General features: G+C 42.0%; 57 protein-coding genes, 6 tRNA genes and 1 other RNA gene (1 of these 64 running past the window's edge). 32 read left to right on the top strand and 32 right to left on the bottom strand.

Annotated elements, in window-relative coordinates; translation table 11 throughout:
- Positions 1-199 precede the first annotated feature (199 nt).
- Both FTU39_RS09430 and FTU39_RS09435 read left to right on the top strand, forming a co-directional pair.
- Positions 200-838 (top strand): CatB-related O-acetyltransferase, encoded by a 639-nt coding sequence (locus tag FTU39_RS09430; protein WP_096901002.1) that lies wholly within the window; start codon positions 200-202, stop codon positions 836-838.
- Between the two features lie 189 nt (positions 839-1,027).
- Positions 1,028-1,468, top strand: coding sequence for a universal stress protein (locus FTU39_RS09435; RefSeq protein ID WP_004972175.1), 441 nt, complete (start codon positions 1,028-1,030; stop codon positions 1,466-1,468).
- 155 nt (positions 1,469-1,623) lie between these two features.
- On the opposite strand, the gene FTU39_RS09440 is transcribed toward FTU39_RS09435, so the two are convergent.
- The 3 genes from FTU39_RS09440 to FTU39_RS09450 form a co-directional block, all read right to left on the bottom strand.
- Positions 1,624-1,959, bottom strand: a complete 336-nt coding sequence (locus tag FTU39_RS09440; protein WP_004972177.1) for an MGMT family protein — start codon at positions 1,957-1,959, stop codon at positions 1,624-1,626.
- Between the two features lie 84 nt (positions 1,960-2,043).
- Positions 2,044-2,949, bottom strand: a complete 906-nt coding sequence (locus FTU39_RS09445; protein ID WP_180052089.1) for a neutral zinc metallopeptidase — start codon at positions 2,947-2,949, stop codon at positions 2,044-2,046.
- Between the two features lie 34 nt (positions 2,950-2,983).
- On the bottom strand, positions 2,984-3,910 hold the full coding sequence (locus FTU39_RS09450) for a DUF808 domain-containing protein (RefSeq protein WP_180052090.1): 927 nt from the start codon (positions 3,908-3,910) through the stop codon (positions 2,984-2,986).
- A 206-nt stretch (positions 3,911-4,116) separates the two neighbouring features.
- Between FTU39_RS09450 and trpS the strand changes: the two genes are divergently transcribed.
- Positions 4,117-5,130: a tryptophan--tRNA ligase gene (trpS, locus tag FTU39_RS09455; protein WP_004972183.1), complete on the top strand. Its 1,014-nt coding sequence runs from the start codon at positions 4,117-4,119 to the stop codon at positions 5,128-5,130.
- Between the two features lie 591 nt (positions 5,131-5,721).
- Here trpS and sucD read toward each other — a convergent pair.
- The 9 genes from sucD to sdhC all read right to left on the bottom strand — a co-directional run bounded on the left by sucD (position 5,722) and on the right by sdhC (position 17,798).
- The gene (gene sucD / locus FTU39_RS09460) at positions 5,722-6,615 is read right to left on the bottom strand and encodes a succinate--CoA ligase subunit alpha (protein ID WP_136144279.1); all 894 of its coding nucleotides are present in this window, start codon (positions 6,613-6,615) and stop codon (positions 5,722-5,724) included.
- A gap of 11 nt (positions 6,616-6,626) precedes the next feature.
- A complete protein-coding gene (gene sucC / locus FTU39_RS09465) occupies positions 6,627-7,793 on the bottom strand; it encodes an ADP-forming succinate--CoA ligase subunit beta (RefSeq protein ID WP_168418044.1) in 1,167 nt (388 codons plus the stop codon).
- A 174-nt stretch (positions 7,794-7,967) separates the two neighbouring features.
- Positions 7,968-9,401 (bottom strand): dihydrolipoyl dehydrogenase, encoded by a 1,434-nt coding sequence (gene lpdA / locus FTU39_RS09470; RefSeq protein WP_004972188.1) that lies wholly within the window; start codon positions 9,399-9,401, stop codon positions 7,968-7,970.
- A 60-nt stretch (positions 9,402-9,461) separates the two neighbouring features.
- Positions 9,462-10,676 carry a 2-oxoglutarate dehydrogenase complex dihydrolipoyllysine-residue succinyltransferase gene (gene odhB, locus FTU39_RS09475; RefSeq protein WP_004972191.1) on the bottom strand — a complete coding sequence of 405 codons (1,215 nt, stop codon included), beginning with the start codon at positions 10,674-10,676 and terminating at the stop codon, positions 9,462-9,464.
- A 16-nt stretch (positions 10,677-10,692) separates the two neighbouring features.
- On the bottom strand, positions 10,693-13,515 hold the full coding sequence (locus tag FTU39_RS09480; RefSeq protein WP_096901045.1) for a 2-oxoglutarate dehydrogenase E1 component: 2,823 nt from the start codon (positions 13,513-13,515) through the stop codon (positions 10,693-10,695).
- An 883-nt stretch (positions 13,516-14,398) separates the two neighbouring features.
- Positions 14,399-15,109 (bottom strand): succinate dehydrogenase iron-sulfur subunit, encoded by a 711-nt coding sequence (locus tag FTU39_RS09485; RefSeq protein WP_004972196.1) that lies wholly within the window; start codon positions 15,107-15,109, stop codon positions 14,399-14,401.
- Between the two features lie 14 nt (positions 15,110-15,123).
- Entirely contained in the window at positions 15,124-17,022 is a 1,899-nt protein-coding gene (locus FTU39_RS09490) for an FAD-binding protein (RefSeq protein ID WP_004972199.1), read from the bottom strand.
- Positions 17,023-17,034: 12 nt separating this feature from the next.
- Positions 17,035-17,400 carry a succinate dehydrogenase, hydrophobic membrane anchor protein gene (gene sdhD / locus FTU39_RS09495; protein ID WP_004972200.1) on the bottom strand — a complete coding sequence of 122 codons (366 nt, stop codon included), beginning with the start codon at positions 17,398-17,400 and terminating at the stop codon, positions 17,035-17,037.
- Positions 17,400-17,798 carry a succinate dehydrogenase, cytochrome b556 subunit gene (sdhC, locus tag FTU39_RS09500; protein ID WP_026438062.1) on the bottom strand — a complete coding sequence of 133 codons (399 nt, stop codon included), beginning with the start codon at positions 17,796-17,798 and terminating at the stop codon, positions 17,400-17,402. The genes sdhD and sdhC overlap by 1 nt, the downstream gene beginning before the upstream one ends.
- Positions 17,799-18,952: 1,154 nt before the next feature.
- Here sdhC and gltA point away from each other — a divergent pair.
- The 3 genes from gltA (at position 18,953) to FTU39_RS09515 (ending at position 22,920) form a co-directional block, all read left to right on the top strand.
- Positions 18,953-20,227 carry a citrate synthase gene (gene gltA / locus FTU39_RS09505; RefSeq protein WP_004972202.1) on the top strand — a complete coding sequence of 425 codons (1,275 nt, stop codon included), beginning with the start codon at positions 18,953-18,955 and terminating at the stop codon, positions 20,225-20,227.
- A gap of 196 nt (positions 20,228-20,423) precedes the next feature.
- Complete coding sequence (locus FTU39_RS09510) at positions 20,424-20,939, top strand: hypothetical protein (RefSeq protein WP_004972203.1); 516 nt, start codon at positions 20,424-20,426, stop codon at positions 20,937-20,939.
- A gap of 355 nt (positions 20,940-21,294) precedes the next feature.
- Positions 21,295-22,920, top strand: a complete 1,626-nt coding sequence (locus FTU39_RS09515; RefSeq protein WP_004972204.1) for an NAD+ synthase — start codon at positions 21,295-21,297, stop codon at positions 22,918-22,920.
- Between the two features lie 143 nt (positions 22,921-23,063).
- On the opposite strand, the gene FTU39_RS09520 is transcribed toward FTU39_RS09515, so the two are convergent.
- Positions 23,064-23,140: transfer RNA gene (locus FTU39_RS09520), tRNA-Met, on the bottom strand.
- 193 nt (positions 23,141-23,333) lie between these two features.
- On the opposite strand from FTU39_RS09520, the gene FTU39_RS09525 reads away from it, so the two are divergent.
- Positions 23,334-23,747 (top strand): hypothetical protein, encoded by a 414-nt coding sequence (locus FTU39_RS09525; RefSeq protein WP_179990215.1) that lies wholly within the window; start codon positions 23,334-23,336, stop codon positions 23,745-23,747.
- A 38-nt stretch (positions 23,748-23,785) separates the two neighbouring features.
- On the opposite strand, the gene FTU39_RS09530 is transcribed toward FTU39_RS09525, so the two are convergent.
- The 4 genes from FTU39_RS09530 to coaD all read right to left on the bottom strand — a co-directional run bounded on the left by FTU39_RS09530 (position 23,786) and on the right by coaD (position 25,097).
- Positions 23,786-23,862, bottom strand: a tRNA-Met gene (locus FTU39_RS09530).
- Positions 23,863-23,935: 73 nt separating this feature from the next.
- Positions 23,936-24,313, bottom strand: an RNA gene (rnpB, locus tag FTU39_RS09535) — RNase P RNA component class A.
- Between the two features lie 27 nt (positions 24,314-24,340).
- On the bottom strand, positions 24,341-24,604 hold the full coding sequence (locus FTU39_RS09540) for a YfhL family 4Fe-4S dicluster ferredoxin (RefSeq protein WP_004972206.1): 264 nt from the start codon (positions 24,602-24,604) through the stop codon (positions 24,341-24,343).
- 1 nt (position 24,605) lies between these two features.
- Positions 24,606-25,097 carry a pantetheine-phosphate adenylyltransferase gene (coaD, locus tag FTU39_RS09545; RefSeq protein WP_004972207.1) on the bottom strand — a complete coding sequence of 164 codons (492 nt, stop codon included), beginning with the start codon at positions 25,095-25,097 and terminating at the stop codon, positions 24,606-24,608.
- Positions 25,098-25,276: 179 nt separating this feature from the next.
- Between coaD and smpB the strand changes: the two genes are divergently transcribed.
- Positions 25,277-25,753 carry an SsrA-binding protein SmpB gene (smpB, locus tag FTU39_RS09550; RefSeq protein ID WP_004972209.1) on the top strand — a complete coding sequence of 159 codons (477 nt, stop codon included), beginning with the start codon at positions 25,277-25,279 and terminating at the stop codon, positions 25,751-25,753.
- A 78-nt stretch (positions 25,754-25,831) separates the two neighbouring features.
- Here smpB and FTU39_RS09555 read toward each other — a convergent pair whose 3' ends face one another.
- The 3 genes from FTU39_RS09555 to rluD form a co-directional block, all read right to left on the bottom strand.
- Positions 25,832-26,401 carry a flavodoxin family protein gene (locus FTU39_RS09555; RefSeq protein WP_004972210.1) on the bottom strand — a complete coding sequence of 190 codons (570 nt, stop codon included), beginning with the start codon at positions 26,399-26,401 and terminating at the stop codon, positions 25,832-25,834.
- Positions 26,402-26,440: 39 nt separating this feature from the next.
- Positions 26,441-27,184 carry a peptidoglycan editing factor PgeF gene (pgeF, locus tag FTU39_RS09560; RefSeq protein ID WP_167845845.1) on the bottom strand — a complete coding sequence of 248 codons (744 nt, stop codon included), beginning with the start codon at positions 27,182-27,184 and terminating at the stop codon, positions 26,441-26,443.
- Positions 27,185-27,255: 71 nt separating this feature from the next.
- Positions 27,256-28,308, bottom strand: a complete 1,053-nt coding sequence (rluD, locus tag FTU39_RS09565; RefSeq protein ID WP_004972212.1) for a 23S rRNA pseudouridine(1911/1915/1917) synthase RluD — start codon at positions 28,306-28,308, stop codon at positions 27,256-27,258.
- Between the two features lie 71 nt (positions 28,309-28,379).
- On the opposite strand from rluD, the gene FTU39_RS09570 reads away from it, so the two are divergent.
- Complete coding sequence (locus FTU39_RS09570) at positions 28,380-29,360, top strand: outer membrane protein assembly factor BamD (protein WP_154320974.1); 981 nt, start codon at positions 28,380-28,382, stop codon at positions 29,358-29,360.
- A gap of 198 nt (positions 29,361-29,558) precedes the next feature.
- A complete protein-coding gene (locus tag FTU39_RS09575; RefSeq protein WP_131260678.1) occupies positions 29,559-31,514 on the top strand; it encodes a DNA primase in 1,956 nt (651 codons plus the stop codon).
- A 63-nt stretch (positions 31,515-31,577) separates the two neighbouring features.
- Here FTU39_RS09575 and hemA read toward each other — a convergent pair whose 3' ends face one another.
- Positions 31,578-32,852 (bottom strand): glutamyl-tRNA reductase, encoded by a 1,275-nt coding sequence (gene hemA, locus FTU39_RS09580; RefSeq protein WP_131260679.1) that lies wholly within the window; start codon positions 32,850-32,852, stop codon positions 31,578-31,580.
- A 78-nt stretch (positions 32,853-32,930) separates the two neighbouring features.
- Between hemA and FTU39_RS09585 the strand changes: the two genes are divergently transcribed.
- The 11 genes from FTU39_RS09585 (at position 32,931) to panD (ending at position 39,032) form a co-directional block, all read left to right on the top strand.
- A complete protein-coding gene (locus FTU39_RS09585; protein WP_180052091.1) occupies positions 32,931-34,643 on the top strand; it encodes a tetratricopeptide repeat protein in 1,713 nt (570 codons plus the stop codon).
- An 8-nt stretch (positions 34,644-34,651) separates the two neighbouring features.
- A complete protein-coding gene (gene lolB / locus FTU39_RS09590; protein WP_154320977.1) occupies positions 34,652-35,230 on the top strand; it encodes a lipoprotein insertase outer membrane protein LolB in 579 nt (192 codons plus the stop codon).
- Between the two features lie 19 nt (positions 35,231-35,249).
- Positions 35,250-36,080: a 4-(cytidine 5'-diphospho)-2-C-methyl-D-erythritol kinase gene (ispE, locus tag FTU39_RS09595; protein WP_131260682.1), complete on the top strand. Its 831-nt coding sequence runs from the start codon at positions 35,250-35,252 to the stop codon at positions 36,078-36,080.
- Positions 36,079-36,153: transfer RNA gene (locus FTU39_RS09600), tRNA-Gln, on the top strand. The genes ispE and FTU39_RS09600 overlap by 2 nt, the downstream gene beginning before the upstream one ends.
- Before the next feature lie 27 nt (positions 36,154-36,180).
- A tRNA-Gln gene (locus tag FTU39_RS09605) sits at positions 36,181-36,255 on the top strand.
- 19 nt (positions 36,256-36,274) lie between these two features.
- Positions 36,275-36,349, top strand: a tRNA-Gln gene (locus FTU39_RS09610).
- 93 nt (positions 36,350-36,442) lie between these two features.
- Positions 36,443-36,517 (top strand) — tRNA-Gln (locus tag FTU39_RS09615).
- Positions 36,518-36,553: 36 nt separating this feature from the next.
- Entirely contained in the window at positions 36,554-37,507 is a 954-nt protein-coding gene (locus FTU39_RS09620) for a ribose-phosphate pyrophosphokinase (protein WP_004972226.1), read from the top strand.
- 101 nt (positions 37,508-37,608) lie between these two features.
- On the top strand, positions 37,609-37,905 hold the full coding sequence (gene rplY / locus FTU39_RS09625; RefSeq protein ID WP_168418024.1) for a 50S ribosomal protein L25: 297 nt from the start codon (positions 37,609-37,611) through the stop codon (positions 37,903-37,905).
- An 18-nt stretch (positions 37,906-37,923) separates the two neighbouring features.
- A complete protein-coding gene (pth, locus tag FTU39_RS09630; protein ID WP_180052092.1) occupies positions 37,924-38,505 on the top strand; it encodes an aminoacyl-tRNA hydrolase in 582 nt (193 codons plus the stop codon).
- A 146-nt stretch (positions 38,506-38,651) separates the two neighbouring features.
- Entirely contained in the window at positions 38,652-39,032 is a 381-nt protein-coding gene (panD, locus tag FTU39_RS09635; RefSeq protein WP_004972232.1) for an aspartate 1-decarboxylase, read from the top strand.
- Between the two features lie 95 nt (positions 39,033-39,127).
- On the opposite strand, the gene FTU39_RS09640 is transcribed toward panD, so the two are convergent.
- Positions 39,128-39,613, bottom strand: a complete 486-nt coding sequence (locus tag FTU39_RS09640) for a DUF1289 domain-containing protein (RefSeq protein ID WP_154320979.1) — start codon at positions 39,611-39,613, stop codon at positions 39,128-39,130.
- 217 nt (positions 39,614-39,830) lie between these two features.
- Between FTU39_RS09640 and FTU39_RS09645 the strand changes: the two genes are divergently transcribed.
- From FTU39_RS09645 to FTU39_RS09665, 5 genes are all read left to right on the top strand, one after another.
- Positions 39,831-40,763 (top strand): rhodanese-related sulfurtransferase, encoded by a 933-nt coding sequence (locus tag FTU39_RS09645; protein WP_104853141.1) that lies wholly within the window; start codon positions 39,831-39,833, stop codon positions 40,761-40,763.
- Positions 40,764-41,105: 342 nt separating this feature from the next.
- The gene (locus tag FTU39_RS09650) at positions 41,106-41,393 is read left to right on the top strand and encodes a hypothetical protein (protein ID WP_179996889.1); all 288 of its coding nucleotides are present in this window, start codon (positions 41,106-41,108) and stop codon (positions 41,391-41,393) included.
- Positions 41,394-41,467: 74 nt separating this feature from the next.
- Positions 41,468-42,082, top strand: a complete 615-nt coding sequence (locus tag FTU39_RS09655) for a DedA family protein (RefSeq protein ID WP_179996890.1) — start codon at positions 41,468-41,470, stop codon at positions 42,080-42,082.
- A 48-nt stretch (positions 42,083-42,130) separates the two neighbouring features.
- Positions 42,131-42,547 carry an ABZJ_00895 family protein gene (locus FTU39_RS09660; RefSeq protein ID WP_179996891.1) on the top strand — a complete coding sequence of 139 codons (417 nt, stop codon included), beginning with the start codon at positions 42,131-42,133 and terminating at the stop codon, positions 42,545-42,547.
- Positions 42,548-42,772: 225 nt separating this feature from the next.
- Positions 42,773-43,315, top strand: coding sequence for a hypothetical protein (locus FTU39_RS09665; protein WP_096901027.1), 543 nt, complete (start codon positions 42,773-42,775; stop codon positions 43,313-43,315).
- Positions 43,316-43,420: 105 nt separating this feature from the next.
- Here FTU39_RS09665 and FTU39_RS09670 read toward each other — a convergent pair whose 3' ends face one another.
- Both FTU39_RS09670 and FTU39_RS09675 read right to left on the bottom strand, forming a co-directional pair.
- Positions 43,421-43,945, bottom strand: a complete 525-nt coding sequence (locus FTU39_RS09670) for a YecA family protein (protein WP_004972244.1) — start codon at positions 43,943-43,945, stop codon at positions 43,421-43,423.
- 68 nt (positions 43,946-44,013) lie between these two features.
- Positions 44,014-44,223, bottom strand: coding sequence for a PA3496 family putative envelope integrity protein (locus FTU39_RS09675; protein ID WP_004972246.1), 210 nt, complete (start codon positions 44,221-44,223; stop codon positions 44,014-44,016).
- A 373-nt stretch (positions 44,224-44,596) separates the two neighbouring features.
- Between FTU39_RS09675 and rpoD the strand changes: the two genes are divergently transcribed.
- The 6 genes from rpoD (at position 44,597) to FTU39_RS09705 (ending at position 51,155) form a co-directional block, all read left to right on the top strand.
- Positions 44,597-46,483: an RNA polymerase sigma factor RpoD gene (rpoD, locus tag FTU39_RS09680; protein ID WP_004972247.1), complete on the top strand. Its 1,887-nt coding sequence runs from the start codon at positions 44,597-44,599 to the stop codon at positions 46,481-46,483.
- Between the two features lie 113 nt (positions 46,484-46,596).
- Complete coding sequence (locus FTU39_RS09685; protein ID WP_004972250.1) at positions 46,597-46,890, top strand: YbeD family protein; 294 nt, start codon at positions 46,597-46,599, stop codon at positions 46,888-46,890.
- A 152-nt stretch (positions 46,891-47,042) separates the two neighbouring features.
- Positions 47,043-47,699, top strand: a complete 657-nt coding sequence (lipB, locus tag FTU39_RS09690) for a lipoyl(octanoyl) transferase LipB (RefSeq protein WP_004972253.1) — start codon at positions 47,043-47,045, stop codon at positions 47,697-47,699.
- A 75-nt stretch (positions 47,700-47,774) separates the two neighbouring features.
- Entirely contained in the window at positions 47,775-48,308 is a 534-nt protein-coding gene (locus tag FTU39_RS09695) for a hypothetical protein (protein WP_026438100.1), read from the top strand.
- Between the two features lies 1 nt (position 48,309).
- Positions 48,310-49,494, top strand: coding sequence for an iron-containing alcohol dehydrogenase (locus FTU39_RS09700; protein ID WP_180052093.1), 1,185 nt, complete (start codon positions 48,310-48,312; stop codon positions 49,492-49,494).
- Positions 49,495-49,760: 266 nt separating this feature from the next.
- Complete coding sequence (locus FTU39_RS09705) at positions 49,761-51,155, top strand: APC family permease (protein WP_180052094.1); 1,395 nt, start codon at positions 49,761-49,763, stop codon at positions 51,153-51,155.
- 194 nt (positions 51,156-51,349) lie between these two features.
- On the opposite strand, the gene FTU39_RS09710 is transcribed toward FTU39_RS09705, so the two are convergent.
- The 8 genes from FTU39_RS09710 to rplU all read right to left on the bottom strand — a co-directional run.
- Positions 51,350-51,829, bottom strand: coding sequence for a tRNA (cytidine(34)-2'-O)-methyltransferase (locus FTU39_RS09710; RefSeq protein WP_136144597.1), 480 nt, complete (start codon positions 51,827-51,829; stop codon positions 51,350-51,352).
- A 92-nt stretch (positions 51,830-51,921) separates the two neighbouring features.
- The gene (gene cysG, locus FTU39_RS09715; RefSeq protein ID WP_004972262.1) at positions 51,922-53,292 is read right to left on the bottom strand and encodes a siroheme synthase CysG; all 1,371 of its coding nucleotides are present in this window, start codon (positions 53,290-53,292) and stop codon (positions 51,922-51,924) included.
- A gap of 63 nt (positions 53,293-53,355) precedes the next feature.
- Positions 53,356-54,627 carry a serine--tRNA ligase gene (serS, locus tag FTU39_RS09720; protein ID WP_004972265.1) on the bottom strand — a complete coding sequence of 424 codons (1,272 nt, stop codon included), beginning with the start codon at positions 54,625-54,627 and terminating at the stop codon, positions 53,356-53,358.
- Between the two features lie 120 nt (positions 54,628-54,747).
- Complete coding sequence (locus FTU39_RS09725) at positions 54,748-55,545, bottom strand: RsiV family protein (RefSeq protein WP_180052095.1); 798 nt, start codon at positions 55,543-55,545, stop codon at positions 54,748-54,750.
- Positions 55,546-55,965: 420 nt separating this feature from the next.
- A complete protein-coding gene (locus FTU39_RS09730; protein ID WP_004972270.1) occupies positions 55,966-56,304 on the bottom strand; it encodes a hypothetical protein in 339 nt (112 codons plus the stop codon).
- A 131-nt stretch (positions 56,305-56,435) separates the two neighbouring features.
- Positions 56,436-57,134, bottom strand: a complete 699-nt coding sequence (gene lolA, locus FTU39_RS09735) for an outer membrane lipoprotein chaperone LolA (RefSeq protein ID WP_004972272.1) — start codon at positions 57,132-57,134, stop codon at positions 56,436-56,438.
- Between the two features lie 230 nt (positions 57,135-57,364).
- A complete protein-coding gene (rpmA, locus tag FTU39_RS09740) occupies positions 57,365-57,619 on the bottom strand; it encodes a 50S ribosomal protein L27 (protein ID WP_004760935.1) in 255 nt (84 codons plus the stop codon).
- A 19-nt stretch (positions 57,620-57,638) separates the two neighbouring features.
- Positions 57,639-57,671, bottom strand: partial view of a 50S ribosomal protein L21 gene (gene rplU / locus FTU39_RS09745; protein ID WP_004972275.1) — the 3' portion only. The gene runs 279 nt beyond the window's last position; only the last 33 of its 312 coding nucleotides appear in the window; the start codon falls outside the window, past its right edge; it ends in the stop codon at positions 57,639-57,641.

The raw sequence follows: 57,671 nt of genomic DNA on the forward strand, positions 1-57,671 counted from the left end.
CTGCCATATTGGCAGGACTCTCGATTTTACTAAATACTCTTCAACTGCTCTCAGAATATTCAATAGATGAACTGAATGAAATCGCAACCATTGCACTAGGTACCTAAAGATGTGTAGATACCTATGCCTTCTAGGAAAGGGCTAGGGAGAGGTTCAAAATTTCAGATATAATCCCCTCATCTCTCCACACGAAAAAACCATGTCCGAAACGCTGATTAATTCCCCTGTTAAACACTGGTGCGAATTTGAGTTCATCTCCAAAACTGTGAAAAACCCCAACATCCACATCAAAGGCAATTACTCTTATTATTCAGCCTATTGGGATCAGGGTTTTGAACGTTGTGTGGTGCGTTATTTACATGACAAACCTGCAACAGCAGACAAGCCAATTGATCAATTACATATTGGCAATTTTGTCTGTTTTGGTGCGGAATGCGTGATTATGATGGGTGGCAATCAATTGCATCGCAGTGACTGGGTTTCGGCTTTTCCGTTTGATACTCGCAGTTTTGTTGCGGCAGGTGATACCACAATTGGCGATGGCTGCTGGATTGGCAGTCGCGCCATGATTATGCAAGGTGTTGAACTAGGCGAAGGTGCAATTGTGGCGACAGGTGCAGTGGTTACGCAAGATGTACCGCCTTACGCTATTGTGGCAGGTGTGCCTGCCAAAGTAATTAAATACCGCTTTAGTGAAACAGAGATTGCTCAACTTTTGGCGCTAAAACTGTATGATTTTGATGAAAAATATTTACTGAAAATCCGCGAACAATTGCAGAGTAATGATGTCAATCAACTGATCGATTTTTTGACAAACACGCAAACAAAAAATGACTAAAACTTTAGTTGAATTGAAAGCACAGCTTCATAATTTCATGCTAAATTAAGGTGAAATAAGGACTTACAGCACTCAATTATCTTTATGAAATTACTGGGTTTTATTCTATATGAATTCAGCGTAAGATAAGACAGGACTCAGAGCGAATATTTTATTAAAGTATTGAAATTACAATAAGGAGAAACACTCATGGCTTACCAAAACATCCTCGTACCAGTGGACGGTTCTGAAACTTCTTTTGCCGCTGTTGCAAAAGCTGCTGAACTTGCAAAAGCATTTGGTAGTAAAATCACTGTGGTACAAGTACTTACACTTGACCCGTATATTGCTGCAGAATACATCACTGCAAACCAAACCAATGACTTGATTGAACGCGCTCGCGCTTCTATCGTAAAAACTTTAGAAGAAGCAAAGCAAAAATTCACTGAACAAGGTGTTGAAGCTGAAACTAAACTACTTGAAGGTCAAGTAATTGCACGCGAAATTACCAATGCTGCAAAAGACTTAAATGCTGACCTTATCGTGATTGGTTCACATGGCCGCACTGGCTTGAAAAAATTATTCTTAGGTAGCGTTGCGCAAAGCATCCTAAGTGAAGGTACAACACCTGTATTGGTTGTACGTCAATAAGATTGCGTGTTCCTCATTTCTACGGAAGTGAGGAACTTCCCCTCTCATTTAAATTTCTTTGTTTGTTCTAAAATTTTTATTTGCAGCACTCTATTCAGCAAATTTTCTCAGTATCACCATATCTCAATATTAAACGCTCGATTTAGCAGCTCAGTTTAATTCTGCCATTGGTATTGTTTTAAATTCACCTTCTCTGCAATTACCACAATCCCTTCTTCCTGTAATTTTAAAGTTTGTATATTTTCTCCTTGGGCGTTTAGTTTGCTTAGGCTAATTTTTCCTTGCGCATTAATCACCCGATGCCACGGCACAGTATGTTCTGCCGATAAATGCCTGAGGACATAACCGACCAAACGTGCATGTTTGGGCAGACCCGCTAGGCGTGCCACTTGCCCATAGGTCGCAACCTGACCTGCTGGAATCAAACACACCACGTTCAAAATCATGTGTGCTAATTCATCACTCGGTTTACGGCTTAACGTTGTTTGCATCTATCCACTCGCATTCATTTAGCCTATAAAAAAGGAGCGACTGGCAGCACTCCTTTTGTTTATAAAACTTGATTTTTAAGTCAGTTAAATTGCGGCATTGAATGTATCACAATCACTGATCAAGCCTGATTTTAAGCCAGTCTGGAACCATTGTACGCGCTGTGCACTGGTACCATGCGTAAAGCTATCAGGCACGACTTGCCCACGTGCACGTTTTTGTAAATAGTCATCGCCAATTTTATGTGCCGCATCCATTGCTTCTTCAATATCACCTTGTTCGAGGAATTGAGTACGTTGATGGTTATGATGCGCCCACACTCCCGATAAACAGTCCGCTTGCAATTCCTGACGCACCGAAAGCTGGTTGCCCTGTACTTCACTGACTTGCTGACGTGCTTTATGAACTTGCTCTGAAATTCCTAAAACGGTCTGAATATGATGCCCAACTTCATGTGCCACCACGTAGGCTTGGGCAAAATCACCTGCCTGATCATCTCGGCTTAATTCAGTCTGATTTTGTTCACCACCAATACCCATTTGCTGACGCATGGCTTGGAAGAATGAAGTATCAATATATACTTTTTGATCGGCTGGACAATAAAACGGCCCCATTGCCGATTGTGCTGTACCACAGCCAGAATTAACTACACCTGTAAATAACACCAGTTTAGGCGGTACATATTGGCTATTTAACTGCTGCTGAAACACTTGTGACCATGTATCTTCCGTATCGGCCAAAACAGTGCCCACAAACTCAATTGCCTCTTGTTGTTCAGGACTTGGATTGTCTAAACCTTTAGTTTCAGCACTTTGCGCATGTGAGGTGACTTGCTTGGTCGCTTGATAAGCCGATTGCGGATCGATGCCAAAGAACTTCCATGCAACAAAGGCCACCACTAAGCCCAAAATACTGATACCGCCCGCTTTTGCTCCACCGCCACCACGGCGGTCTTCTACATTCGTGCTAACTCGACGACCTTTCCAACGCATTATTCTTATCCTTCTCTTAAACTCTGATAATAGATTAAGCCGATTTAGACTTTGACCACACTTTTTGAACAAGTGCGACCACAATCACCACCAAGATGCCTGCCAAAATACCCACGACAAGGTTCATCAACATTGGCGTGACTGAACCTACAATACTGCCCATCGTTGGGATATCTTGTACATACTCTACCGTATCTTCTGTGAAATGGTGCACAAAAGGAATAGCATGATTGATAATTCCTCCACCAACCAAGAACATCGCTGCAGTACCCACCACAGATAAAGTCTTCATTAAAATTGGAGCAAATGCCAGTAAACCACTCCCAATACGTTGTTTAAAATTGGCAGCTTGTTCTGTGAGGTATAAACCAATGTCATCAATTTTGACAATTAACGCAACGAACCCATAGACACCCACCGTCATGGCAATCGCAATTAAACTTAATACTGTCACTTTGGTTAGAAAGCCTGCCGCAGCCACAGTCCCCAAAGAAATCACCACAATTTCCGCCGATAAAATAAAGTCAGTACGCACAGCACCTTTAATTTTTTCGGTTTCATAAGCCGCAAGGTCTTGCTCAGTTTGAATTAGCTCAAGTTGCGCTTCTTTAGCCGTTTGGGCTTTTTTGTGTTGTAAGGTGTGCATGATTTTTTCCACACCTTCATAACTTAAAAATAGACCACCAACCACCAATAAAGGATTGATTAACCACGGCACAACGACACTAATTAATAACGCGAGCGGTACTAAAATTAGCTTATTGATGAATGAACCTTTAGCCACACGCCATACCACAGGCAACTCACGCTCTGCACGTACACCACTGACTTGCTGCGCATTCAACGCCAAATCATCGCCCAAAACCCCTGCGGTTTTTTTTGCAGCCATTTTGCTCATAACTGCCACATCATCTAAAACTGTTGCAATGTCATCTAATAAAAGTAATAAGCTGCTCGCCATTGCGTTGTTATCCTTATATGATTTTCAAGTTATTTTAAAACTGAATTTATATAGGGTCTGTATTTACTTCATTAATTTTTACAGCAAAATTTTTTACAGCAAATTCTATTCAACTCACTTAAGGAAGTGACATTGAAAAATGTTATGCCTTACAATGTAGCAATTCATCGGTACATAGATGTCGTAGATACGACTTGGAATAAAAAATGAGTAATCAAGATAATCGTCCTGTGATTTTGACAGGCGATCGTCCAACTGGACAACTACATTTAGGTCACTTTGTGGGTTCTTTACGTTCACGTGTAGGTTTACAAGACTCACATCATCAACACCTGTTACTTGCCGATGCTCAAGCCTTAACTGACAATGCCGATAACTTTGAAAAAGTCCGTCGTAATATTATTGAGGTAGCAACCGATTATTTAGCGGTGGGGATTGATCCAACAAAAACCACCATTTGCGTGCAATCTTGCCTGCCTGCATTAAACGAACTCACCATGTTGTATTTAAACTTCGTGACTGTGGCACGTTTGGAGCGTAACCCAACCATTAAATCTGAAATTCAGATGCGTGGTTTTGAGCGTGATATTCCTGCAGGTTTCCTGTGCTACCCTGTAGCTCAAGCAGCCGATATTACTGCATTTAAAGCAACGGTCGTTCCTGTAGGTGAAGACCAAATTCCAATGATTGAACAGACCAATGAAATTGTGCGTCGGGTGAATCGTCAAATTGGTCATGACTTGCTACCTGAATGTCAGGCATTGTTGTCAAATGTCGGACGTTTACCTGGTTTTGATGGTAAAGCGAAAATGTCAAAATCACTGGGCAATACCATTGTGTTAGATGCCACAGACAAAGACATTAAAAAAGCTGTCAATGCAATGTACACCGACCCAAATCACCTGCGTATCGAAGACCCAGGTCAGGTTGAAGGCAACGTAGTATTTACTTATTTAGATGCCTTCGATACCAACAAAGAAGAACTTGAAGAACTGAAAGCGCATTATCGTCGTGGTGGTTTGGGCGATGGTACGGTGAAAAAGCGTTTGGAAGGCATTCTAAAAGAATTGATTGGGCCGATCCGTGAACGTCGTATCGAACTTGCTAAAGATCCTGACTACATTATGGATATTTTGAAAACAGGCACCGACAAATGCCGTGATATTACCCAGCAAACTTTAGATGAAGTGAAAGCTGGCTTGGGTGTATTCCGCTTCTAAGCATTTTGTAGATACAAATATTTTAAAGTCTCTTATTCACATGAATAAGAGACTTTTTATTTGAGTGAAAAATCAACACAAGCTGACTCGACTCACAAAAAACACTTATTACTTACGTGATTTAACATCACGTAACCTGAATACTGCGGAATAGTATTCATTCTCAGTTTAGTATACTTACATGCTTTAGGAGCAATCCTAATTTCATAACATTTCTCCGTTATCGAAGCTGTGAAAGCAGATTCGTTTTTCATACGCAATGATCACCCCAATCATTGCGTATTTTTTTTATTTGAATCAGCTGTTTATACAGCTTGTACAACAATAAAAATAATTTCCCGAGATGCAAAAACTACTTGAACGGCTTTGTCGCACAAAGATTTCATAACTATATGATTTAAAAGTTTTGATTATTTTTTGATACAAAATTAAATTTATTTAAATCAGATGCTTACATATTTATGCAACAAAGCAATACCAAATTAACTCTTATCATATACTTTATCTCTCAAATGTGGCTAATTTTTCAACATAAAAAATCCCCAAAATTGGGGATTGAGTACTGAATAAAATCAAGATCTTCAAAATTTGTTATTTAAGCAAACCTTGATCTTTTAATACTTGCCACATGGTAGAACCCAATTCAGCAGGGCTACGCGTATAAGCAATTCCAGCACGCTCAAAGGCTGCAAATTTTTCTTCCGCAGTGCCTTTACCGCCTGAAATAATTGCACCCGCATGTCCCATACGCTTACCTTTAGGTGCTGTCACTCCTGCAATATAACCCACCACAGGTTTGCTAACATTCGACTGGATATATTCCGCAGCTTCTTCTTCTGCCGTACCACCAATTTCACCAATCATAACAATCGCATCGGTGTCTGGGTCGTCTTGGAACAATTTTAAAGCATCAATTTGGTTCATACCTGGAATTGGGTCACCACCAATCCCGATACAGGTCGATTGCCCTAAGCCTAATTTGGTGGTTTGTGCCACAGCTTCATAGGTCAAAGTACCTGAACGTGAAATAATGCCAATTCGTCCTGGTTGATGAATATGCCCTGGCATGATGCCAATTTTACATTCACCTGGTGTAATCACACCTGGGCAGTTTGGTCCCACCAAACGTGTACCATTGCCATTGGTTTCTAAATAACGCTTGGCTTTGAGCATGTCGATGGTTGGCACACCTTCCGTAATCACCACAATCAAACCTACTCCAGAATCGACTGCTTCTACAATCGAATCTAAAACAAACGGTGCAGGCACATAAATCACCGATGCATCTGCACCTGTTTCACGTACAGCTTCTTTCATGGTGTTAAATACAGGTAATTCCAAATGGGTTTGACCACCTTTTCCTGGCGTTACCCCACCCACCACTTTAGTTCCATAATCAAGTGCTTGTGCTGAGTGAAAAGTACCATTTTTACCAGTGAAACCTTGTACCAATACTTTGGTGTCTTTATTAATTAATACGCTCATCCTGATTCTCCTTAAGCTTTCACTGCAGCAACAATTTTTTCTGCAGCATCGGACAAGCCATTTGCAGAAATAAGTTTTAGTCCTGATTCATCTAGTAATTTAGCACCTAGCTCTGAGTTGTTCCCTTCTAGGCGAACCACTACAGGTACCGTCACATTTACTTCCTGAACCGCTGCAATAATTGCTTCTGCAATCATGTCACAACGTACAATTCCACCAAAAATATTGATTAACACGCCTTTGACTGAGTGATCTGCCAAAATAATTTTAAAGGCTTCAATCACACGCTCTTTGGTTGCACCACCACCTACATCTAAGAAGTTCGCTGGCTGGCCACCATACAACTTAATAATATCCATCGTTGCCATTGCCAACCCCGCACCATTGACCATACAACCAATATTACCTTCCAATGCCACATAGTTCAGATCAAATTCTGAAGCACGCAATTCGCGCTCATTTTCTTGTGACTTATCTCGCAGCGCCAATACTTCAGGTAAACGGTACAACGCATTAGAGTCGATTCCGACTTTAGCATCGACACATAAAATCTCGCCATTTTCACGCACTGAAAGTGGATTAATTTCAAACAAAGCAAAATCATTGTCGATAAATGCCTGATAAGCTGCAGTCATAATTTTTACAAACTGAGTGATTTGGCTATCTTTTAGTTTTAAGGCGAAAGCAACTTCTCGCGCCTGAAATGGCAATAACCCCACCAATGGATCAACTTCTACTTTAATAATTTTTTCTGGGGTTTCTTCTGCGACTTTTTCAATTTCAACCCCACCTTCGGTAGATGCCATAAAGGTGACACGACGGCTTGAACGATCTACCACAGCACCTAAGTACAATTCGCGCTCTACAGGATAGACATCTTCTGCAACCAAAATACTGTTTACCGGCTGACCATAAGCATCAGTTTGATAAGTGACCAAGCGTGTACCAATAATTTCATTGGCATAGTCTGCAGCTTCCTGTGCAGATTTCACCACTTTTACACCACCCGCTTTACCACGGCCACCCGCATGTACTTGCGCCTTCATTACGGCAAATTTTCCGCCCAGTTGCTCAAAGGCTTGCACAGCTTCTACTGCTGTCGTGGCCAAGATTCCTTCCTGAACAGGCATGCCATATTTTTTTAATAGCGCTTTCGCTTGATACTCATGTAAATTCATTGACTAACCTTTTACTACTTCTTTTATTCAGTTCTCACCACCCGCATCAAATCTGGGTTTGATCTTGGTCTTCCATGGTGGTGCTATTTTCTATGCTCTTTATTTTTAGATGATTATTCCCACAAACACAACCATCAAATGTAAAAAGAGCGGCCTAAGCCGCTCTTTTTAGTGTTATTTGCGTTTACGCTGAATCGCGTGAATCGCACGCCCATCTACCGCTAAAGCGGCTTCATGCACCACTTCAGAGAAGGTTGGGTGACCAAATGTCATTAATTGTAAATCTTCAACTGAAGATACAAATTCAAGTGCAATCATACCTTGGTGAACGATGTCAGACGCAGCGGGTCCAATCACGTGCATACCAAGTAGACGATCTGTTTTTGCATCTGCAACAAACTTCACGAAACCAGCACCTTCGCCTGCAGCTAAAGCACGACCATTTACCGCGAAACCGAATTGACCAGTTTTCACTTCGTGGCCTTTTTCTTTCGCTTGCTCTTCAGTTAAACCAACCCACGCCGCTTCAGGGTGTGTGTAGATTACTGAAATGATTGTGTCGTAGTTGACTTGTGCAGCATGACCGTGAATACGTTCAACTGCCATTACGCCTTCTTCCATTGCTTTGTGTGCAAGCATTGGACCACGTACCAAGTCACCAATTGCATATACACCTTCAACAGAAGTTGCACACCAATCGTTTACTTCAACTAAGCCACGTTCAGTCAGTTTAATACCGCAGTCATCTGCCAATAAACCTTCAGCATAAGCACGACGACCTACACAAACGATCAATTTATCGAAAGTTTGTTCTTTGTCTTCGCCGCCTTGGGTATATTTAACAGTCACTTCACGACCATTAACTTCAGTACCTGAAACTTTCGCACCGATACGGATATCCATACCTTGCTTAGTCAATAGTTTCTGGTAGTCTTTTGCCAAAGCTTTGTCAGCCATTGGTAAGAATGCATCCATTGCTTCAAATACAACAACTTCTGCACCTAGACGACGCCATACTGAACCAAGTTCAAGACCAATTACGCCTGCACCAATCACACCTAAACGCTTAGGCACTTCTGGGAATTCTAATGCACCAGTAGAATCAACAATAATGTCTTGATCTACAGGAGCAACAGGAATATTTACAGGAACTGAACCAGTCGCAAGAATCACATACTTAGGCTCTAAAACTTGAGTTTCGCCTTCATGAGAAACGAACTCAACTTTTTTACCTGCAAGCAATTTACCCGTACCTTTTAACCACTCAACACCGTTACCTTTTAATAACTGATCAATACCGCCAGTTAATTGGTCAACGATTTTGTCTTTACGTGCTAATAGCTTCGCAAGGTCAAACTGTACTTCACCTGTAGTGATACCATGATCAGCCAAGTGATGAACCGTATCTTCATAACGATGTGAAGAATCGAGTAATGCTTTAGATGGGATACAACCCACGTTTAAGCATGTACCACCCAAAGATGGTTTACCTTTGTGAATACGTTTTTCGATACACGCAACTTTAAAGCCAAGTTGAGCCGCACGAATTGCCGCTTCATAACCACCTGGGCCACCGCCAATAACAACAAGATCAAATTGTTGAGACATTTTTATCTCCAAAAATGGGCTTAGAGGATCGCTCCAAGCCCACTGATTTATTCTTTAGAATTAAAGGTCAAGGATGAGTTTAGCTGGCTCTTCTAACAATTCTTTGATTGTTACAAGGAAGCCGACTGCTTCTTTACCATCGATTAGACGGTGGTCATAAGAAAGCGCTAAGTACATCATTGGCAAGATTTCAACTTGACCATTTACCGCCATAGGACGCTCTTGGATTTTGTGCATGCCCAAAATTGCAGTTTGTGGCGTGTTTAGAATTGGTGTAGATAACAATGAACCGAAAGTACCACCGTTAGTAATGGTGAATGTACCGCCAGTCATATCTTCAATACCTAGCTTACCGTCACGTGCTTTATAAGCATAGTCACGAATACCGTTTTCTACTTCAGCGTAGTTCATGCGGTCTGTATCACGTAATACAGGAACCACTAAACCACGGTCAGAAGAAACCGCAACACCGATGTCGTAGTAACCGTGATATACGATGTCTTCGCCATCAATAGAAGCGTTTACTGCTGGGTAACGTTTCAATGCTTCAGTTGCAGCTTTCACGAAGAAAGACATAAAGCCTAAACGTGCACCATGACGTTTTTCAAATGCGTCTTTGTATTGTGCACGCATTTCCATGATTGGCTTCATGTTCACTTCGTTGAATGTTGTCAACATTGCAGTTTCTTGAGTCGCTGCAAGTAAACGCTCTGCAACACGCTTACGTAAACGTGTCATAGGAACACGTTTCTCGATACGCTCACCTACCGCAACGCTTAATGGCGCAGCTGCAGCAGCAGGTTTAGCTTGATGATTTGCAACATCTTCTTTAGTGATACGACCACCACGACCTGTACCAGAAACGTCTGCAGCATTGATACCTGTTTCAGTCAACGCTTTACGTACTGCTGGTGCTTGGTCAGCAACTGGTTGTGCACGCTCAACAACTGGCGCAGCGCCTGCTTCAGTTTTCGCCGCAGCTTGCTCTACTTGTGCTTCAGACTGAACTGCTTGAGTTTGAGCAGCGCCAGAAACAGCACCCGCTTCAAATTGAGCAATTACTTCGTCAGAAAGAACTGTATCGCCTTCGTTTTTGATGATTGCAGAGATTGTGCCATCAGCAGGAGCGACTACTTCCAAAACAACTTTATCGGTTTCAATATCACAGATCACTTCATCACGTGAAACTGCTTCACCTGGTTGTTTGTGCCAAGTTGCAATCGTACCGTCTGCAACTGACTCTGGAAATACCGGTGCTTTAATTTCGGTTGCCATTATTTCGAATCTCCTGTTATTCAGCTACGATCGCAAGCGCGTCATTGATGAGCTGAGCTTGTTGTTTTGCATGCAAATATGGTGAACCACACGCTGGTGCTGCAGATGCTTCACGACCCGCATAACTAATGCGAATCTGTTTACCAGTTTTCATTACGTCATCATATAAACGTGGCGCGATGAATAACCAAGCACCTTGGTTCTTCGGCTCTTCTTGAGTCCAAACTAATTCTTTTACGTTTGGATAAGAAGCAAGAACTTCAGCAAGACGTTGTTCTGGATATGGGTACAACTGTTCAATACGAACAATTGCAGTATTGTTCAATTCTAATTCACGACGCTTTTCAAGCAAGTCGTAATACACTTTACCACCACACAATACCAAACGCGTCACGTCTGATTTGTTGATGTTGTCAATTTCATCAATCACAGTCTGGAATGTACCAGTTGCAAGCTCATCAAGGTTAGACACTGCTAACTTGTGACGAAGTAAAGACTTCGGCGACATGATGATCATTGGCTTACGGATTGGACGAATCGCCTGACGACGTAAAGCGTGGAAAATCTGTGCAGGTGTTGTTGGTGTCATCACTTGCATGTTTTCTTCCGCACAAAGCTGTAAGAAACGCTCTAAACGTGCAGATGAGTGCTCAGGACCTTGACCTTCAAAACCGTGTGGAAGAAGCATCGTTAAACCACACACACGCTCCCACTTGGTTTCGCCAGATGAAATGAACTGGTCGATTACCACTTGAGCACAGTTGGCAAAGTCACCGAATTGTGCTTCCCAAATAATCAAGCTCTTTGGAAGGGTCGTCGCATAACCATATTCAAATGCCAATACTGCCATTTCAGACAATAATGAGTCGTAGATTGCAACGCGTGGTTGGTTCTCTTTGATGTGGCAAAGTGGAATATAAGTTTTACCATCGACTTGGTTATGCAGTTTTGCATGACGGTGCGAGAAAGTACCACGACCAACGTCTTCACCAGTCAAACGAACAAGGTAACCCTCATCCAACAAAGATGCGTAAGCTAAAGTTTCAGCTGCACCCCAGTTTAGTGGCATTTCACCTGTTTGCATTTTCAAGCGATCGTCAATCACTTTGGCAACTTGGCGCTGCATCACGAAACCTTCTGGAAGTTTACGCATGGTTTGACCAAGTTCTTTCAAACGCTCGATAGGGAAAGTTGTATCCCAAACGTCTGTATAGTCGTGACCCAAGTATGGCGACCAATCTACAAACATTTTAGTATTTGGCTCAAGTACCAATGCGTTCGCAACGTGATTACCCGCTTCTAAATCTGCGCGGTAATCTTCAATCATTTGATCTGCTGCTGCGCGATCCAACACACCTTCTTGCACCAATTGGTCAGCATACAAAGTACGTGTAGTGGTCTTTTTGTTGATCACTTGATACATCATTGGCTGAGTTGCTGCAGGTTCATCCGCTTCGTTGTGACCACGACGACGGTAGCAGAACAAATCAATCACAACGTCTTTACGGAATGTATGACGGAAATCGTGTGCCAATTGAGATACAAAAATCACCGCTTCAGGATCATCGCCATTCACGTGGAAAATTGGCGCCTGAATCATTTTTGCAATGTCAGTACAGTATTCAGTAGAACGTGCGTCACGTGGGTCAGATGTTGTGAAACCAACTTGGTTGTTAATCACAATGTGAACTGTACCACCTACGGTATAACCGCGAGTTTGTGACATTTGGAAGGTTTCTTGGTTAACACCTTGACCTGCAAATGCGGCATCACCGTGAACGATTAATGGCAATACATCATCACCACCAATGTCTTTACGACGTACTTGGCGCGCACGTACAGAACCTTCAACCACAGGTCCAACAATTTCTAAGTGCGATGGGTTAAACGCAAGTGCCAAGTGCACTTCACCACCCGGAGTCATCACGTTAGATGAGAAACCTTGGTGATATTTTACGTCGCCAGAACCTTTTTTATGCAAGCTCTTACCTTCGAATTCACCAAATAGGTCTGCAGGGTTTTTACCCATGATGTTCACAAGCAGGTTCAAACGACCACGGTGTGGCATGCCAATCACGACTTCTTTACAGCCAACAGCACCCGCACGTTGAATGATTTCATTCACCATCGGGATAAATGATTCACCGCCTTCTACACCAAAGCGTTTCGCACCAACGTATTTATTACCTAGATATTTTTCTAGACCCTCAGCTGCTGTTAAGCGTTCAAGAACGTGTTTCTTTTGATCTGCAGTAAATGTGAACTTACCACGTGCGCTTTCTAAGCGTTGTTGAATCCAGCGTCTTTCTTTGGTATCAACAATGTGCATGTATTCTGCACCAATTGAACCGCAGTAGATCGCCTGCATGGCATCAACCATTTCGCCTAGTGTTGCTTCAGACTTACCAATTTCCAAATTACCTGTATGGAAAACAGTATCTAAATCAGACTTGGTTAAACCATGTGCAGCAAGATCAAGATCTGGCACGTCTTCACGTTTTGCCAAACCTAGTGGATCTAATTTTGCTTTTTGGTGACCACGGTTACGGTAAGCAGCAATCAGTTGCAACACGCCAATTTGACGTTGTTCATGTTCAGAACTCACTGAACCTTGAACAATGGCTTGAACGCGATTTGAATTACGACCTAATAAAAGGAATTGCTCACGTACATTACTGTGTGGTTGATCACCCTTCGGGAATTTATCGAAATATTCGCGCCAATCAGCACCGACTGATTCCGGTGACGTCAAATAATGCTCGTAAAGTTCTTCAATATACGCTGCACTATCAGCGGAAAGTTCAGTGTCAAGACGCAGTGCGTCAGCAACTTCTTGCATTTGTGGACCCATTTCCTATTGCAAAAACATTTTCCAGGATGCTTTTTAAGCAAAACCCATGATTGATAATGTCAAATTGGTAACATGACATTAGTCCCCAGTTGACATATGTCATGAGGCGTTATCACTACATTAGGAAAACCCAATGTCATTTATGAATCATAACGCCCTCATTGGCATCATCACTCATTTATATACTCGACCCAAGCCGAGCAATTTTTTGCAAAATCGTTTTAGAAAAAATAAGTGCTCAGTCTTAGCTTTTCTAATACGACTTTTCTGCAATAGTCCTGATTTAATAACACATCATTTGCACTTAAAATGTTGATAAAATGTACAAAAATTCAACATTTTTCAGATATAGTCATTTGTTAATCGTAACATGATCTCAGAAATGCAATTGATTTTTTTGACACATACCTCCTATAAATTGGCGAAATACACTGATTCTATTTTCATCTAACATATGGTGCTTTATTTAAAAAACAGATGCAATTTAGACCAAAGTCCAACACCGCTATTTCAGATAAAATAAAAGAGAGCACATCTCTCAATCTGCCCTCTCACTTACACGTTACATGATAACATCTAAAAATAAATATTGCAGCTAAACTTGGCATTTGCCCATGCTTTACAACAAAATAGCAGCACTGGATTACAATTGTGTGCAACTTTAGTCGGCTAAATGCTGTTTTTGTCTATTTATCCAACAGTTATACCTAAAAAATATCAAATACTCACTTTTTAATCACTTCTTTGCATGCAACATTTTTCATTTACGTACTCATCAAAAACAAGCAACTTATCACACGACTTTTATCGTAATTTTGGCACAAAAAAAAGCACACCTAGGTGTGCTTTTCTCAACTGATCACGCAGTCTATTAGCCAGCCATATCTAAAAGCATGTTACGGATGTGACCGATTGCTTTAGTTGGGTTCAAGCCTTTAGGACATACAGATACACAGTTCATAATACCTTTACAACGGAACAAAGAGAATGGATCGTCAAGACGAGCCAAACGCTCTTGAGTTGCAGTATCACGCGAATCGATAATGAAACGATATGCATTCAACAACGCTGAAGGACCCAAGAACTTGTCTGGGTTCCACCAGAATGATGGGCATGAAGTTGAACAACATGCACAAAGAATACATTCATACAAACCATCAAGATGCTCACGCTCTTCTTGAGATTGTAAACGCTCTTTTGGTGGCGCAGGTTGGTTGTTGATCAAGAACGGATGAATCTTGTTATACTGATCGTAGAACTGATTCATGTCTACAACCAAGTCTTTAATTACAGGAAGACCTGGAAGCGGACGAATTGTGATCACTTCTGGTAAATCGTTTAGGTTCCAAAGACACGCTAAACCATTTTTACCATTGATGTTTACACCATCAGAACCACAAATACCTTCACGACATGAACGACGGAATGTCAAAGATTCGTCTTGTACCTTCAATTCAAGAAGTGCATCAAGCAACATACGGTGCTTATCAGTCAATTCAAGCTTAAAAGTTTGCATGTACGGTGCTTTATCCTTATCAGGATCGTAGCGGTAGATATTAAATGTACGAGTACCTCTACTCATCTTACTTCTCCCAATTAGAATGTACGTGGTTTAGGTGGAATAGCAGCTACAGTAAGCGGCTTGTAACGTACTGGTTTGTACTCAAGACGGTTATCTGTAGAGAACCATAAAGTATGCTTCATCCACTCATCATCACGACGACCATAAGAATAAGTTGGGTGATCTGGTGGTAACTCAAAGTCTACAACCGTATGCGCACCACGACATTCTTTACGTGCAGCAGCTGAGATTAGTGTCGCTTTAGCAACTTCATACAAGTTTTCAACTTCTAATGCTTCTACACGTGCAGTGTTGAATACTTTAGATTTGTCTTTCAAATGAATGTTGCGAACACGTGGCTCAAGCGCAAGAATTTGTTTCACACCTTCATCAAGCAATGCTGAAGTACGGAATACACCTGCGTGGTCTTGAACGATGTTACGAATTGCATCAGCAACTTCTTGAGCGTTTTCACCTGAAGTCGATTCGTCAAGTTTACGAATACGGTTCACAGTGTTTTCAAGTACAGTTGTTGGAAGTGGTTCGTACTCACCATCGTGTTGCTTAGTCACATACTCAATGATATGTTGACCCGCAGCTTTACCAAATACAACCAAGTCAAGCAATGAGTTTGTACCTAAACGGTTTGCACCGTGTACAGATACACATGAACACTCACCAATTGCATAGAAACCTTTTACTGGTTTAGCAAAGTCACGGTCACCCGCGTTGGTTGTATATGTATCAGTTTCTGCGTTGTAGTTCGCAACCAACTCTTGAGTTTCACGGCTTTCTGGAACAACCACTTGACCATGAATATTGGTTGGAATACCACCCATTTGGTAATGGATTGTAGGAACAACAGGAATTGGCTCTTTAGTACAGTCAACGTTCGCGAATTTCTTACCAATCTCAAATACAGATGGAAGACGCTTCATGATTGTGTCTGCACCTAAGTGCGTCATATCAAGCAAGATGTAGTCTTTGTTTGGACCACAACCACGACCTTCTTTAATTTCTTGGTCCATAGAACGTGATACGAAGTCACGTGGCGCCAAGTCTTTCAAAGTTGGTGCATAACGCTCCATGAACGGCTCGCCTGAATCGTTACGAAGGATACCCCCCTCACCACGACAGCCTTCCGTTAACAATACGCCCGCGCCCGCAACACCTGTTGGGTGGAACTGCCAGAATTCCATATCTTGTAATGGAATACCTGCACGCGCAGCCATACCAAGACCGTCACCAGTATTGATATATGCGTTTGTAGATGCACGGTACACACGACCTGCACCACCTGTAGCAAACAATGTCGCTTTCGCTTGGAATACTGCAATTTTACCTGTTTCTTGGTCAATTGCAGTCACACCTAGTACATCGCCAGCTTCGTTACGGATCAAATCAAGAGCAATCCATTCTACGAAGAATTGAGTACCCATTTTCACGTTGCTTTGATAAAGCGTGTGAAGAAGTGCGTGACCTGTACGGTCAGCTGCAGCACATGCACGTGGAACCGCTTTTTCACCGTAGTTTGCAGAGTGACCACCGAATGGACGTTGGTAAATTGTACCGTCTGCGTTACGGTCAAATGGCATACCCAAGTGTTCTAATTCATAAACCACTTGTGGCGCTTCACGCGTCATGAATTCAATCGCGTCTTGGTCGCCCAACCAGTCAGAACCTTTTACTGTGTCGTAAAAGTGGTAGTGCCAGTTATCTTCTTGCATGTTACCAAGAGATGCACCTATACCACCCTGCGCTGCAACAGTGTGTGAACGTGTAGGGAATACTTTGGTCAATACCGCAACTTTCAAACCTGCTTGAGCAAGTTGGTAAGATGCACGCATACCTGAACCACCACCACCAACGATGACTGCGTCAAAGAATTGGTGTGGAATATTTGTATAATCTTCTTTAGGGTTAATCGCGCCCATGATATTTTCCTATCAATTCGCCCAGAAAATCTGGATTGCCCAGATTGCGTATGCAAAAACAGCAATAATCACTGCTGAAGTCAGCACTAGGCGTAAACCTGAAGCTGAAGGACCCATTTGACGAGTAGTCACATAGTCAGTGAATACTTGCCACATACCGATCCAAGCATGTGCAACAAGAGATAAGACTGCCAATAAAGACATAATCTTCATTGGTAATGTCATCATAAAGCCGTACCACTGTTCAAAGTTGAATCCACCGTTAAGAAGAATCCAACCAAATACCACAACGGTATAAACAGCAAGAACAACAGCACTAATACGTTGGATAAACCAATCGCGAGAACCTGAACCCGTTAAACCTGTAGCACTTTTCATTAGATTACAATCCATACAAATGCTGCAACGATACCGATAGCAGACAAGATCAATGAAATAGTAGCTGCAATGCGACCACTTTGCAGTTCTTCTGCAAAACCAAGGTCAGCAAGTAAGTGCTTAACACCAGCAATGAAGTGATAGATTAAGCCGGCTACAAATACCCATACGATAAAGCGCACAAAGAAACCGTTAAAAATTTCTTGAACTTGAGCAAAACCTTCAGGTGAAGACAAAGACTTGTCTAACAACCATAAAAGTACCGGTACGAGTAAAAATACGATGACACCAGAAAGACGGTGTAGAATTGATGCAATAGCCACGGGCGATTTTAAGTTTACTTCTAAAACTTGACCCATGGACAAATTGACAGGTCTGTTGCTTTTCACAGCGGGCATCCTGTAAGTAAAAACTCCATCCGGAGTTTGTTGGAATAAATTCGAAGGAAAGCTGGCATTGTTAGGCAAATTCATGCCTAACCTTAAAACGACACTGAATTATAAAACGTCAACTGTTAAAATACAAACAACTCTACTCGGCTTTTTGGCTAAAAATCCTTTAAATAAGAATCATTAACAAGTATAAAAGTAAACCACTCGCCATCAATAGCCACACAAGAAAACATAAAACCTTGTTTTTAAATCAATTATTAAAATAAAAATTCCTAGAAGCGCAATAAACAGCTTTAGAATATTTAGACTAAAGATAAATTTGTACTTTGATTTTCTGATGTTCTTCGGGTTTTCACATACTTATATATAAGTAGCAGCACTATATATGTGTGTACTCCACTGTTTGCAGCAATTTACAACCACAACACAAGACTCTTAGATCCAGACAGCCCATCACTTTGCTTTGGTCAAGGTACACCTGATCATGGATTAAACTTTAATGTCGGCACATACCTCAATCTATTTATACAACTTATATTTACTTTAAACACCACACCTAAATAAATATTAAAAATGATAATCATCATGCGAATGAATGACTTATCCAGTATTTTTTGTATCTGTATGGATAAATAACCGCGCTTTATTCACAAAGATTTCATCATTTCCCACTCAAAATATGATGGGTTATGGCTATTTTCAGGAGTTTAATCAGTCATTTTTTGATCAATCAATATCGAATTTAAATACCAGACTTACTGCCTATTACAAACAATCTGACCACCCTACCATGTATGTAAAAACGTGTAAGTTATGAGAATTAGATAAATTTAAGTATTGGACTGAATCCTGCTAAAGAAATAGCACATCAAAACTAGTATTTAAAATTGCTTACAATTAATCCGTATTGATGATTTTTTTCTGCACATCCGACAAATTTTGACTTATGATACGGCGGCTGTGCTGTGATTTGATTGTTTTTTTTACTGGAATTTTTTCGACTTTTTCTATAAACAGTCGTCTGCTTAATCCATAAGTATAATTGACAAAATTTCAGTACTCTCTAATCTTAGAGCTAATTTTTAATCCGTCTGACTTGCGCATTAAAAGATTGATACTTCGAGTCAGATCAACATTCACCAGGACAGGAGATCTATTGAATGTCTGAAGCAACTGGCAAAAAAGCCGTATTACAGCTTGATGGAAAAGAAATTGAATTACCAATTTACAGCGGCACATTAGGCCCAGATGTAATTGACGTTAAGGATGTGTTGGCGGCAGGTCACTTTACTTTTGATCCTGGTTTTATGGCAACAGCGTCTTGCGAGTCTAAAATTACGTTCATTGATGGTAACAAAGGTATTCTTTTACACCGTGGTTACCCAATTGACCAATTAGCGACTAAAGCTGACTACTTAGAAACTTGCTACTTATTATTAAATGGCGAGCTTCCAACTGCAGAACAAAAAGCTGATTTTGACGCTAAAGTTCGTAACCACACTATGGTTCACGACCAAGTAAAACGTTTCTATAACGGTTTCCGTCGTGACGCTCACCCTATGGCAATCATGGTAGGTGTTGTTGGTGCGTTATCTGCGTTCTATCACAACAACTTAGACATCGAAGATGTTAACCACCGTGAAATCACAGCGATTCGTTTAATCGCGAAGATTCCTACTTTAGCGGCTTGGAGCTACAAGTACACTGTTGGTCAACCATTTGTTTACCCACGTAACGACTTAAGCTACGCAGAAAACTTCTTGTACATGATGTTTGCTACACCAGCAGACCGTGATTACAAAGTAAACCCTGTTCACGCTCGCGCAATGGATCGTATTTTCACGCTTCACGCTGACCACGAACAAAACGCGTCTACTTCAACTGTACGTTTAGCTGGTTCTACTGGCGCTAACCCATACGCATGTATCTCTGCAGGTATTTCTGCACTTTGGGGTCCTGCTCACGGTGGTGCGAACGAAGCTGTTCTTAAGATGCTTGATGAAATCGGCTCTGTAGAACACGTTGCTGAGTTCATGGAAAAAGTGAAGACTAAAGAAGTTAAACTTATGGGCTTTGGTCACCGCGTTTATAAAAACCATGACCCACGTGCAACTGTAATGAAGCAAACTTGTGACGAAGTACTTAACGACTTAGGTATCAACGATCCACAACTCGCTCTTGCAATGGAACTTGAGCGTATTGCGTTATCTGATGAATACTTCATCAAGCGTAACTTATACCCGAACGTAGACTTCTACTCAGGTATCATCCTTAAAGCGATTGGTATCCCAACAGAAATGTTTACTGTAATTTTCGCACTTGCACGTACAGTTGGTTGGATCAGCCACTGGTTAGAAATGCACAGCGGTCCTTACAAAATCGGTCGTCCTCGTCAGCTTTACACTGGCCACACTCAACGCGACATCAACCGTTAATTCGGTCTGCGTTGTAGCGTGTAAAACGACACGACAAAAAAACCACCTTCGGGTGGTTTTTTTATTGCTTTTATTTAGCTCACCAAACTCATTTCTGTTTGGTTTGTCCTAAACCACAACCAAAACGTAAAATAAAATTTAGATCATTGCGGATTTAGGCTATATTTTTGATGTCTGCCACTTACGACTCATTTCCATGCTACAACTGCATTTATTCATTCTCAGCTTATTGATGCGACTGCTCAAACTAGATCAGTTTAGATGTCGAAGCCTAACTGCAATGGAAATACAGTTGTGCCAATCTGTGTTTGGCAATCTGATTGACTACAGCCAAGTCAAAGTCATGAACCATCCTTATTTGCCTTGGCAGCCACAGCACATTTTTATGGCCCCCTGTGGCTATATTCATGTGCGTAATCGGCATTATCTAGCCGACTACAGCCAAGCACACCGTGGCTATCAAGCGATCTTTATTCATGAGATGGCGCACATTTTACAGCATCAACATCACATCAATGTCTTACTGCGTGGTGCGGTATTGCAAACCGCGTATTTTTTGAGTTTTAAGCGTTACAATCCATATCATTATCGCTTAATTGAAGCGAAACCTTTTTTTGCTTACAACATTGAGCAACAAGGTGAAATTGCCAAAGATATTTTTCTTAAAAAAATAGACAATATTATTTTAAACAGCCCGCACCGCTCGACTTAGCTCACTCATCTTGGTACATGCTTATTTCACGAAAAACACATGCATCATACAACCTAAAAATATAATGCTTTTCAAATAAATAGCATAAAAATTCTGTCACATTTCAATGATATTCTTGCAGACAAGACAATAAAGTGTATTCGATGCTAGCATCTATTCTAAATTAAGATAAAATAGCAAAAGTCTCCATTTTTGCACTGCAAAATAAGATCTTTATCTGTTAGATAATAAATGGTTTTTATTTGTGCCTTTCGGCAGTCGTTTAATCCACAATACACTACGCTGAAATTTTTATAACAATAATCATCAGCCACTTACGTGTATTCTACACCTATAGGAATAGGACTTAATTTAAATGAAATCTTTTAAAATTGCCCTTGCACAGTTCTCTCCACACATTGGCAATCTCGAAGCAAACGCGCAAAAAATGCTTGAACAAGCAAATGAAGCGAAAAAACAACATGCAGATTTGATTATTTTTCCTGAACTTTCAATTTTGGGCTACCCTGCAGAAGATTTATTACTGCGCCCAAGCTTGAATCAACGCACACAACAAGCATTTGAACAATTACGTGAAATTAAAGATATTGTTTTAGTTTTCGGCTTTGTCAATGAAACTGAAGATGGTCAGCGCTTTAACTCGGCTGCCGTCATGAAAGATGGCAACATCTTAGGTATTTACAACAAGCAAAATTTACCAAATTATGCTGTATTTGATGAAAAACGCTATTTTGATGAAGGTCATCAACACTTAGTTTTTGAATACCTTGGTCATAAATTTGGCGTTTTGATTTGCGAAGATTTATGGTCTTTGCCAACCGTGCAGCAATTGGCACAGTTGAATGTAGAAACTGCATTGGTCTTGAACGCATCGCCTTATGAAGTGGGTAAACCGCAGCATCGTGTACAGACCATGACCGAACTGGCAAAACAATTACATCTCAATGTGGTGTATGTAAACCAAGTTGGCGGTCAAGATGATTTAATCTTCGATGGTACGAGCTTTGTGATTAACCAAGCAGGCAATGTTGCATTACAAGCCCCAACCTACCAAGAAGGTTTATTCTACGCAGAATATGACGCTGCACAGAAGCACTTTAAAACTGCCGAAATTAGCCCAGCTTTAGACACCCTTGCAGAAATCTATCAAGGTTTAGTATTAGCAACCCGTGACTATGTGCAACGCTCTGGCTTTCCAGGTGTAATTCTAGGCTTGTCGGGTGGAATTGATTCAGCACTTACCCTTGCCATTGCGGTTGATGCAATTGGTGCAGACAAGGTACAAGCGGTAATGATGCCGTACACTTATACTGCGCAAATTAGTGTGGAAGATGCTGCAGAACAAGCCAAAACTTTAGGCGTGACTTTTGGTATTGCTGAAATTCACCCGATCGTAAATAGCTTTATGCAAACGCTGTATCCTTTCTTTGGTAACAGCCCTAGCGACACCACAGAAGAAAATTTACAAGCTCGTGCACGCGGCACAATCTTAATGGGTCTATCGAATAAGTTTGGTAACCTCGTGCTTTCTACAGGTAACAAATCTGAGTTAGCAGTTGGTTACTGCACGCTTTATGGCGATATGGTCGGTGGTTATGCGGTACTCAAAGATGTGTACAAAACCATTGTGTTTGAATTGGCAAAATACCGTAACAGCATCGCTGATACTCCTGTGATTCCTGAACGTGTGATTACCCGCCCACCTTCAGCAGAATTACGTCCAGACCAAAAAGACCAAGATTCTTTACCACCATACGAAGTGCTCGATGCGATTTTGTATGCGTATATTGAAGAAGATCAGAGCCAAGAAGACATCATTAGCAAAGGCTTTGAACGCGCGATGGTCGAGAAAGTCATTCAATTGGTTGATCGCAACGAGTACAAGCGTCGCCAAGGTGCATTAGGACCACGTATTAGTTCACGCGCTTTTGGTCGTGAACGTCGCTATCCGCTCGTCAATGGTTGGAAAGCAGGGATTTAACGCTAAAGCATTGCTTAAACAAAGATATAAAAAACCAAGCTACGGCTTGGTTTTTTTGTACCTGCCATTAAACCAATGCTGCAAAAAGTAGCCTAAAATTTTGACATAAAAAAAGACCAAGCTGAGAGCTTAGTCTATAAAAATGGTGGCTATGACGGGACTTGAACCTGTGACCCCCGCATTATGAGTGCGGTGCTCTAACCAACTGAGCTACATAGCCATAAACTGTGTGCGCATTATCTAAACTTAGCCCTGCATCGTCAAGTATTTTAATTTACAAACGCTCACAGTTTAAGCAAAAACAGTGCAATTTGTTTAATTTTAATCAAATTACTATTTTCTTACGGAGATTCTTAAATATTTGCAGCAAAATCTATATCAAGTCACACAGAAAAAAGAGAATAAATTCAACCATGATCTTGAAGTCTATAATACTGAGTAGCCTTGTTGTTGGCTTAAGTTCCTGCGCTTTGGTTTCACCTATTTTTGTAGATTACAACGGTGTACGGCGTGATGTTGCGCAATTTATTAATTCTAAAATGAGTTATAGCATCGCAGACCGACGTGTCTTGGTTGCTTATGCCAAAGGGCAGCAAAAGATTTTAACGGCACATCAACTCAATGCTGCAGCGCAGCAACAACTGGCTTATGAGCGTGCTGTAGGGCGTTATTGTGCATCACAACACATTTCGCTAAAAAAATTAAATCAGGTCGATGCCAAAATTTTTGCTCACTCTGATCAACAAGCCAATTGGCAACAGATTCAAAACCAACAAATGCAGATTCAACTAGATACAGCTCAAATAGATTGCACAAATAAATTTTAAACAAAAAAAGACCACGTTAGTGAACGTGGTCTGAAAAATGGTGGCTATGACGGGACTTGAACCTGTGACCCCCGCATTATGAGTGCGGTGCTCTAACCAACTGAGCTACATAGCCAAAAACTGTGCGCGCATTATCTGCTGTAATCTAGGCAACGTCAAGCCTTATCACGCATCAATTGCTTAAAATTTGGTGAAGTGAACCGATAAGCCGGGTTCTGTCGAGAACGATCATTCCTCTAGGCGTACAATCACTCATACGCTCAAGCGACCTACCCGAATCCAGTACGGGCCGTACCTCAGGATTCCTATTTGGTCTTGCTTCTGGTGGGGTTTACCATGCCATGAACTGTTACCAGCCATGCGGTGCGCTCTTACCGCACCCTTTCACCCTTACCTTCAATTTCTTCCGAAAAAGAAACCATACGAAGGCGGTCTACTCTCTGCTGCACTTTCCGTCGGCTCACGCCGCCCAGGCGTTACCTGGCACCCTGCCCTATGAAGCCCGGACTTTCCTCCCCTGTTTCAGTCACGGAGACCTCCACAGCAGCGATCGTCTGGTTCACTTCGAAGGCGCATTTTAGCAAAATTATAAGTTAATTGCTTGCGCTTTTTTGAGCAATCAGTTTTTTATATTTTTCCAGCAATTGTTCCTGTGTTTCTACATGCTCTGGATCGAGCGGAATACAATCGACTGGGCAAAATAACTGACACTGCGGCTGCTCGTGATGTCCTACACATTCAGTACATAATGCTGGATTAATCTCATAAATCAGCTCACCCATATAAATTGCCTCATTTGGGCATACAGGTTCACAGACATCACAGTTAATACATTCATCGGTAATATATAAAGACACGCTACCAACCTTGTCGTAATTTACGCTCAAAGGCTTCGACCACAACAGGTGCAACAAATTTAGTCACATCACCTTTTAAGCGTGCAATTTCACGAACTAATGTAGAAGAAATAAATGAATATTGCTCTGAAGGAGTCAGAAATACCGCTTCATATTTCGCATCTAATTGACGGTTCATATTTGCCAACTGAAATTCGTATTCAAAATCTGAAACAGCACGCAAACCACGCAAAACTGCAGTCGCATTTTGCTCACGGAAAAAATTAACCAATAAACCATCAAATCCGACAAATTCAACATTAGGCAAATGCTTTAAAGATGCCTGTGCCAATTCCACACGTTCTTCCAAAGTAAAAATTGGATTTTTATGATGTCCAATGGCAATTGCGACCACGACTTCATCAAACATTTTTGCAGCACGTGTCACCAAGTCAATATGACCATTAGTAATCGGGTCAAAGGTGCCCGGATAAATTACGCGAGTTTTAGACATCCATTATGCTCTAGTTGGTTTTGTCAAAGTTAGTTTAACAAATACAAAAAATTTTAGTGAACTAAAGTCTACCAAATTATGAAATATCAAAGCAGTTTAGCCAACAGTTGTGATGATTTTGATTTGTCAGCAAGCCTTGGTTTGAGGCACAATAGTCATAAGTTTGGAAGTAATTGAATATGGCGAAGCTAACTGTAGTTAAAAAAAATACGGGCGGAACAATTGCACAGAATAAACGTGCACGCCACGATTATTTTATTGAAGAAAAATTTGAAGCAGGACTTTCTTTGCAAGGTTGGGAAGTCAAATCTTTGCGCGCAGGACGTATGACTATTACCGAAAGTTATATCCTGTTTCGTGACAATGAAGCCTTTTTATTTGGTGCACAAATTCAACCACTCTTGTCGGCTTCAACGCATGTAGTGCCTGAAGCGACCCGTACCCGCAAACTCTTACTTTCACGACGTGAAATTGAAAAGTTGATGGGTGCAGTCAATCAAAAAGGTTATTCTTGCGTACCTTTAGCATGTTATTGGAAAGGCCCTTTAGCGAAGCTTGAAATTGCTTTGGTGAAAGGTAAACAATTGCACGATAAACGCGCTTCTGAAAAAGACCGCGATTGGCAGCGTGATAAAGCACGTTTGATGCACAAATAATTTTGCACATTCCGCCCATAAAAAATGCTCGATGTTGATCTCGAGCATTTTTTATGGAAGTTTTAAAACTAAAAATGCTTAGTCTTTAAGTTTTAATTCCACCAAATATTTACCAAATTTGACTGCAGTTTCCAAATCACCTTCGGGTGGCGTAACTTCAACACTGGCATTATCAGACTGCGTCATTAAACCCAAAAAGCTCGACATGCGGTTAATATCGTGTGGACTACGCCCTGTCGGCATAAACGGTAAACCTGACCACAACATGCCATGCTGCATCGCAAATAAATTAATTTGTTGCAGCACCGCCAGTTTATCGCCACTTAAACCACCGCCATTGGTAAAACCTGCCGCCAGTTTGCCCTGCCAAGTTCTGGCCAACCAACGCTTAGACGATTGCTCCATAAACTGTTTTAAAGCCGAAGTAATGCTGCCCATATAAGTTGGACAGCCCATAATGATAATATCGGCTTGATCTAGGCTATCCCATTCAATTTCAGCCACATCCATCAAAGTCACCTGAGCATCCATTTGCGCAGCACCTTGTGCAATATGCTGTGCCACCTTAGCAGTATGACCATAAGGACTGTGATAAACCACCGCCACACGAATAGCAGCGCAAGAAGATGTTGAATGAGTCACTGACATGAGAATGTTTAAAACCAAATAATTAAGTCAAGTTTAACACTAAGCCTGCATAAACACGAATGTTGCCATACGTCCTGTACGTGCTTGACGGCGGTAAGAATAGTAATCATCGGCTTGTTGATACGAGCACTGATCACCGCCCAAGACCGTTGTAACACCATGCTGCTGCAAAATAAAACGCGCGATCGCATACAAGTCAGCAAGATATTTACCTTGCTGCTGCCCTGCAATAAAAGCCGTGTCTAATTCAGGATATTTATCGCAAAATGCCTGTTTCACCTCAGCCCCAACTTCAAAACACGGCTGACTAATAGCCGCACCCAACCACGCCCATGTTGGAGCACTTTGCATTTCGACGATGGTGTTTTCGATAATACCGTTGGCAAGACCACGCCAGCCTGCATGCAGATTCGCAACCTCAGTGCCTTCGGCATTGCCCAAAACCACAGGTAAACAGTCTGCGGTCATCATCATTAAAGCATGCGCTTTACGCTGAGTGACCAAACCATCGCCTTCTAAAGCTTCACAAGTGATTTGCTCATTAATGGTCTGACACAACACGCTATGTGTTTGCGTCATCCACGTCATTTTATCGACCCCATATTCAGCAAACTCTGCCAGTAAACTCATACGATGCTGCTGCACACGCCATGCATCATCCTGCACATGCAGCGCCAGATTAAAACCAGATACATCGGCACAGTCTGTCGCTAAAGCTTGCACATGTTGTATGCGGGTTTGCCCAACATACACACCTGCAGGTAATCCTTGAACAAATTGCATAAATCTATCCTTAGTCGTTTTCTGGCATTGCCGTATCTGAGTTGATCTTGTTAATGCTGTCTATGCAACAATTAATAGGCAGCATTTTCACTGCGTAACACGTCTACCAATTGTTTAAAGTCTTCAGGCCACGGCGCTTCAAACATCATTTCTTCTTGAGTACGTGGATGCACCAAACCGAGTTTGACGGCATGTAAGGCCTGACGTTTAAAGTTACGCAAGGTATCGTTTAATAATGCCGATGCGCCTGCTGGCACACGTACACGTGGCGTATAAACAGGATCGCCAACCAAACCATAACCAATATAACTTAGATGCACACGAATTTGATGAGTACGTCCAGTTTCCAAACGCGCCTGAACACGAGTGAAATGCTGAAAGCGTTCTTTAACATTGTAATGTGTGACGGCGTCTTTGCCGCCCGGCAAAACAGCCATTTTCACTCGATCTACAGGATGGCGTTTAATCGGCTCATCGACAGTGCCTCCCGCAATCATGTTGCCGTACACCACCAAGTCGTATAAACGATAAACTGACTTTTTCGCCAGTTGCTTGGTCAAGGCAAACTGTGCTTCCAGATTTTTGGCAACCACCAGCAAACCCGAAGTATCTTTATCAATACGATGCACCAAACCTGCACGAGTTAACTCTGCCGATTTTGGATAATGATGCAGCAAGGCATTTACCAGAGTTCCAGAGCTATTTCCCGCCCCCGGATGCACCACCATGCCCACAGGTTTATTAATCACCATGATGTCATCATCTTCATAAATAATATCCAGTGGAATATCTTCAGGCAGGCTGCGGGTTTGCGCTTCAAGCTCGACTTCTAGGGTAAGAAGCTCATCACCTTCACACTTATATTTAGGTTTGACCGTGTTACCATTTACCAACAAATGACCGTCTTTGAGCCACTGTTTTAGCTTTTCACGTGAAAATTCACTCCAAATGATGGCTGCAACTTGGTCGATGCGTAGTCCTAAGTGGCTGTCATCCAATTGAAATTGCAACGATAAACGTGTTGCAGTTGAGTCTGAAGTATGGTTATCTGCATCCTCAGCATCTTCAAGTAAATTGAACTCAGTTTCAGGTAAATTGGAATGGGTAGATTGTGCTTGACTCATTTGCTCATTCAGACAAAAGTGGTTTAATAGCGCAATTGTAGCTCATTGCCCGTATTAACAGAGGAATTTTTATGTCGCTACCACGTTATAAAATAACAATGCTTGCTCTTTCACTCGGCGTTGCGTCTGCAATTGTGGGCTGTAGCAGCAATCCAAAAAAAGAAGTGGTCGATACTGGTCCGCAATCTAGCGAACAGGTTTATATTGAAAAAGCAGAAAAAGCACTGGATCGTGGTCAATACACCGATGCCGTTAAGCATCTTGAAGCTTTAGAAACCTATTATCCAACGGGTGATTATGCGCAGCAAGCGCAGCTTGAATTGTTGTATGCAAAATTCCAGCAAAAAGATTATGAAGGCGCAATTGCTGTTGCAGATCGTTTTATCCGCATGAACCCGCAGCATCCTAAAGCCGATTATGCCTACTATGTACGTGGTGTGGCGAATATGGAACAAAACTATGATGGTTTGTTGCGTTATACCTCGCTCAAGCAATCACACCGTGATGTTAGCTATTTAAAACTGGCCTATCAAAACTTTGTCGATTTTATCCGTCGCTATCCATCAAGCACTTATGCGGTAGATGCTGCACAGCGCATGCAGTTTATTGGTCAGGAACTGGCGGAAGCCGAAATGAATGCGGCACGTTATAACATTAAACGTAAAGCATGGGTGGCTGCAGTAGAGCGTTCATTGTGGGTAGTTGAGCATTATCCGCAAACTCCGCAAATTCCAGAAGCGTTGGCAACGGTGGCTTATGGTTATGGCAAACTGGGCGATCAAGCCACAGCTCAGCAATATATTGATGTGTTGAAACTGAACTATCCAAATTTGGTTAAAGCAGATGGTAGCGTGAATTTACGTGCTGCCCGTCATGACGCAAGCTGGATTAACCGTGCAACTTTGGGTATTTTCGGACGTGAAGCGCAAAGCAGCACTGAAACACAACAGTCAGATACTAAAGCACAAGCAGAGCCATCACGCAGCCTCACCAACCGTTTGAGTTTTGGCTTGCTCGATCGTCCAAAATCTCAAAACGACAGCACTGAATAAAACCATTCCGACTGATTTTTCAGTTTTGAAAAATGCAAAGGGCAAGTTATGATACTTGCCCTTTGTTCTTTTATGGGCTTGTTTCCTGTCCTAGAAAAAGATACAAAAGAGAATACTCATTGAGTCAATCAGCACAGTCTGATGTATTCAACCTGTTCGGCGAACCTTTCACTACCAAGAGATAACAGACAAAACCGTATGGCCATTCCACAGCACACGATTGATCAAATTTTAGATCGCACTGATATTGTCGATCTGATTAGTCAGCGCGTGAAATTAAAAAAAACTGGTCGTACCTATTCGGGCTGCTGCCCGTTCCATCAGGAAAAAACCCCGTCTTTTCACGTTTACCGTGACAAGCAGTATTATCATTGCTTTGGCTGTCAGGCAAATGGTAACGCCATCCGTTTTTTAATGGATATTGATAACCGCAATTTTGTAGATGTCATGAAAGACTTGGCCAGTCAAACAGGCATCGAACTCCCAAAAGATCAGCACGACAATAAAAAACTCTCTTATAAACGTGAAGCCAAAAAGCCAACACCGATAGCTCAACCCAAGCCAACAGCAAAAGACCAGAATGAAACTTCTGCAGCTCAAACCACATCAAGCGAACATACTTTTGAAGCTTCTGGCATCGACTTTGATCCTTTTGCCGAGTTTCAAAGTGCTGAATACGCAAACTCGGAATTTCAAAACAATGCCGACCCGTTTGCAGGTTTTGAGCAATGGGACACCATGCAGGACACACCTGCACAAGAAGGCAACTTATACGACTTGCTAGAAAATATAGCGCAATATTATGAGCAGCAATTGCCGCACAGCCCTGCCGCGCAACAGTATTTTCAAAAACGTGGTTTAACCGCACAAACCTTGCAGTTTTGGCGCTTGGGTTACGCACCCGAAGATTGGCAGCATTTAGAAAAAGCCTTTCCGCAAGACATTGCAGGTTTAAAACTGCTAGGCTTAATTCGTACCAGTGACAAGGGACGTGACTTCGATTTATTACGTGATCGGGTGATTTTTCCAATCCGTGACAGCAAAGGACGTGTGGTCGGCTTTGGTGGTCGCGCACTTAATGATGAAATCAAACCCAAATACATCAACTCGCCCGATTCGGAAGTGTTTCATAAAAACCAATTGCTCTATGGTTTATATGAAGGACGCAAACAAAAAGCCCAAGATTATTTAATGGTCGAAGGCTATATGGATGTGATTGCCTTGCAGCAATACGGCATTCATGGTGCTGTAGCGACACTCGGTACAGCCAGTAATACCGATCATTTAAACATTCTATTCCGCCAAAACAACCGCATTACCATCGCGTTTGATGGCGATGCCGCAGGTCAAAAAGCCGCACGTCGTACACTGGAAATTGCACTGCCTTTGCTCAATGATGGACGTGAACTGAAGTTCTTTGTTTTACCCAATGAGCACGACCCTGACTCACTTATTCGTCGTGAAGGCATCGAAAATTTCCGACGTTTATTAGATCAAGCACCTTTGCTATCAGATTTTGTCTTTGCGCATCTCACCCAAAACCATAATATCAGTACCCCTGAAGGCAAAAGTCAGGTCATGGGTGAACTGCGGCAGTTGACCGAACTTTTGCCCAAAACGGGTTCTTATCGCTATTTGCTGCAACAGTTTTTCCGTGAAAAGTTAGGCTTTAACCGTAAATGGCAGGCACAGACCAATAACGATGCATCTTTGAGTTTTAGCACCAAAGTCGATGCCGAAGAATATGTGATTGCGATTCTAATCAATCACCCGTATTTGTATATTCACTTTGAACCGTTACGTGCGCTGATTCCAAATGATCATCTGCTACACCAAATCTTAAATATTTTAAATACTATTTTTGATGATCTACCCGATGATCCTGAACAAGCCAAATATTATATTTTGGGTGCATGCTCAGCGTATCACTATGAATTACAGCGCATTTTACAACAAGCCAATGTCAGTGATTACACGACTTCTCCTGAACACGTCGATAAATTGGCGCAGGATTTTTCGACCAAATTGCAATACGACTGTTTACAGCAAAAAATTCGCTCCAAAAAATTCAGCAGTATTGAAGAAATGAAGCGATTGAAACATCAAATTTATGAAATTGATAAAAAAAGATCGCTGACCTTGTTAGAGGAATAAGCGATCTGATTAGATTAAGTTTGTATCATCAAAAATCTTTTTTGTGAATCACGTTAATCTTGCTTATTTGCGACGATGTTTGGCAGTCGCTGCTAAATTTTCCTGCATAAACTCAAAACATTCAGGCTCATCACCTTTGGCTGCTTCACGCAATAAAATAGAAGTTGGATGCAGCAGTTTTTGGGTTAAACGATAGGAAAATTCCTGCAGAACCTGTGCAGCATCTTCACCTTTGGCAATACGCGCCATCGCCAAATTTAATTCTTCCTGACGCAAGCTTTCGCCATGTTCACGGTAAGCATGAATGGTCGCACCTGCTTGCTGAACTTTTTGATGGGTCACCAACTCAGTCACAAGCTGATTGACCATTAGCTCTGCTTCCACAGCCGCCTGACGACGCTGCGCCAAGTTTTCATCAATCACGCTTTGCAGGTCATCGACCCCGTACAAATACACGCCATCCAAGTTTTCAATTTTAGGATCAATATCACGTGGTACGGCCAAATCGACCAACAACATTTGCTGATAGCGACGTTTCTTTAACGCTGCTTTTACTTCAGGATAAGCAATCACCTGATGCAAACTACCCGTACAGCTTGAAATTACATCAGCGCGGTGTAAATTGGCCGCTAACTGATCAAATTCAATAATTTCAACTTCAACCCGATGCGCAATTTCTTGTGCCAAAGCTTCGGCACGAGCGCGGGTACGGTTACAAATTAAAATTTTAGCGACGCCCATCTCGGCCAAATGCTTCGCCACAAGGCTATTCATTTCGCCTGCAGCCACCACCATCACTGTTAGTTTTTCAGGATGGCTAAATACTTGTAACGCCAGTTGCGCTACCGCATAACCCATAGACACGGCATGGCTGCCTACGGCAGTTTCTGAACGTACCCGTTTGGCAGCATAAAACGCATATTCAAAAATTCGGTTGAGTTGTTGCGAAACCGTATGTGAGTCTTTGGCTAAAGACAGCGCAGTTTTGACCTGACCTAAAATTTGCGGCTCACCCAACATGAGTGAATCTAGCCCACTGGCTACGCGCATTAAATGCGACACCGCCTGTGCATTTTCATAACGATAAACATGACGACTCAATTGCTTCGCATCAATACCATTGACGTGTGCAAGCCAATCCAACACCTGTTCTGGATGTTCAGACATGGCGTAGACTTCGGTACGGTTGCAGGTAGACACCACCACCAAATCATTCAGTTCGGGATGTTGGCTTTGCTCAGCAAGTAAGGCACTTAACTTTTCTGGGTTAAATGCAATTTGCTCGCGCAACTCTACAGAGGCGGTTTGATGGTTGACACCCAATGCAAAGAAAGACATATCAGATCATCATTTCGCTAAATTTATGCTATTGTGCAATAACGGTGTCATAAAAAGCATTACTTGGATCAAGAAAAATTGCGTCAAACAAATAGCCGACCATACGGCGCGACAATTAAGCAATATTCTACCACATTCTTACTGGTCGGTAGCATGGCTTCAGTTGCTCATCTTAGAGCATCTGAAGAAATTTATCATGCAAATTCAAATTATAATGCGGTAAAACAAACCATGGTGGCAGAATTTGCCTTGGCTTATGGCGATATTCCAACTGCATTACACAACTACACGGTCTTGGCAATTAAGAACAATTCGACTTCCATTAAACAACGCGCCCTGAATATTGCCATTGAACAAAATGACCTACGTGCCGCATTAGATATTGCAACACATTGGGTGGTACAAGAACCATCCGATGTCCCTGCACTGTTTTATTTGGCGCACATTGCACTCAAAGCGCATGAATATGAATTGGCTGCAGAAACCTTAGATAAAATTCTAAATATTGATGCCACGGCTGACTTAGAACAAATTTTGGCGGGAATTTCCCCTGAATCTGTAGAAGACCGTGAATTTCTGATTCAAGCCCTGCGCACCAGCAAAGCCAAAGACAATCCATCTATTTTGGTATTGATTGCAGGTTTAAAAGCGCAAAATGGACAATATCAAGCCGCGCTCGACACCATTAACAGAGCGTTGCGCAAACGCCCGAAAGTCACTGGCTATATTTTAATGAAAGCCAATTTGTTGAGCGTACTTGGCAATGAAGAAGAAACGGCAGCTTGGTATGCAAAATCCAGCCGTAAACACAAAAATAATTTTGAAGTCCGTTTAGCCGAAGCCAAATATTTGGTCAAAAAAAATGAAGCAACTTTGGCGCTAACAAAGCTAGAAGCTATTTTAAAAAAATGGCCTACGGAAGATGAAGCCTTATTTATTGCAGGTTTGACCAGTATTGACTTGAAACAATACGAAAAAGCCGAAAAATATTTAGTAGAGTTGCGCTATTCAGCCCAATATCAAAACGAAGCCTATTTCTATTTGGCAGTCAATGCCGAGCGTAAACAGCACTTTGAAACAGCCAAAGCCTATTATCGTTTGGTCGATGGTAGCCTTTATACGGTTTCACGTCGCAACATGATCAGTATTTTTGCCCAGCAAGATAAACTGAACGATGCCCTGCGCTTTTTAACGCAGGAACGGGTCAACTATCCGCAGCACGCCAGTTTTTTATATCAGGCACAGGCCGATATTTTAAAACGCATGGACAATAAAAAAGCAGCACTGCGTTTGTTAGATGAAGCCATCAAAAACCTGCCCGATGATCCTGACCTGATCTATTCAGAAGTCTTACTATTGGATGCACATCAGGAAAAAGACAAACTGGATCAACTGCTCACCAAGTTACTGGAAATTGAGCCGAACAGCCCAACCTATTTAAATGCCTACGCCTATACTCTTGCACTGCAAAATCGTCGTTTGGATGAAGCGCGTCGCTATGTAGAGCAAGCACTTGAGTTTGCACCTGAACAAGCCTCTATTTTAGATACTTTAGGTTATGTCAGCTATTTGCAAAATGACTACACTGCTTCGGCACAGGCTTTGGAAAAAGCCTACGCGCTGAGTCATAGTGCCGCGATTGGCTCACGTTATGCAAAATCGTTGTATATGCAAGGAGATATTCAAAAATTCAGCCAAGTGTTACAACAATTACAACAAAATCATCCGAATGATCCGCAATTGCAACAATTAAATTCGCTATTGTTAGCGCAGCCCGTTAAAAAGAGTTAAGTGATTTTATGCGTTTATTCTCAAAATTAGGTCTTACCCTGTTTGTCAGTACCAGTCTGTTCATCACAGGTTGTCAGCCTTTTGTGCAATCTCCTGCCCATGTTTCACAGCAAGTTGAAGCCGAAAATCAGTTTAACCTACAAGGCAAAATTGGTGTGCGCACTCCGCAGCAATCTGGCAGTGCCTTTTTTACTTGGGTACAGCAGCAACAGCAGTTTGATATTGAACTGAGCGGCATTTTGGGCGTTGGTAAAACGCAAATTAGCGGACAACCAGGACAAGTCACCCTCAACAGTGCCAAAACAGGGATAATTTATGCCGAAAGTCCTGAAGAACTGTTAGAACAAGCCACAGGTTGGCAAGCGCCCATCACCCACTTGGTCGATTGGGTACAAGCCCGACCTGCAACGGTCAATGCCCAAATTCAAAAAGACCCCCAACAGCGCCCGACTCAATTTATTGAAGATGGTTGGACGGTCGATTTGAGCTATAACGACAGTGCCAGTTTGCCAAACCGTCTGATTTTGAAACAAGCACTTGAATCAGGGCAAGAAAACCGTATTACAATGCTCATCCAAAATCGTTAATCACTTGCCAAGTTTCGCCATGATTCGTGTACCCTCACCTGCCAAATTAAATCTGTTTTTGCACATTACTGGGCGTCGTGACAACGGCTACCATGAATTGCAGACTATTTTTCAACTGATTGATTTATACGACTGGCTAGAATTTGAAGTCAATGATACTCAAAGCATTCAAATTCAGGGTTTAAACAGTGTCAATTTAGAGCAAAACCTGATTTACAAAGCCACGCAAATTTTAAAACCCTACGCGAAACAAGCCACAGGTTTAAATATTAAAATTGAGAAGCACATCCCTATGGGTGCAGGGCTTGGCGGAGGTTCATCCAATGCCGCAACCACCTTAATTGTAGTCAATCAACTTTGGCAATGTGGCTTGGATACTCAAAAACTAGCTGAACTTGGTTTACAGCTCGGAGCAGATGTACCGATCTTTGTGCATGGTCGTAATGCATGGGCAGAAGGCATTGGTGAACAGTTAACATTCATAGACTTAGCCCCAAAACAATATATTGTGTTAAAACCTGACTGTTTTATCAGCACTCAACTACTTTTTTCACAAAAAACATTGACAAGAAACACGAAGCCCACTAAATTCTGCGGCTATCAGATAAAGCCATCTGACTTTGGAAATAATTTTGAGCCTGTGGCACGAAATTTATACCCCGAAGTTGATGAAGCAATGCGTTATTTAGACCAATTTGGTCAAGCAAAGCTTACAGGTACAGGTGCTTGTGTCTTTACTGAAGTGACTGCAGAAATGAATGTAGACGACATTTTGGCACACTCACCATGTACTGCGTACGTTGTGAACAGCTTAGATGAATCTCCATTACGACATTTCACAGTACAATAGGGGTATCGCCAAGTGGTAAGGCACCGGTTTTTGATATCGGCATCCGTTGGTTCGAATCCAGCTACCCCTGCCATCTCTTTCACCTGTAGATTACTGTATTAGGGGTATCGCCAAGTGGTAAGGCACCGGTTTTTGATATCGGCATCCGTTGGTTCGAATCCAGCTACCCCTGCCATCTTACAGTGATCAAATCTAGGGGTATCGCCAAGTGGTAAGGCACCGGTTTTTGATATCGGCATCCGTTGGTTCGAATCCAGCTACCCCTGCCATTTTCTCGCATTAGACAGAACCCCCAATATTACCGCTATCCTGTTAATTTACCTTGACAGAACGCAGTAAAAATATTAAAGTTCTGCCGCATTAGGGGTATCGCCAAGTGGTAAGGCACCGGTTTTTGATATCGGCATCCGTTGGTTCGAATCCAGCTACCCCTGCCATCTATTCTTACATACACCAACCGCCAAGGGTGCTTCATGCCCAATCTTGTCGTTTTTAGTGGAACCGCGCATCCACAATTCGCTCAAAAAGTCGTAAGCCACTTGCACATTCCTTTAGGTGCTGCATCAGTTTCTACCTTCTCTGATGGTGAGATTGCTGTAGAGATTACCGAGAATGTCCGTGGTAAAGACGTATTTATCGTACAACCTACTTGTGCGCCAACCAATGACAACCTCATGGAAATCTTGGTGATGGCTGACGCGTTGCGTCGTGCAAGTGCAGGTCGTATTACTGCCGTTATTCCTTACTTCGGTTATGCCCGCCAAGACCGTCGTCCTCGTTCTACACGTGTTCCAATTACCGCTAAAGTGGTTGCAGATATGCTCACCACTGTAGGGATTGACCGTGTAGTGATGATTGACTTGCACGCAGACCAAATTCAAGGTTTCTTCGACATCCCTGTAGACAACATTTATGGTACGCCTGCGCTATTGGCTGACCTGCGTCAACAGTCACACGACAATCTCATGGTAGTTTCACCAGACGTTGGTGGTGTGGTTCGTGCGCGCGCTGTTGCAAAACAAATGGGTGATATCGATCTTGCAATTATCGATAAACGTCGTCAAAAAGCGAATGAATCACAAGTGATGCATTTGATTGGTGATGTAAAAGATCGTGACTGTGTCATTGTAGATGACATGGTGGATACTGCAGGTACATTATGCAAAGCTGCCGATGCACTTAAAACTTTTGGTGCACGTCGTGTTGTTGCTTATGCTACCCACCCTGTACTTTCAGGCAAAGCGATTGAAAACCTGAAAAATTCTGTGATTGATGAACTGGTTGTTACAGACACCATTCCTCTTTCAGAAGAAGCTCAAGCACTTGGTAAAATTCGCCAAGTATCTGTAGCAAGTATGGTTGCAGAAACAATTCGCCGTATTAACAACGAAGAATCTATTAGCGCAATGTTCGATTCTTATCTATAATAGAGCGCTAAATTTTCAAAGCCCTGCCACTTGGCAGGGTTTTCTATCACTAGATTGGTCGCAGATCTAGTTTATTTAAACTCAAAATAAGGATGTCTATCATGGCAAACTTCGTATTAAACGCTCAAGCGCGTGAAGCAGCTAACCAAGGGAAAGGTGCGAGCCGCCGCCTTCGTCACGCTGCATTAGTTCCAGCTATCATTTATGGTGGCGACGCTGAGCCAGTAGCTGTTACTTTAGAACTTCGTGAGCTTGTAAAAGCTTTAGAAAGCAACGCTTTCTTTGAAGAAGTTGTAGAAATCAAAGTAGGCGACAAAGTTGAAAGCGTTAAAATCCAAGCTTTACAACGTCACCCTGCTAAAAACACACCTATGCACGCTGACTTCAAACGCGCATAAGTGTTTACGGTGTAATTAGTGGCTAATATTTCACTGATTGTTGGTTTGGGCAACCCTGGTAAAGAGTATGCCCAAACCCGCCATAATGCAGGTTTCTGGTTTGTAGAACGCCTTGCAGATCAATATGGCATTACATTAAAAACCGATCCTAAATTTCACGGGATCAGCGGTCGCGGTAATATCGAAGGTCAAGACGTTCGTCTGTTATTACCCACAACCTTTATGAACCGTTCTGGTCAAAGTGTTGTTCCCTTCGCCAAATTCTATCAAATTGCGCCTGAAGCTATGCTGATTGCTCATGATGAACTGGACATGAACCCAGGGATCATCCGCCTAAAAACAGGTGGTGGTCATGGTGGTCATAACGGTTTGCGTGACATCGTACCGCATACAGGTCCAAATTTTCATCGTTTACGCATTGGTATTGGGCATCCGGGTTCAAAAGAACGCGTGTCTGGTCATGTACTGAGCAAAGCACCAAGTAGCGAGCAAACTTTAATGGATGATGCACTTGCACATGCATTAGGTCGTATCAAGTTACTGGTCAATGGCGAAGTACAACAAGCCATGAATCAAATCAATGCCTATAAACCGAACTGATGAATCCACAATTGTTGAACAATCACACTTGCCATGTCGCAATTTTCAGAGCAAAATGCGCTTTCTGCTCGGAACTGACATCCAGCAAGCAGTGTTTGAATTCAACCATAAGATAAAATCTTAGGTCCACTAAGGAGACGCTCACCATGCTATCTCGTTTATTAAAATGCAAAATCCACCGTGCTTTTGTAACTCATGCAGAACTTCACTACGAAGGTTCATGTGCAATTGACGGAACACTCATGGATTTGGCTGGCATTCGTGAATATGAAGAAATCCACGTATGGAACGTGACCAATGGTAAGCGCTTCACAACTTATGCAATTCGTGGTGAAGACAACTCAGGCATCATTTCAGTCAATGGTGGTGCTGCACACCAAGCCGATGTAGGCGATATTATTATTATTGCAACCTTTGGTGACTTCACTGAAGCAGAAGCCAATGCGCACGAACCACGTTTGGTCTATGCAAACCCAGACAATACCGTGAGCCACACTGCAAACTGTATTCCTGTACAAGTGGCTTAAGCCATTCCTGTATAAAATAAAAAACTCGCAAATTTTGCGAGTTTTTTTATGGCTCAATAAAAGTCTTTCTAGTCTTTAATCGCAAGAATTACAAATTAGTCATCGTGCAAGCTATGCAATAAGCTATGGCTAATACCATCAGCCCTTAAAAATGCAAAATCATAACTTGCGGTTGCAAGCGCCAACACGCGACGCTCAAATTCCTGCCACAAAGGTCGCACTTCTTTGTAGTGAATGCCCAAGCCACTTTCATCGGTAAAATGTCGATTTTTTTCACAAATTTTCAGTGCATGGTACAGCTTACGCCCTTTTGAAGCATCATCTCGTAAACGCACACGCTTAGAGCGGATAAACCCCTCAACATGACGCAGGTCGGCAAACGGCAACATAGGCACTAAAATCTGATCGAGCTGTGCATCTAAACGACGCCAAACGGCAGTGTGTTGTTCAGGCGTATAGCTGTTCCATCGAATCACTTCATGGTTAAAGCGACGGCAACCTCGACAGACAGCATCACCAAACACCGTAGAACAACGACCTGCACACGGGGTTAAAGTGGCAATTTGACGATCCTTACTCAACACAACACTCCAATATTTAACAACACCTGTTGGCGCATCAACATGAACACAACATTCTTCTTTGAAACGAGTGGCATCATACCCCGTTCTGCTACATTTTTAAAATGTTGTGTCGTGCTTTAAAACCATGTACCGCACTCGGTTTTCTCGCATATTCACACAAAGCAGGTTAGAATATGCGCCTTAAATTTTTGTCTTTCATCTATTGGAGTACTCCATGAACGCTACTGTAGAACAGCTTGCACCTGTAGAACAGCCAGCGACCACGACTTGGGTTGTTGCCGCACTTTATCAATTCAAAGAAGTTGCAGATCCTGCCGATCTTCAACAACGCTTATTAGATTTGGTAAATTCAATCAACCTTTGCGGTACTCTTATTGTGGCAGGTGAAGGCATTAATGGAACTGTAGCGGGTGATCGTGCCGCGATTGATCAAGTTCACCAATTTCTGTTGAATGAAGGCTTTACTACAATGGAATACAAAGAGTCGCACAGCTCTGAAAAGCCATTCCGTAAAATGAAAATCAAGCTGAAAAAAGAAATTGTGACTTTGGGTGTAGAAGTAAAACCACGTGATTTAGTCGGTCACTACCTAGACCCGAAAGAATGGAATGAACTGATTGCCCGTGACGATGTCATTCTTATTGATACCCGTAATGACTATGAATACAAAGCAGGAACGTTTAAGGGCGCAATTGACCCGAAAACTGAAACGTTCCGTGAATTTCCAGAATATGTGAAACAAAACCTAGAACAGCATAAAGATAAAAAAATTGCGATGTTCTGCACAGGCGGGATTCGTTGTGAGAAATCGACCTCTTTATTGTTGCAAGAAGGTTTTACCGAGGTTTATCACTTAAAAGGTGGCGTACTTAAATACTTAGAAGAAACACCAGCCGATGAAAGCTTATGGGAAGGTGAATGTTTCGTATTTGATGGCCGTACTGCGGTGACACATGGTATGCAAGAAGGTCAAAACACCAAATGTCATGCTTGCGGTTGGCCATTACTGCCTGAAGAAGTTGAATTACCAAGCTATGAACACGGTGTATCTTGTGTGTACTGTATTGATAAAACCAGTGAGAAACAAAAAGAAGGTTTCCGTATGCGCCAATCACAAATTGCCGCAGCTAAACGTAAACGTCTATAATCCGTACAGGCTCATACACATCAACAAGGTCTAACAAAAGCCATGTTGATGTTGTATCGACCACTCTAATCATATTGAAAAAGTCCTCATCCAGTATGGGGATTTTTTATGTCTACATATATGCTTCACGCAAGATTACATAGAACATAAAAATACAACGCTTGTTTACCAAGCATTGCGCAATATCCCCAGATTGGGTGATAGCATTCAATCAAAATAAGCCACAAAATCTGTGGCTATATTGGTGCAGATGTTCAGCACAAACTCAACATCTCCCATAACCCAAAATTCAAGGATCGTTATGTATTCCTAAATTTATATGCTGCAATCAGGAGTGACGCTATGCCTAAAACAACAATTTCAAATTCAATGCACATACTACGTTTTACCCCTGTAAAAGCTGTGACTGCTGCGCATAGTGCAACAATGCAAGATTGTTTGGAACATGAATCACATACTTTTATTGTGGCTTTAGGTGCAATTTTAGGCGGTATTATTGCGGCATTTGTGGGCTACCATCTGCAAGCGCATTTCTTGAATTACGCCCTGCTCTGTGCCATTCCTATACTTGTGGCATATAGCTTAAGACGTGTATATATCTATACCCTGACCCATGCAGAGCTGGATTAAGTCTACATGCGCAAGACTTTACTGTTCGTCCAATACTGCTTAGGATAGAAGCACTTCTCTAAAGCACAACCTGCATGAACTTAACTGAATGGATTATTTCCATTATGGAACAACTGGGCTACCTTGGTATTGCCCTGTTAATGTTTCTGGATAATGTTTTTCCACCCGTTCCTTCTGAAATTATTATGCCCTCTGCAGGCTATTCTGCATCGCAAGGGCAATTACTGCTATTGGGTGTCATCATTGCAGGCTGTATCGGCTCGTTGTTCGCAGCGGTAGTGTTATATTGGGTAGGTTATCGCTGCAAACATGAAAGTATTTACCACTGGGTCAATCGCTACGGTAAATATCTATGGATTAAAGAACAAGACGTCCGAAACTCCCTGCATTGGTTTGAACAATATGGACATCGGATTGTATTTTTTGGGCGCATGATTCCCGCTATTCGTTCTCTCATCAGTATTCCTGCAGGCATGAGCCACATGCCATTTTGGAAATTTATGTTTTATAGTGGTTTAGGCACAATTATTTGGACCACTTTTTTAGCTTGCGTGGGTTATTATTTTGGTGAAAACCAACAATTGATGCAGCAAATTTTCAGTCAGGTCAGCCATGTCATTATAGGCTTGGTGCTCTTAGTCATCGCAATTATTTTATACCGTAGGCATCGCCGTAAAATGCGTGACTAATGCTTGTGTTGCTGCGCAATTGAATCAATTTTTTGGGGAAAATCAGACATGAAACCATATTTATTATTTTTTGCTGCGGTTTACAGTATTACGCTGGTCTTACTCATTACCGTATTGATTTTTGGTCTGAACTTAGGTGGCTTGACCTTGCTCCCTGCATTAATTGCCGCAGCATTCATTAGCGCAGGACATTTTGTCAAAAAAGAACAACGCTTACCGAGCAGTGATGAAAAAATTCAACTGGTTTGGGGCTCAAGTGCGGTGGCAATTATTATTGGTAGCTTCTTTGTGTTTTTCTTGGTGCTGATGAATCCGAATGCAGAAGCCATTTTAAAAGCTGCAGATAAAGCAGGACTAGCACTGGCTGCGGTGGTGATGCTGTGTTTGATTGCGCTTCATGGTGCAGTTTTTCATGTTGCCTATGGTTGGTATGCGAACCGTTATTATCAAAAAAAGTACTTATAAGCTTACCTAAAGTACGTATTTCACACTGAACCGCAACATCAAACACTTAAAATCAACATCAGGCTGATATATCACACATAAATTTACGTCTGACATGCGCTGTAACTGAAATGCATTCTGAATAGGCTATAAGCCTACATTGTAGCAGCGTAGATTAAGCCTATTCATAGCGATTTATGAATATAGGAACGCTATAACGCATACAAAGATAAAAAGGTGATTCGAATGTCAGATTTTGAACGCAATGAAAAAATTGACCGTGATGTGGTTAAGAACTTACCAAAAGAAGAACGTGATCGCTTAAATGCCGATCCAATTACAGGAGAACCTGGTGCACACCCTGTCGGTACTGGTTTAGGTGCTGTTGGCGGTGCGGCTACTGGTGCAACAGTAGGTGCGCTGGGTGGTCCAGTAGGTGCTGTGGTCGGTGGTGCTGTAGGCGCTGTAGTGGGTGGTTTGGCAGGTAAAGGTGCAGCAGAAGTTGTGAACCCTACCGAAGAAGAAGCTTACTGGCGTACCAATAGCTTAAATACAACCTACTTTACAGAAACACGCAACCATTATCATGATTTAGATTATGATCGTGACTATCAAAATGCCTATCGCATTGGTTATGAAAACCGCCCACATTATGATACGCACACACGTTTCGAAGATGTTGAGCCCGATCTAAGAAGCAAATGGGAGCAAATTAAAGGCAGTTCACGCTTAACGTGGGAACAAGCTAAATTTGCTGTCAAAGATGCTTGGGATCGTGCGACACGCTAATTGGTAACATGATCATTGAAGCGCCATAATAAAAAACGCACTGCGATTTGCGCAGTGCGTTTTTTTTATGAGGATTACATATTACACAATATGTAAACCAAGCCATTAATCAGGCGTGTGGTACATCAAATATAATTCATTCAGGTTTTCAGGAATTTCTTCTGCAATTTCGTCCATTAACTGACCATTGCGACGGAAAGATTCCATTTGTGGATCTTCTTCATCAATGCCGCTAAACACCATCATTGGCAAAGTTAAATCAACCAATTGCTCTTCAAATTCAGGCGTAAACCATGCTTCTTCGTTTAAGAACATCGCATCGACAAAGCCAACGCTCCAATCACCCAAACTTGAATCAACTTCTGCTTCTTCAATTTCAAATGGAAACTCAATGCCTTCTTCATTGGCTAAACTTTGGCGAATGCTTTCTAACCAAGCCTGAATTTGCGCAATAATTTCAGCAGGCACTTTCTTTTGGTTGCCTTCAAACAATTCATTTAACCATGGGTCAAATTGAGGTCCAACTGCAATGGCACACAAGAAACCATGCGTTGCAGCGAAGTCTAGACCATACTCGTTTTGGTCACCATCTAGATATTCACTTAACAGGTCTAAATCTAAAGCAGTCATTTCAAATCCATCGGTGTCAATTTAGGGGTGTAGCATAGCATTTTCAATGCCAGATACAGTACCTGATTTTAGTCATCTTCATCGTCAAAATCGTCGTCATCGTCAAAATCATAATCAAAATCTTTGAGCTCACGTTCCAAACGACGTTGTGCGAGTAAATCATCAATCAAACGGCGCTTTTCTAAAGATTCTTTCGCGCTTATTTTGTTTGATGCCTCATCGAAATTAACATCATCATCACCGTAGTTATCATCTAGTTCAAAATCTGTAGAAGACACTAAAACTACCTCAGAATGAAAAAATGTGAAGGGTCTAGCCGCTATTTATCTGCCTTTATAAATATTGTCAAGTTTTATTTATTTTTTTCAAAAAACTGCAACATAGACAGCTTGCAACATTGCGGCAAATTTGTGTATTTATGAACAAGTTAGTATCATTATTTGAGATTCGCCCCAATCATAAAAATATTTTGCGGGCAAAAAGGAAATTGACTTGAAAAACAGTAATGAAGCCCCATATTCCTATCACATTCTTCATTCAAACATCATTTTAAAATCATGCTTGATTGATCAATTCACCCCCTATTTAAAGCGAATTGTGCTATCATGCACGGTTTTTCACTGCCACAGATTCAACGAAGAGTAAGCAAAGATGAGCGATATGAACTCCCCTACTTCGCAAGTAGCGGCTCTGATTAGCCGAGGCAAAGAGCAAGGTTACCTAACTTACGCTGAGGTTAACGATCATCTCCCGGACTCAATCACAGAAAGCGAGCAGATTGAAGACATTATTCAAATGCTTCAAGACGTCGGTATTCCTGTGCATGAACGTGCGCCTGAATCTGATGATGCAATGTTCGAGGATAATGCGGAAGCTGCCGACGAAGTTGCTGAAGAAGAAGCTGCAGCGGTACTTGCCTCTGTAGAAAATGAGCCTGGTCGCACCACAGACCCTGTGCGTATGTATATGCGTGAAATGGGTACGGTTGAGCTGTTAACGCGTGAAGGTGAAATTAGCATTGCGAAACGTATTGAAGAAGGGATTCGCGATGTACTTCACTCGATTGCCTACTGGCCAAACGCAGTGCAAGTGGTACTGCAAGAATATAAAGATTATGAAGCAGGCGAACGTCGCCTTGCCGATATTTTATCAGGTTATTTAGACCCTGAAACCGATGAAGAAATTCCAGAAGTTTTAGAAGACGAAGCCGATTTAGACAAAGAAGAAGACACCAGCAACAAACCAACCAAAGACGTCAAACTTGATGATGACGATGAGGAAGAAGAAGCTGAAGCCGAAGAAGAATCTGAAGCAGATTCAGGTCCAGACCCAGAAATTGCAAGAATGCGTTTTGGTGAATTGGAACAGGCTTATCTTGCAAAAATTGCTGCCATTGAAAAACATGGTCGTGAAAGTGCCGAAGCTCAAGAGGCTTTAGAAGCTTTAGCGACTGTATTCATGATGTTTAAATTTACGCCACGTTTATTCGATATTATTTCGGAAATGATTCGTGGTACACATGAACAAATTCGTACTGCTGAACGTGAAGTGATGCGTTATGCGGTGCGTCGTGGTCGTATGGATCGTACTCAATTCCGTACCTCATTCCCAGGTCAGGAATCTAACTTTGCTTGGTTAGACGAGCACATTGCCAAAGCACCTGCCGACCAAAAAGGCTATTTGGAAAAAGTACGTCCAGATATTTTGGCGTTCCAACAAAAAATTGCCGACATTGAAAAAGAGTTAGGCTTAGATGTTAAAGGCATCAAAGAAATTTCTAAGCGTATGGCAGTAGGCGAAGCCAAAGCCCGTCGTGCGAAGAAAGAAATGGTTGAAGCCAACTTGCGTCTGGTTATTTCGATTGCAAAAAAATACACCAACCGTGGTTTACAATTCCTAGACTTGATTCAGGAAGGTAACATCGGCTTGATGAAAGCGGTAGACAAGTTCGAATACCGTCGTGGTTATAAGTTCTCGACTTATGCAACATGGTGGATTCGTCAGGCGATTACCCGTTCTATTGCCGACCAAGCGCGTACCATTCGTATTCCAGTACACATGATCGAAACCATTAACAAGATCAACCGTGTATCGCGTCAATTGCTTCAGGAAATGGGTCGTGAACCGACTCCAGAAGAATTAGGCGAACGCTTGGAAATGGATGAAGTTAAAGTTCGTAAAGTTCTGAAAATTGCCAAAGAGCCGATTTCTATGGAAACGCCAATTGGTGATGATGAAGATTCACATTTGGGTGACTTCATTGAGGACAGCAACATCACCTCACCTGTTGATGCGGCAACCTCTGAAGGCTTAAAAGAAGCGACCCGTGAAGTGCTTGAAAACTTGACTGAACGTGAAGCCAAAGTTCTGAAAATGCGTTTTGGTATTGATATGCCAACCGATCATACTTTGGAAGAAGTTGGGAAGCAGTTTGATGTGACCCGTGAACGTATCCGTCAGATTGAAGCCAAAGCCTTACGTAAACTTCGTCACCCTTCTCGTTCTGAACACTTACGCTCGTTCTTGGAAAATGACTAAGATTGCTGCATAAATGAGCTATTGAAATTTTTAAATTCAGCCTCATTTATTCAACAAGACAAAAAACGCCTGCCCTATGCAGGCGTTTGATATAGAGATAGAGACACACGCTTATGACGTTATTCAACCGTACCCCATCTCGTGAACTACAAGAGCATCTTTGGGTGTTTCCAATGGATTACCCAATTAAACTCATTGGTGACGCGGGTGATGAACTGCGTATTGCTGTGCTTGAAATTTTAGTGAAGCACTTCCCTGAGTTTGATGCACAAAGCATCAGCATTACCCCATCACGCACAGGCAAGTATCATTCAATTACAGCACAATTGCGTTTTGAAGAATTGGAACAAGTGCATGCCATTTATGCAGATTTGGCAGCTTGCCCACTGATTAAAACTGCATTGTAATTTTGTAGATTGATTTTCAAATAACACGCTTTCGGGCGTGTTTTTTGTTTCTGCGCTGCCAAAATCTTATTCAATCCACAAATCCCCTACAGCCGCCACATTTTCGTATAATAAAATCAATTTCTTGCTTTTATGGATAGGACTGCATCACTGTGGATACTGCACAACGGCCAAACCTGATTATTCGTCAATATCATGACCTGACTGACTATCAAGCTCGCTTTCAGGAAATGAAAGACTGGACTGAACAACGTGATGCAGACAGCCCTGACCAACTCTGGATTTTGCAACATCCGAATGTACTGACCCAAGGGCAAGCAGGCAAAGCCGAACATATTTTAATGGCGACAGATATTCCTGTGGTACAGACTGATCGTGGTGGTCAAGTCACATGGCATGGCCCAGGCCAATTGGTCGCCTACTTCATGTTTGACCTGAACCGTTTAGGCTGGAATGTCCGTACTTTGGTATCTTATGCTGAAAACTTGATGATTGAGCTGCTTAAAAAATACGGCATTGAAGCCTATGCCAAAGCAGATGCACCAGGGGTATATGTCAATGAACGAAAAATTGGCTCACTCGGTTTTAAAATTCGTAAAGGCCGTAGTTATCACGGTTTAGCCCTCAATATTGATTGTGACTTGACTGGTTTTCAAAGTATCAACCCTTGCGGCTATGCAGGTTTGGAAATGGTACGTGTGATGGATTTAGTCAATGACTATCCACATTTTGAAAACTTCTGCGCAGATATCATTGAAACTTTACAAAACAGCGGTTACTTTAATGACGTTCAAGTCATTCACGTATAAATGGCTTTCTTTTCAATAAGAAATAAAATAGAGTATTTACTCTAAATAATGATTTATAACACAGGGATTCAGCGCGTGATTTCAACTAAATCTGTGAAACCCGCTTTGCAACTGGCCTATGTCAAACTCATGATGGATGTGATTGGCAGAGGTTTAGTCATGGCAAGTCAGGTCGATGAAGAAATTAAACAGGAAGTTGCAAAATTCCCCAGCAACTTTGTGTTGTCTATGAAAGTTTTTCCGAATGGTCCAGCCTTTGTTGCCAAAGTCACTGCAGATCATCAATTAGAACTGTTACAGAATACGGCACAAAAACCCGATTTAACCATTACCTTCAAACACTTAAATCATGCATTTTTAGTGTTTTCATTTCAGGAAAGTACCGCACAGGCCTTTGCGCATGACCGCATGATTGCTGATGGTGATGTGTCTTATGCAATTCGCTTGGTACGTTGCCTGAATAAAATGGAAGCACTGATCTTGCCTAAATTACTGGCAGAACTGGCGGTAAAACAATATCCGACTGAACTCAGCTTAAAAGAAAAACTATCAGGTGCAGCCAATATCTATCTAAAAGTTGCCCAATCTTATTTCAAACGGAGTGCATAACATGGCGAAGCCTTATTACGAATTTTTTTGCCCAGTCAAAGTCATTGCAGGTCATGCAGCGCTTGAACATATTCCGTTTGAATTGGCGACACTCGGTTCGCAGCGTCCAATGATCATTACCGACAAAGGTGTGCGTTCCAACAATTTGCTTGCACCGATTGAAGCGGCTTTTGAATCTACCGATGCCGTGATTGGCTATGTTTTTGATGATGTCCCGCAAGATTCAAGTGTGGCAACAGTGCGTCGTGCGGCACAGTTGTACCGTGAAAATAACTGTGATGCCATTATCGCGGTGGGTGGCGGTTCAGTCATTGACACTTCTAAAGCCACCAATATTTTAGTCAGCGAGGGCGGTGATGACTTATTGCAATATTCAGGTGCGCATAACTTACCACGCCCACTGAAACCTTTTTTTGTGATTCCAACCACATCTGGAACAGGTTCAGAAGTGACTATGGTTGCGGTGGTATCCGACACAGAAAAGAACGTCAAAATGCCATTTGCATCGTATTACTTAATGCCACATGCAGCCATTTTAGACCCGCGTATGACGCAAACTTTGCCACCACATTTAACAGCAATGACGGCTATGGATGCCATGACGCACGCCATTGAGGCTTATAGTTGCATGGCAGCCAACCCAATTTCTGATGCTTATGCCACTGCAGCAATTAAAAAAATCAGCAATAACCTGTTCAATGTATTAGACAACCCAAGCGATGAACAAGGCCGTTTGGAATTGGCACAAGCATCTACTATGGCGGGCATTGCATTTTCAAATTCCATGGTTGGTGTAGTGCATTCCCTAGGTCATGCGTTGGGTGCTGTGGCACATTTGCCACATGGACTGTGCATGAATTTATTCTTGCCATACGTGTTGGAATACAACAAAGACGTCAATGCCGATAAAATTGCCGAGCTGCTATTACCGTTGGCAGGCGCAGACGTCTATGCGCAAACCCCTGCACATTTACGTGCCGATAAAACCATTGCGACACTCTTAGCTATTCGTGACCGCTTATATGCACTGACCAAATTGCCACGCACTTTACAAGAAACTGGTAAAGTCAGCGAAGCACAATTAGATGAAGTCGCTGAAAAAGCCCTGAACGATGGTTCGATTATTTACAACCCGAAAGAAGCCAATTTAGAAGAACTCAAAGCTATCTTAAAAAAGGCTTGGTAATTCCTACAAAATAGGCGAACATAGCCGAAAATCTAGCCTGATGTTTTTCTAAACATCGGGCTTTTCATTGGTAGACTGCTGCGTCTGATGTTTTTTCATCAATATGGCGTTTTTTCTGCTAAAAAGAAAGCAAAGATACTGACAAAGCGCGTCATTATGGAGTAGATTGGCGCGTTTTTACTTTTTATGTAGGGGGGATTGTTCGTCTCAAACAATCCTGAACAAACATGACTGATCCTTGATCAACGATTAAGAGGATAACGCCGTTGACAAATATCTCTGGGACTCAATCGGCAGCTAAACTGCAAAAAACGCTAGGACTCTGGCACATTATTATTATTGGTTTAGCCTACATTCAACCGATGACGTTATTCGACACTTTCGGCTTAGTATCGGAAGAAAGTCATTTTCACGTACCCACATCTTATATTTTTGCACTGGTTTCCATTCTTTTAACTTCTTTAAGTTATGGTCACATGATTCGTCGTTATCCTTCTTCTGGGTCGGCGTATACCTATGCACAAAAATCGATTCATCCCAACGTTGGTTTTATGGTGGGTTGGTCATCTTGGCTAGATTATTTACTCTCCCCAATGGTCAACATCATCTTGGCGGTGATTTATCTGGAAGCCTTATTCCCTGATGTGAATCACTGGATTTGGGTGGTGGTACTCACGGCATTTATGACGGGTGTCAACTTGCGTGGCGCGCGTTTTGTCGCCAACTTTAACAGTATGATCGTTTTGGTACAGTTGGTGGTCATTGGCGTATTTACATGGATGATGTACACCAAACTTCAGGCAGGCTTCAATGCCGATGGTCCAATTACTGCCGAGCAACGTTATCAGTTATGGAGCTTAGAACCTTTCTGGAATGAACTTACTTCGGTAGGCGCATTGATTACAGGTGCAACCCTACTCTGCTTCTCATTTACAGGTTTTGACTCACTCAGCTCACTTGCAGAAGAAACCAAAGACACTGAAAAAACCTTACCGAAGGCAATGTTCTTAACTGCGCTAATTGCGGGTGTAATTTTTATTGTCAGCACCTATTTCATGCAGATTTTCTTCCCAAATGAACCGGGCAGCTACTTTAAAAATATTGCAGAAACGCAGCCAGAAATTCTGCTCTTGGTCGGCGGCTCGCTGTTCCAGTCTTATGTGCTTGCCTTTGCTATTGTAACGGTAATGGCATCTGGTATTTCGGCTCATGCAGGCGTTTCGCGTTTAATGTACGTGATGGGTCGTGATGGCGTGATTAACAAAAAAATCTTTGGTCATATCAGCCCACGTAGCTATACACCTTCATACAATATTTTAATTGTAGGTGCTGTGGCGTTAACTGCTGGTTTTATGAACTTGGATTTTGTCATTTCATTAATCAGTTTTGGTGCCCTCACCGCATTTAGCTTTGTGAATTTATCGGTGATTTCACGTTACGCGCTACGTGATGGTCGTACCAAAGGCTTTAAAGACCTTCTCAATTTTGTGATCGTACCGTTGTGCGGCTTTATTGCAGTCTTTGCTTTATGGCTCGAAGTCGATGAAACTTCATTGAAGTATGGCTTATGGTGGGCAATGTTTGGGGTTTTATACCTCGGTTATAAAACCAAAGGCTTTAAACACCCTGCTCCGCAGCACAATGAGTTTGATGATCGCTAAGACAAATAGCATCACAACTTTAAGATCAGGCGCTTTATGCGCCTTTTCTTATGCCTCAAATGGATTGCAGCGTTAAATCAGCAAAATAGCGAAAACAAAAAAGCTGAGTACAGTTTTGTCTCAGCTTTTTATCTATCAATTGTACGCATTGATGCTAAAGATCGCATTAAATTTGAAATGAATTGATGCTCAAATTAGAGCAATGCTTTAAAACCTTGCTGACGCCATGCCTCATACACAATCACAGCCGTTGCATTAGACAAGTTTAAACTGCGTGAGTTTTCTGCCATGGGTAAACGAATCCAGTGCTGCTGCGGAAACAACATGCGTACTGCTTCTGGCAAACCACGTGTTTCAGGCCCCATCAACAAGGCAACAGGTCGGTTTAAATCCGAAGTATGTGGTGTTTCTGTGCCTTTGGTGGTCAATGGATAAATCGCATCTAACCCCACGCCTTTGCTGTCTAAATTAGCCAAGCATTGCTCAAGATTGTCCCAAATTTGCATACGTGCCCATTCGTGATAATCCAAACCTGCACGTTTCAGCTTTTTATCATCCAGCTCAAAACCCAATGGCTTAATCAAATGCAATTGCGCACCTGTATTGGCACACAAACGAATGATATTGCCTGTATTGGCTGGAATTTCAGGCTCATATAAAACAACGTGGATCACAAATTTTCTCTACTTTTCACAATCCCTCCTCAGCTCCCTTTAGAAAATGTGGGAACTCCCCTCTTTTTAAAAGAGGGGTTGGGGGAGATTCATTACCATTTCAACTGTTCACGTAAATTGACCACTTCACCAATAATGGTCAAGGTAGGTGCCTGAATGTGATGCTGTGCGACTTTACTGGCAATATCCGCCAACGTCCCCACCACCACTTTTTGTTCAGGTGTCGTGCCTTTAGAAATTAAGGCGACAGGCATATCCGCCCGTTGTCCATGTGCAATCAGTTTTTCACAAATGCTTTCTAAGCCAACCAAGCCCATATACAGCACCAAAGTTTGCTGTTCATACACCAATTCTGACCACGGCAATTCAGGCGAACCTTCTTTTAAATGTCCAGTAAGAAAACGCACACTTTGCGCATAATCTCGATGAGTCAGTGGAATACCTGCATAAGCCGAACAGCCCGAGGCTGCGGTGATGCCCGGTACGACCTGAAATGACACACCTGCTTCATACAATTCTTGAATTTCTTCACCGCCACGCCCAAAAATAAACGGATCGCCACCTTTTAAACGGCAAACTCGCTTACCTGCTTGTGCATATTTCACCAATAATGCATTGATGCCTTCTTGCGGTACAGCATGGTTAGAACGTGCTTTTCCGACATAGACTTTTTCGGCATCACGGCGACACAATTCTAAAATAGGTGCAGACACCAAACGATCATAAATCACCACATCGGCTTGCTGCATTAAACGCAAGGCTTTTAAGGTCAGTAACTCAGGATCACCTGGCCCTGCACCAACCAAATACACCTCGCCTTTCGGTGTTTGCCATTCCGCTAAAGCCTGTTGGATACTTTGGTTTGCAGCGTCAAGATTGTCGTTGAACACCTGTTCTTTAAGAGGACTGGCATATAGCTCCTCCCAAAAAATACGGCGCTCATCTGGATTTACAATTTTCTGTTTTACTGCGGCACGCCACTGACCTGAAAACTCTGCCAGTTTGCCCATACCATGCGGAATGGTACTTTCCAGTTGTGTACGAATTTGACGTGACAATACAGGCGATGTGCCATTACTCGCGACTGAAATCACCAAAGGCGAACGGTCAATGATGGCAGGCACCATAAAACGGCAATGTGGTGGATCATCAACACTATTGACCAGCACATTTTCGGCTTCGCAAGCTGCAAAAACTTGCTGATTGACCAAATTGTTATCCGTTGCAGCAATCACCAAACGATAGTGACGTAACGCAGTAGATGGACTAAAAACATCCTGTACATACTGCCCCTGACTTTGTTGCACCAGTTGCAATAAATTGACATCAATTTCAGGGGCAAGCACATCAACTTTTGCGCCCGCTTTAGCCAGTAACACCGCTTTGCGATAAGCAATATGCCCACCGCCCACAATCAGACAAGGTTGCTGCTGCAACTTTAACGAGATTGGAAAAATATCCACACTAAACCTCAATATTTAAATCTGATTGTAAGCAATTTCATCCTAAGTCGACCTGCACTCAACTTAGTCAATAAACTCTAAACCGCCCATGTACGGACGTAATACTGCAGGAATTTCAATCGAACCATCAGCACGTTGATAGTTTTCCATAACAGCCAATAAAGTACGTCCTACCGCCAAACCTGAACCGTTTAATGTATGCACAAATTCAGTTTTCTTTTGGTCGGCACGGTAGCGTGCTTTCATACGACGCGCTTGGAAATCCCCCATGTTTGAGCATGATGAAATTTCACGGTAAGTGTTTTGACTTGGCACCCAAACTTCTAAGTCATAGGTTTTGGTTGCGCCAAAGCCCATATCGCCACCACATAGAATAATTTTACGGTACGGTAAACCAAGTGCCTGCAAAATACCTTCTGCATGTCCAGTCAATTCTTCTAAAGCCTGCATTGAGGTTTCTGGTTTTACAATCTGCACCATTTCGACTTTATCAAATTGGTGTTGGCGGATTAAACCACGAGTATCGCGACCATAAGAACCTGCTTCGCTGCGGAAACAAGGGGTATGAGCGGCATATTTTAATGGCAAGCGTTCAGGATCAATGATTTCATCACGCACAAAGTTGGTTACTGGAACTTCGGCAGTTGGAATTAGATAGTATTCTTTTTCACCTTGTAGCTTGAACAAATCTTCTTCAAATTTAGGCAGCTGACCAGTACCACGCAATGAATCTGCATTGACCAAATACGGCACATACGCTTCGGTATAACCATTTTGAACAGTATGTGTATCTAACATGAACTGTGTAATTGCACGTTGTAAACGTGCCAATGGCCCTTTTAAAACACTAAAACGAGAACCTGTTAATTTGGTTGCAGTTTCAAATTCCAAACCACCCATTATTTCGCCAAGGTCGGTATGATCTTTAATTTCAAAATCAAACTGGCGTGGTGTGCCCCATTTCAATACTTCTACATTATCAGCTTCGTCTTTACCTTCAGGCACAGACTCATCTGGCAAGTTTGGAATAGACAATGATTTAGCTTCTAACTCATCTTGCAACTCTGCCAAAGCCACTTCAGCGGCTTTGATTTCATCGCCAATAGCAGCCATACGCGCCATAATTTCAGAAGCATCACCACCTGCTTTTTTAATCTGACCGACTTGTTTTGCGCCCGAATTACGCTCTGCCTGTAATGCTTCGGTTTTAGATTGCAATTCTTTACGACGTGCTTCAAGTGCTGCCCACTCTGCCACATCTAATTGCACACCACGTTTTGCCAAGGCTAAATTTACAGCCTCAATATTATTTCTGAGTAATTTCGGGTCAATCATAGCCAATCTTGGAATAAGAAAAAAACTGGCTATAGTGTAAGCGCTTCGGGTTAAAAAATACAGTAACCCGATTCACGGCTGCACCTTATTACAGCAATCTCTGCGTATTTTTGTGCAATTTTATTGGCTAGGATACTGCGGCAAACTTGGCAAATATTCAGACTTTATTAATTTTTCTGTCGCGTAGTAAGGCAGAATCAACTCAGGCATACCTTCTGCATAAGATGCCAATTCATACAACGGGTAGACAAAGACCAAACCATTGGCGCCATAATAAAAATTATCGCTCAGTTTAAACTTTTCACGGGAAATATCATGTTCATCTAGCCAGTTATAATTATGGTTAAATAATTCTTCTGTCATTTTGGCTTCCGTATTGCGCAGCATAATATCTTGCAACGCCAAACGCTTTTTCTGTTTTAAATCAAAAGTCACAAATTCTTGGTGATGAATACCATGTGCTGCACCCGCAGGGTAACTATAGCTTTGCAAACTAAACGTCGCTAAATTGGCATGTTGCCCGATATAACGCACATAGCTCGAACTCTGACTCAGTCGCATAGGATCGGTTTCTTCTACCTTTGGCGTTGCAGTTGATGCCGCAGCTTCAGAAAATGCAATTGGGTCTGCCTTTTGCAAACGCTGCATAAAATATTCATCAATCCACGCCACATTGGTTTTTACTGTCTGAATATCGTAAGCAGTACAGCCTTCTTCATCACAAATTTGCTGTTGTGGCAATTTAAGCGCCACCACTTTAGCTTGAATCACAGGAATCTCGGCTGTGACAGATGCAGGCGCAGCTTGCTCAGTTTCGGTTTTAGAAGTTGCCTCACTCTTTGGCTGACATGCAGTCAACAACAGAACCGAACTTAAAGCGACAGCACCCAAAAACACCTGTGATTTTAAATATTGCATTAAATTCCCCTTCTACCACGATTCATAAAGTCCAATGATTAGAAATGCAAACCTGCACAAATCTTGCGATAAAATTGCTTCAATTGAATTAGTCAAGACTATAGATAACTCTCGCTGTTCAATCCTAGAGCAGTTGTGTAACGGAATAATCGGGGGATAAAGTTGCTTAAAATTAATGCTCATATTTTTGTATGATTATTTTTATTTTTTCATTATAAATCAAAATATTGATAACACATCATTAGTGCAAAATGATGATCTGTGATGACTCAGTCTATATCCTGCATACTGCAAAATGTGAATTATCCCAAGATTTATCCACAGAAATTGTGGATTTCTCGGGAAGAATATTCAAATAAATTTCCGCTGTATTGAAAATGCTTCAACTAAAAATCTATGATTAAAACCTAAATAATCGGATTAAATTTCTACAAGTACAGACTCACCTGTTGAACAATCACCATTTAACCATTGCCAACGTTCAAGCAATTTGATTTTTCCGTTTTCATCCAAAATGATAGTTGAGTTGCATTGACCAATACGTAGTTCATCTAACTGATTGACATGATGATAAACCATACTAAATGTATCTACTGAAGTCATGACTCCCAACAGATGCCCTTGCCTAATACTTCCGCCAGAATAAGTAGCTTCAATTGTTTCCCCTACTTGTTTATAGTAAAAAACTGTTGAGCCAGATACCTCACCATTCGCGGTGTTTTGCTGATTTACAAACTTTTTATTATGTAAAATTGACATCAGAGTCCTTTCATAAGCTAAAAATTATGAGCGATAAACCAAATTGGGATTAAAAGAGCCTTCTCCCTGTGGGAGAAGGCTAGAAAGGGACAGCAAATTATGCTTAAAAAACAACGTAGGGAAGCATTCGATTATTGATCAATAATGTCCGTACCTTTTGGCGGTGTGAAGTTAAAGGTCGATGCAGGAATTTGGGCATTGACTTTCACATTGTTAAAACGCACATGCGTGGTTTGTCCCAATGAGTCCTGTAAAATCATTAAGGTTGGCGCGTTACGCGCACCAAAACTAATGGTTAAACTCTGAAATACGCCATCATCACTTTTTGGGTATAAGGTGTAATAAGTCTTTGACTTATTCGGCTGGGTCACACGATACGACTGCATGATTTGATTAGTATTACCCGAAAGCAACAATGCAGGCGTATTTGCCACTTGATCATCTAGGCTTTGGCGTACCGCTTGCTGTAAGTCTGGATCATAAATCCATACGGTTTTGCCCGTAGTCACAATTGTCTGTTTAGCTGGACTGGTGGTTTCCCAAAAGAATTTACCCGGACGTTCAACTTTCATAACCCCTTTAAAATTCTGGTTCATGTGTTGTGCCGATAAACCACGGTTTGGCAAAGCCTTGCCATTGTTGCTAACTTTTGTGGTTTGCTCAAAATTGGCGGTAAAACTTTTAATACCATTCAATTGTTTAACAAGGTTTGCTGTCGCTTGTTGCTCCGATGCTGCCACTGGCGCAGCAAACACTGTAGTACTCATGATTGGCGCTAAAGTGGTTGCACCTAATGCCACAGCACACATCGTTTTACGAAGCATATTCATAGATTCACCTTTTTATATTTGCTCAATCGCAATGTTTTGGATGTCCCATCTTAAACCAATTTCTGGCGCTAATATGATAGAAAATAAGAAGTTTTGTATGCTTATTAATATAAAATGTAGAAATTTATCCATCATGATGAAGAACTAAAAGTTATCCTTTGACCCTAATTTTCCATCATACAAGCATAAAAAAACCCACAATCACTTGTGGGCTTTTTCACTATTTCAGCTTACGCTTCAACAGATACGTAGCGACGGCCAAATTGACCTTTCACTTCGAATTTTACTACGCCGTCAGCAGTAGCAAATAAAGTATGGTCACGGCCCATACCTACGTTTGCACCAGCGTGGAATTCTGTACCACGTTGACGAACGATGATGTTACCAGCAGTTACAGTTTGACCACCGTAAACTTTAACACCTAACATCTTAGGATTCGAATCACGACCGTTCTTAGTCGATCCACCGGCTTTTTTAGTTGCCATGTCTATTTACTCCTAGTGATTAGCCTGCAATACCAGTAATTTTCAACTCGGT

It is taken from the genome of Acinetobacter sp. YH12099, from assembly GCF_013419195.1.
GTDB classification, from domain to species: domain Bacteria; phylum Pseudomonadota; class Gammaproteobacteria; order Pseudomonadales; family Moraxellaceae; genus Acinetobacter; species Acinetobacter towneri.

Coding starts and splice junctions, on each gene's coding strand:
- FTU39_RS09490 (WP_004972199.1), bottom strand. CDS start 17,022: ATGGGCGCGATTAACCCTAAAGAAGATTATACAAATATTCCACACCAA.
- FTU39_RS09665 (WP_096901027.1), top strand. CDS start 42,773: ATGTCAGATTTTGAACGCAATGAAAAAATTGACCGTGATGTGGTTAAG.
- ispE (WP_131260682.1), top strand. CDS start 35,250: ATGATTCGTGTACCCTCACCTGCCAAATTAAATCTGTTTTTGCACATT.
- trpS (WP_004972183.1), top strand. CDS start 4,117: ATGAGTAATCAAGATAATCGTCCTGTGATTTTGACAGGCGATCGTCCA.
- smpB (WP_004972209.1), top strand. CDS start 25,277: ATGGCGAAGCTAACTGTAGTTAAAAAAAATACGGGCGGAACAATTGCA.
- lpdA (WP_004972188.1), bottom strand. CDS start 9,401: ATGTCTCAACAATTTGATCTTGTTGTTATTGGCGGTGGCCCAGGTGGT.
- hemA (WP_131260679.1), bottom strand. CDS start 32,852: ATGTCTTTCTTTGCATTGGGTGTCAACCATCAAACCGCCTCTGTAGAG.
- FTU39_RS09430 (WP_096901002.1), top strand. CDS start 200: ATGTCCGAAACGCTGATTAATTCCCCTGTTAAACACTGGTGCGAATTT.
- FTU39_RS09725 (WP_180052095.1), bottom strand. CDS start 55,545: ATGCAATATTTAAAATCACAGGTGTTTTTGGGTGCTGTCGCTTTAAGT.
- FTU39_RS09700 (WP_180052093.1), top strand. CDS start 48,310: ATGGCGAAGCCTTATTACGAATTTTTTTGCCCAGTCAAAGTCATTGCA.
- FTU39_RS09655 (WP_179996890.1), top strand. CDS start 41,468: ATGAACTTAACTGAATGGATTATTTCCATTATGGAACAACTGGGCTAC.
- pgeF (WP_167845845.1), bottom strand. CDS start 27,184: ATGCAATTTGTTCAAGGATTACCTGCAGGTGTGTATGTTGGGCAAACC.
- FTU39_RS09435 (WP_004972175.1), top strand. CDS start 1,028: ATGGCTTACCAAAACATCCTCGTACCAGTGGACGGTTCTGAAACTTCT.
- sdhC (WP_026438062.1), bottom strand. CDS start 17,798: ATGCCCGCTGTGAAAAGCAACAGACCTGTCAATTTGTCCATGGGTCAA.
- gltA (WP_004972202.1), top strand. CDS start 18,953: ATGTCTGAAGCAACTGGCAAAAAAGCCGTATTACAGCTTGATGGAAAA.
- FTU39_RS09660 (WP_179996891.1), top strand. CDS start 42,131: ATGAAACCATATTTATTATTTTTTGCTGCGGTTTACAGTATTACGCTG.
- rpmA (WP_004760935.1), bottom strand. CDS start 57,619: ATGGCAACTAAAAAAGCCGGTGGATCGACTAAGAACGGTCGTGATTCG.
- rplY (WP_168418024.1), top strand. CDS start 37,609: ATGGCAAACTTCGTATTAAACGCTCAAGCGCGTGAAGCAGCTAACCAA.
- sucC (WP_168418044.1), bottom strand. CDS start 7,793: ATGAATTTACATGAGTATCAAGCGAAAGCGCTATTAAAAAAATATGGC.
- FTU39_RS09515 (WP_004972204.1), top strand. CDS start 21,295: ATGAAATCTTTTAAAATTGCCCTTGCACAGTTCTCTCCACACATTGGC.
- FTU39_RS09485 (WP_004972196.1), bottom strand. CDS start 15,109: ATGAGTAGAGGTACTCGTACATTTAATATCTACCGCTACGATCCTGAT.
- FTU39_RS09575 (WP_131260678.1), top strand. CDS start 29,559: ATGGCCATTCCACAGCACACGATTGATCAAATTTTAGATCGCACTGAT.
- FTU39_RS09510 (WP_004972203.1), top strand. CDS start 20,424: ATGCTACAACTGCATTTATTCATTCTCAGCTTATTGATGCGACTGCTC.
- FTU39_RS09650 (WP_179996889.1), top strand. CDS start 41,106: ATGCCTAAAACAACAATTTCAAATTCAATGCACATACTACGTTTTACC.
- lolA (WP_004972272.1), bottom strand. CDS start 57,134: ATGAATATGCTTCGTAAAACGATGTGTGCTGTGGCATTAGGTGCAACC.
- FTU39_RS09730 (WP_004972270.1), bottom strand. CDS start 56,304: ATGTCAATTTTACATAATAAAAAGTTTGTAAATCAGCAAAACACCGCG.
- FTU39_RS09525 (WP_179990215.1), top strand. CDS start 23,334: ATGATCTTGAAGTCTATAATACTGAGTAGCCTTGTTGTTGGCTTAAGT.
- coaD (WP_004972207.1), bottom strand. CDS start 25,097: ATGTCTAAAACTCGCGTAATTTATCCGGGCACCTTTGACCCGATTACT.
- FTU39_RS09685 (WP_004972250.1), top strand. CDS start 46,597: ATGACGTTATTCAACCGTACCCCATCTCGTGAACTACAAGAGCATCTT.
- sucD (WP_136144279.1), bottom strand. CDS start 6,615: ATGAGCGTATTAATTAATAAAGACACCAAAGTATTGGTACAAGGTTTC.
- FTU39_RS09670 (WP_004972244.1), bottom strand. CDS start 43,945: ATGACTGCTTTAGATTTAGACCTGTTAAGTGAATATCTAGATGGTGAC.
- FTU39_RS09440 (WP_004972177.1), bottom strand. CDS start 1,959: ATGCAAACAACGTTAAGCCGTAAACCGAGTGATGAATTAGCACACATG.
- sdhD (WP_004972200.1), bottom strand. CDS start 17,400: ATGAAAAGTGCTACAGGTTTAACGGGTTCAGGTTCTCGCGATTGGTTT.
- FTU39_RS09480 (WP_096901045.1), bottom strand. CDS start 13,515: ATGCAAGAAGTTGCTGACGCACTGCGTCTTGACACTGAACTTTCCGCT.
- FTU39_RS09555 (WP_004972210.1), bottom strand. CDS start 26,401: ATGTCAGTGACTCATTCAACATCTTCTTGCGCTGCTATTCGTGTGGCG.
- FTU39_RS09445 (WP_180052089.1), bottom strand. CDS start 2,949: ATGCGTTGGAAAGGTCGTCGAGTTAGCACGAATGTAGAAGACCGCCGT.
- rluD (WP_004972212.1), bottom strand. CDS start 28,308: ATGAGTCAAGCACAATCTACCCATTCCAATTTACCTGAAACTGAGTTC.
- FTU39_RS09620 (WP_004972226.1), top strand. CDS start 36,554: ATGCCCAATCTTGTCGTTTTTAGTGGAACCGCGCATCCACAATTCGCT.
- lolB (WP_154320977.1), top strand. CDS start 34,652: ATGCGTTTATTCTCAAAATTAGGTCTTACCCTGTTTGTCAGTACCAGT.
- panD (WP_004972232.1), top strand. CDS start 38,652: ATGCTATCTCGTTTATTAAAATGCAAAATCCACCGTGCTTTTGTAACT.
- serS (WP_004972265.1), bottom strand. CDS start 54,627: ATGATTGACCCGAAATTACTCAGAAATAATATTGAGGCTGTAAATTTA.
- FTU39_RS09570 (WP_154320974.1), top strand. CDS start 28,380: ATGTCGCTACCACGTTATAAAATAACAATGCTTGCTCTTTCACTCGGC.
- FTU39_RS09645 (WP_104853141.1), top strand. CDS start 39,831: ATGAACGCTACTGTAGAACAGCTTGCACCTGTAGAACAGCCAGCGACC.
- FTU39_RS09450 (WP_180052090.1), bottom strand. CDS start 3,910: ATGGCGAGCAGCTTATTACTTTTATTAGATGACATTGCAACAGTTTTA.
- rpoD (WP_004972247.1), top strand. CDS start 44,597: ATGAGCGATATGAACTCCCCTACTTCGCAAGTAGCGGCTCTGATTAGC.
- odhB (WP_004972191.1), bottom strand. CDS start 10,676: ATGGCAACCGAAATTAAAGCACCGGTATTTCCAGAGTCAGTTGCAGAC.